Below are 55711 nucleotides of genomic sequence, written 5' to 3' on the forward strand. Positions count from 1 at the left end.
ACAGGCGATCAGGGTGAATCGCGGGCCCTGAACAGACACTGAATGCGGGTGCAAAGTGATTCAGCGGGCGTTCAGGGTGCCTCGGCAATAGTGGCAGCGTGAACGTCGAGCCGCGACGTTTTAGAAGGAGATGGTGTGATGAGTAAGCGCTTCAAGATTGCCGCAGGGTGTGCAGTGGCAGGAATCTTGCTGGGTGTGGGAGGCGGGATCGCTGTGGCTCTGCCAAGTGGCGCTCTGCCGCAGTCGCCCACCGCCGTCAATGGTCCTGACATTCCGGGCCAGCCTGACTTACCCGAACCCGGAGACCTTCCCGACGGGCCCGGCGAATAGCACTGTACCGTCGGTCTATTCACGTCGAGCGGCTGGCGGAACATCGCCGCCAGCCGCTCGGTAGTGCATCAATGCATTGCCACTGCCATCGATCGATCCACCAGTGCAGCGCCCCGATGACTCGGTTGAATTACCTCAGGCTCGTCAAAAGTCTTGTAAGCGCTTCATTTTCTTGAGAAGAATTGGGGTTGCTCGCGCGGACTGCATGTAGCACCGCATCGATCTGGCCGTCCAGGACGGTCCACACCTGACCGTTCATCGGCTCCAATGTCGCTCGACCGTTGTCCCACGCCGTCTCTAGATCGGTGATCCGGGCCGTAGCGCCGGCCTGGTCGCCTGCCTGCACCTTCGCCAGAGTGTCCTCGACGATGGTGGTGTACGCAGCGACCGCGTTGGCCGGGAAGGTGGCGCCGGCCTGGCCAGGGCTCAGCGATACGGTCGCGGCCGAAGATCCGCCCTCGGCTTCATCACTGGCCGCTGGAGCGGAGAGCGGCTGGGAAGCCGCCCATCCCAACAGAGCGCCGGTGGCGACGGCGACGGCGCCGAAGTAGCCGAGCATGATGTGCTCCCGTTTCGGTCGGGCCCCGGCGACAGGGGCCGCGGCAGCGGTTGTGCCGTCGATGAGGTCGGCGTGCGACACCGAGAGATAGCCGACGGCGCCGAGGATCGCGGCCAGGAAAATCACGCTGGTGATGCCGTAACCCAGGCCCAGCCCGCCGTCGGCCGATGCCGAGGCGAACCAGTCGCCGAGGTTGGCGCCGAGCGGGCGAGTAAGGATGTAGGCCAGCCAGAACGACAGAACGGCGTTGGCGCCCAAGCGCCAGCCGATGATGATCGAAATGATCAGTCCGGCAGGCAGGAGCACCGAGATGCCAGGGGTCCACCCGGTCAGCTGCAAGGTCCAGTCTCCGATGGCGGTGCCGAGGGCGAACGTGACGAGGACGGCCAGCCAGTAGAAGGCCTCGCGAGCCGGCGTGATGATGCTGTGGATGGACAGCGTGCCTTCTCGGGCATACCAGATGCCGAACACCGCAGCCAGGAGCACCGCGAAGACGGTGGTGCTGAGCGCCAACGGAACGGCCAGCGCGTCGGTCAAGATGTCGGTGTAGAGGGTACCGGCGACGCTGAGGACGACAACGGTCAGCCAATAGACCGCCGGCACATAGCGTTTCAGGGTCATCTGGACCCCGAGGACGATGGCGAGCACCGCGGTGAAGATGAGTGCTGTCAGGTTCAGGCCGACACCGAGGCCCATGTTGATCCAGTCCGCGAAACTCTCGCCGACCGTGGTGCAGAGAATCTTGATGATCCAGAACCACACCGTGACCTCGGGAACCTTGCTCAGCATCACGCGTTTGGTATCGGCCTTGGAGGGCACAGTGTTGGTCATGCGGCCGAACGTATCGACGGCACGCTGAACCAACGCTGAAGAAGCCAACGTCGACGAACGGTCGCGTCACCCTGATCGAGGTGCTTCTCAGCGTCCCTTCAGCGGGATCCACCTAGTGTGTGCCACGGCGTTATTGAGGGTCGCCTTACCTAACGGCGGCGCGAGTGTCGACGAGAACGACGACCGAGGGCAATGCCGTGGCTGGTGGCCACGGATCGTCCCGGGCGGCGACTGTCGGTTCTCCCAAGTGTGCGAGACGAGAGGTCCTACCAGTGCAGAAGTCCGTAATCCCGAGTGCCCTTGCGGCCGTTGTCGTGCTTGGCGCTCCGCTCGCCGGGTGTACTGCGAAACAGGCTGCAGAAGGATCGCAGCCCGGAAGCCAGGGCGGAGTGGCATCCGAGGTCGCGGTCAGTGCTGCTGACGACAAGTGCGAGCTGTCGGGCACCGAAGCCAAGACCGGTGCGACGACGTTCAACATCACCAACAGCGGCACCAAGGTCACCGAGTTCTACGTCTACGGCGAAGGCGATCAGGTGATGGGCGAGGTGGAGAACATCTCGCCGGGGCTGCAGCGCAAGCTGATCATTCGACTCACCCAGCCGGGCACTTACCAGACGGCGTGCAAGCCGGGCATGATCGGCGACGGCATCCGCGGCGACTTCAAGGTCAGCGGTGACACGGTCCTGGTCGACACCGAGGGCAAATTCAAGGAAGCCGCCGACAATTACAAGCGCTACGTGAACAGCCAGACTGATGCGCTGATATCGGCTACCCAGGCGTTCGTCGACGCAGTCAAGGCCGGCGACATCGCCAAGGCCAAGGCCCAATTCCCAGTCGCCCGTACCTATTACGAGCGCATCGAACCGGTCGCTTCCTCCTTCCCGAACGATCTGGACCCGCGCATCGACCTCCGTGAGGCCGACCTCGAGCCCGGCCAGAAGTGGACCGGCTTCCACGCCCTGGAGAAGCAACTCTGGGTCACCGGGCTGCAGCCCGACGCCGCCGCGCTGGCCGACCAGCTGCTGGCCGATGTGAAGGAACTGGACGCCGGAGTGAAGGCGCCCGACTGGACCATCGACTCCACCCAGATCGCCGGTGGCGCGCAGGGCCTGCTCGACGAGATCAGCAAGTCGAAGATCAGCGGCGAAGAAGACATCTTCAGCCACACCGACCTGTGGGACTTCAACGCCAACGTGCAGGGCTCGCAGACCGCGGTGGCCTCGGTGCGTCCGATCCTCGACGAACGCAACCCCGATCTGGGCAAGCGTGTGGACACCCAGTTCGCGAACGTCGAGAAGCTGGTGGCGCAGTACCGGCTCGGTGATGGATTCGTCGCCTACGACACGATCCGCGAGCCGCAGCGCCAAGAACTGTCCCGCGCGATCGACGCGCTGTCCAAGGAGGTAAGCCAGGTGCAAGGTGTCGTCGCGCCCCAATAATCCTGGCCCCTGGTCGGCAGCGAGATGCGCATCCGTCTTCTACTCGCCTGAGGGAGAACGTGGCCGCGCTCGGCAACGCCGAGAGGCAAATGTCAAAGCGCTGTGCAGCTCATGCCCCGTCATCGCGCGGTGCCGAGCGCACGCCCTGGCCGTTGCCGAACCGTTCGGGGTGTGGGGCGGAATGTCGGAAGCGGACAGACAAGTCGAATTGGACCGGACGGTGTCTTTTCGATCTTGTTCGGGCTAGCCGTATGGGAGCCGGCCGGCCGAAGCCATGCCTGGGTAAATCAATTGTCCCGCATATATTTCCGACGTATTTTGCCTGCGCCGGCTATTCAGAGCCGGCCGCGGCCGCCGCGCCGCATGGATGCGTCGATGTCCTCGACGCTGTCTTCGGTCACCGGGTCAGAATCAGGTTTCGGCGCGGGGATCGGGAGACGTTCCAGAGAGGCCAGGGCGGCTTCCAGCGCCACGATTTCGTCGGGGCCAAGCGAGGTGAGCATCCCTTCCAGTAGGTCTGCGACGGCTTGCTGCTGTGCCCGAACACCTTTCGGCGTAATTTCGACGAGGACGTTGCGGGCGTCGGCGGCGCCGCGCGTCCGACAGGCCATCCCGAGAGCCTCGAGTTTGCCCACCGCCTTGGACATCGTGGGCACTGCAACGCGGTCGTGGGCCGCCAAGTCCGACATCCGGATGGATTGCTGCTCGCGTAGGCGATAGAGCAGCGAGCATTGGGTGAGGGTGAGTGCGCTGGGGGCGGCCTGATCATATTCGTACCGGCGCAGGGCGGCCATGAGGCGAAAAAGTCGAAAGTGCAGCCGCTCCGCCAGTTCCATGTGGGCGGCGCTGTAATTCGCAAGCTGCGATGGCATCACGTTTCCAAAGTCGTTGGCAGACAGCGATTGGGCGTCGGCATCCTTGCGTAGTGCCAATGTCATTTCTGCTCAGACGTGGCCGGTGTCACCGTCGCGGTCGCTGACGGTGCAGGCGTCTTGATGGGCCGCAGGAACAGTGGCAGCACGATCGCGGTGTAGCAGATCCAGACGGCGGCCTGTAATACGGTCGGGTCAGGGCGGAAATTGAAGATGCCCTGGAGGACGGCACCGTACCAACTCGACAGCGAGAACCAGTCGGATATGTCGAACGCAATGTTTCGCAGCCCGGGCAGCCAACCTGCGGTCTGGAGGGCGCGCACACCGTAGCCGAAGATCCCGGCCGCCACGATGATCAGCAGGGTCCCGGTGCATTTGAAGAAGACGGTGAAGTTGATCTTCAGGGCGCCGAAGTAGAGCAGGACTGTCAGGGCGACAGCGATGGCGATGCCGATGAGGAGCCCCACGAGCGGCCAATTGTCGCCCGCCGAGTTCTCGGCGTAGCCGACCATCAACAGAGCAGTTTCGACGCCTTCGCGGCCGACCGCGAGGAAGGACAGGCTGACGATCGCGAAAGGTCCTGCGGCCATGGCTGTTTCCATGCCGGATTTGAGGTCGCCGGAGATGGTGCGGGATGCGGTGCGCATCCACAGCACCATCGAGGTGACGATGGCGACGGCCACGAGTGAGGCGATGCCGGCGCAGAGTTCGGCGGTGACCCCGGAGATGGTGGAGGTGCCGTAGTGGATGCCGAGGAAGATGGCCGCCACGAGTGCGGCAGCTGCTCCCACGCCGACCGCGACCCATTTCAACGCGTCGCGGCGTCCGCTTTTGACCAGGAAGGCCACCAGGATCATCACCACGATGCCGGTTTCGAGGCCTTCGCGCAGGCCTATCAGGCCGCTGCCGGCCAGCTGGGCGGCGATCGACGCGCCACCTGCGGCCATGTAGTGGACCACGCAACCTCAATTCGAATTTAGGCTAGGCAATGGTTAGTGCCTGCGTACTAACGGACACGGTAGGGATTACTTCCTGAAGCGACGCTGAGAGATCGCTCTGATCAGCGTTGACGCGTGGAAGGCAGAGTGACCGTCACGAAGGTGCCTACTCCTGGCCGGTCGTCGACGGTGATGGTGCCGCCGTGTTGTGTCACCGTCTCGGAAACACTGTGCGGTTCGATGCAATCATCGCCTGAACGCGGCGCACCCGCGTCGGGTTGCCGGTGGTCCTCACCATCGTCGCCGATTACGACGACGGCATTACCGCATTGCCGATACACCGACAGGTCGAGGCTGGTGGTTGCACGGCGGGCGGCGCCGTCGACCAGGTCGCGCACCATGTGATTCAAAGCGATCTCGTCGCCGACAACGTAGGTGGGCTGAAATTCGGTGTGAATCGCCAGGGGTGTCGCCCGTCGCAGCCATGTCGCGTGTCGCTCGAGGAGATCATCGAGAAGACCTCCACCGGATTTGCATTGTTGCTGTTGTTGCTCCGCACCGCACCGAGTGTGGATAGGCCGTGCTGAAGGGTCGATGAAAACGCAGGTGTGAGCGCCCTGCCGCAGGTGCGGGACTGGGGGACATCGGTGCCCGGCGGCCGCACCGTTGTCCAGCTAGTGGGCTGTGGTGCGCACGATGCGGCAGCGGGCGATCAGTTCGCTGGTCAGTGCGACGGCGCAGCTTTGCGACAGCAGCAGCGCGACGATGACCAGGACCTGGACGGCGCCGGCCTGTGTTGCCGAACCCGTGCTCAACAGCACGCCGACGAATGCACCCGGCAGCACGACCAGGCCGGATGTTCTGGCTTGGTCGACGTTGGGTACCAGTGCGTCTGCGCTGGCCCGGTGAATGATCTCCATCCTGGCGTCCCGGTCGGATAACCCCAGGCTCAGCGCGGCGTCCACCTCACCGGCGCGCACGGTCAACATGGTCAACCCCAGTCGGGCGGCTACGGAGACCGCAGTCATGGTGCCGCCCAGCACAATTCCGACGATCGGAATGATGGCCATTCCAGTCGGTGGAATGAGACCGGTGAGCAGCATCGGTGGGACGGTGATCGTCAGCCCGGCCAGGACGGGTAGAGCCAACCACCTCGAGCCGGAACTCGCCTCGCTGCGCCGGGCGGCCGTCCAGATCGCGACCACGAACATCACCGCCAGTACGACAAGCGATGTCGACAACCGTGACATGGCCGCCGCGAGTATTGCCGAGACCGCCGCCAGTTGGACAGCGGCACGCACTGCCGCGGCTGGGACCACCCAGACCGGACCGATCCGCGCCAGCACGTAGATCACGCCGGACGCTGCAGCCATAACCGCGCACACGACCGCCAGCTGCGGACCGATGGTTATCGAGATCATGCCTGCAATCCTCGTGCACCACGCCACGATCTCCGCATCCATGGTGCCGATGTGACGTACCGCGAAGACCCGTGGCGTGATACAGGTGATGGCGGTGTTTGGGGCAGGTAGAACAGGGGCGCCATGCTAAGCAGAGTTCAGGCTCTACGGTCGGCCGTGACGAACCGTAAGGCTGTTCGGTCTCTTCCCTGGTGGTGTTGGTCTCCTTGGGATTGGCGACGGCGATCATCCTCGCGCTGGTGTAAGGATCCCTGTTGGCCAGCGAAGACGACGCCTGCGTGAAGCGGGTGACCGCCATCAGCGAGGCGCTACGGTCCCAGCAACCGCAGGATCTCGACGACCAACTATTCACCATCGGCCCCGCTGGTATCGGTGGAAACAGCGATGGGGCAAGCGTTCCTTCAGTGTCCTTTCAGGGCAACGGTGTCACGGTGCTGGTATGAGGACTCATGCAATGCGTCTTGACGCCGCACGGGGGCGATGATGGAGGTTCGCAGCACAGTTGCGGTGGTGGCCTTGGCCGCACTGGTCCTGCTGGGTCTCGGCGGCGCGGTTGTGGTCGCCTACCCGTATCTGGCACCGCCGCACTTGACGTCGGCCCCGGTGGAGGTGGTCGTGGAATTTCCCGATCCCCGCGATGCCGGCGGTGACATCGCGGGATCGGGGGTGCGATAGCGTGCCACGGCGCGGCGCGGCGCGGCACGTTCGAGCTGAAAGATCGCGATGAGAATTCTGGTGGTTGAAGACGAAGAGCAGCTCAGCACCGCCCTTCGGCTCGGATTGCGCGAGGAGGGTTTTGCCGTCGTAGCGGTCGGCAGCGGCGTCGCCGGACTGGATGAAGCCGCGCATCGGTCCTTCGACGCGATCGTCCTCGACATCATGTTGCCAGGACTGAGCGGGTACGAGGTCCTCAGACAGCTTCGGGCGCAGAACATCTGGACGCCGGTGTTGATGCTCACGGCGAAGGATGGCGAGTATGACCAGATCGACGCACTGGACCTGGGCGCGGATGATTACCTGACGAAACCATTCTCCTTCAGAATTCTGGTCGCCCGACTACGTGCTCTGGTCCGGCGGGGCGCCCCGGAGCGACCGACGGTCCTCAGCGCGGGAACTTTGGCTCTGGACCCGGCACGCCATCTCGTGCACCGTGAAGGTGTCGAAATCGCTTTGACTCCCAAAGAGTTCAGCGTGCTGGCATACCTCATGCGGCACAAGGACGATGTCGTCGCCAAGTCCGAGATTCTGACCGCAGTCTGGGATGCGCACTATCGTGGCCCCGACAATCTTGTCGAGGTCTATATCGGCTATCTACGCCGCAAGATCGATGTTCCGTTCGGGACGAACACGATTGAAACGGTGCGGGGCGTGGGCTACCGGCTGCTGCCCTGAACCTTAGGCCACTCAGATGGGCCCGGTCGGCAGAACTACCGTGACTCGGGTTCCTCCGCCAGGGCGTTCATCGATGGTCACCGACCCTCCGTGGGCGTTGACGATCTCGGCGACGATCGGCAAGCCCAGACCGGTTCCGCCGCCGTCGCGCGAGCGGTCGGTGTCCAGCCTGACGAACCGGTCGAAAACCCGTGCCCGGTCCGTTTCGGGGATACCAGGCCCGTCGTCGGCGACGACGAGCGTCACCGACGTACCGTGGCGATGGACGTCGATACCGATCAACGACGATGCATGGTGTGCGGCGTTGTCCACGAGGTTACGGATCACCCGGGACACCCCGTTCATGTCGCCGGTGATCGTTGTCTCTTCAATCGAGAGCACGACGGCGAGATCGGTGTCGCGGCGGAGCCGGATCGCTTCTGCTTCTGCCAGCGCGTCCACATCGATGGTGTCGCGGTGCAGTGGGAGTGCGCCTTCGTCGGCCTTGGCCAGCAGCAAGAGGTCGTTCACCAACGCCTGCATCCGGCGCGCTTCTGGGACGAGCGTCCCGCTGCGTAGTTCGTCATCGAGGGTCTCCGGGTAGTCCTGAGCCACATCCAGGGCGGTGATGATGGTGGCCAGGGGACTGCGCAGCTCGTGCGATGCGTCGCCGACGAAGCGGCGCTGAGCCGCGTGGGCTGCTTCGATGCGCGCGAGCATCGCGTTCATCGTGCGGGCCAGTGCTGAGATCTCGTCGTTCTGTGCCGGTACTGGTACCCGTTCGGCGAGTTCGGCAGCCGTGATCTCCGATACCCGGGATCTGATCGCCTCCACGGATCGCAGCGAACGTTTGGTCAATCGGAAGCTCACCACGCCGGCCACGGCGCTGATCGCAGGAGCGGCGATGGCCAACAGCATGGCCACGGTGGCAACTGTCGCTTCCGCCGATTCGCTTCCGCCGCCGACGATTACGGTGTAGCGGCCGGTGGCTGTGACGGCGGTCTGTCCGCTGATGCGCATATCGTTGTCAGGCGAGGCATCATCGGGAACACCGTTCCGGATGGTCGTCGAGAACGCACTGACCGGCAGCAGAGGGGTATCGGGGGCGCCGTCCGAGCGGAAGGCCACCGTGCCGTCGGCCGCGATGATCTGGACTCCCGCGATCCGTTGGTCGGTAGCCAACAGTGCGCTGTCGAGGTCGGCCGTGGTGTCGAAATCCAAAGCCTCCACGATGTCGTGGACGCGTCCGGCGGCGGCGTCGTCGATACCGCGCAGCAGCGATTGATAGAGCACCACGACCAAACCGGTCCCCGCGGCAAGGACGGCCACGAGCACGACGGTCGCCGACACCATCGCCGAGCGCGTCGAGATACCCCAGTTGACGGGACGGATCAGCTGCCACGACCTGCGCTGGCCGCGGGGCTCTTCCGCGGCTGGGGCGTCAACATTGCGATCCACGCCCGTGGACCTTAGGCGTCCACGCGGCTGAAGGAAGTCGGTTCTGTGGATTGGCAGTACGGCGCGCATGGCTCAGCGTGGAGGCCAGGTGCTGAGGAGACGCTGAAAAGACGCTGCCCGTCAGCGCGGCATGCTGTCATGAGATGTAGGGATGTGCCGGCGGTGTGCCGTCGAGGAGTGGTGTTCACGACGGGGGAGGCGTTGGCGAGGATGCGAGTCCTTTTGGTCGAAGACGAGGCGCGGTTGGCAGTGGCCCTGATGAAGGGCCTGCGCGCCGCAGGTGTGGTCGTGGTCGCTGCATCCAATGGTACCGACGGGCTGTGGCACGGCACCGAGGACGATTTCGACGTCATCGTGCTGGACATCATGCTGCCCGGACTGAGCGGCTATGAGGTGCTGCGGCAGCTGCGGTCTCGCAACGTCTGGACGCCGGTTCTGATGCTGACCGCCAAAGACGGCGAATACGACGAAACCGATGCGTTCGAACTCGGCGCCGACGACTACCTCACCAAACCCTTTCACTTCAGGGTCCTGCTCGCACGCCTGCACGCGTTGGTGCGCCGCGGCGCCCCGCAACGCCCCGTCGTACTGGCAGCCGGCGCCATCACGCTCGACCCTTCCAGCAGAGTCGTGCAGCGGGGGGACGCTGTCATCGCCTTGACGCCAAGGGAGTTCAGCGTGCTCGAGTACCTGATGCGCAATAAGGACACCGTGGTCACGAAAACCGAGATCGTGCAGAACGTCTGGGATCAGCACTTCGAGGGCCCGGAGAACATCGTCGAGGTGTACATCCGCAATCTGCGTCGCAAGATCGACGTTCCCTTCGACGAGAACAGCATCGAGACCGTGCGCGGCGCCGGCTACCGGATGCTGCCGTAATCGGTGCCGATTCGGCGGGTGTGACGACGAGGAATCCCGTCGAGTGTCGCAGCTCACGGCAAGCCGGGGGGACTTCTTCAGCGGGGCTTCAGCTAACTCTCCTTACGTTGGTGCCCAGCGTCGGAACGGCCGTCCGCTGGTCGCGTGCGCACACAGTCGTGGCAGCAGCGACAGCGGTTCTGATCGCGGCGGACACGAAGCCAACAGATGCAGAGCGGAAGGACGCTTCATGGTTCCTGGCCTGAGTTACCTCGAGGCCGTCGTCGTCGGCGCCTTGCAAGGCATCACCGAACTGTTTCCGGTGTCCAGCCTCGGTCACTCGGTGTTGATACCCGCACTGATCGGCGGGCAATGGGCCCGGGATTTGACTGTTTCGACACCGGAATCACCGTATCTGGCGTTCATCGTCGGTCTGCACGTGGCGACCGCGTTGGCTCTGCTGCTGTTTTTCTGGCGGGACTGGCTGGCGATTGTCGGCGGCTTTGTCAGTTCGATCCGGCACCGCCGAATCTCGACCCCGCCTGAGCGCCTCGCCTGGCTCATCGTGGTGGCGACCATCCCGGTGGGCGTCGCTGGTCTGCTGCTTGAACATGTGTTTCGCACTGTCTTGGGGCGGCCCATCCCAGCAGCCGGCTTCCTGATTGCCAATGGGTTGATCCTGTTGGGCGGTGAAGCACTTCGCCGGCGTCTGGCTCGCACAGCGCAACCCTCGACCGTCGAGGCGGAGACCGCCGCTGCCGGCGACACGAAGGTGTTGGCGGCGCCAGATCAACGGCTGGCAAGCATGAGCATGGCTCGCGGTCTGATGATCGGCTCGGCCCAGGTGCTTGCTCTGCTGCCGGGCATAAGCCGATCCGGTGTCACCATGGTGGCCGGCCTCCTGCGGGGGTTGTCCCATGAGGACGCGGCCCGGTTTTCTTTCCTGCTTGCCACTCCGGTCATCCTGGCCGCCGGTGTGCTGAAGGTTCCGGATCTCTTCGGTCCGCTCGGTGCGGGCATTCACGGCCAGATCATCGCGGGCAGCATTGCCGCCTTCATCTGCGCATACCTCGCGCTTCGCTTTCTCACCAAGTATTTCGAGACGCGGACGTTGACCCCGTTTGCGATCTACTGCCTGATCGCCGGTATCGGCAGCCTCGCCTACCTGACCATGAGTTGATCGCCCGCGCCATCGCGGGACGGATAGGAGTCACGATGACACCGCGGCGCGGAGTCCAGATGTCGTCGAATCGACGGATCGCGGACGGTCTAGACGCCACAGATCCGGCGACTGAACATGATCTCGCAGTCGGCCCTCGGAGTCGTGCGGGCACATCTCGATCCCGGTCCAGCCCGGCCCGCCGGCGCCGCGCCGGCCGATCGCGGGACGCGAATCTTCGGAATCAGGCAGCGGCGCGCTGGCGTACGACGAGTTCGGTGGTATTCGTCGCTGCCGCCGTGCTGGTGTTTGTATTCAGTTTTGTCAGTGCCGTTCTGTTACATCAAGATTCGTTGCCAGAGCCGGTCCGGGACATCCTGTCGATGGTCATCCCGTTCGCCGGTACGTGACGGCGCCGCCCGACGCATGTTCTCGGATTTGTTGATGGCCTTCACGTTGATCTGAAGCGCGCTCGAAATGTGCCAGCGAGCCAACGTCGCCGTTGTATCCGCGATCGGGTCGGGTCGAGGACGATAAGGCTTTCCACCTCCACTGTAAGTCCGCAAGGGGGTCTTGCCGCAAGACCCCCTACCGCTGCCACAATTCCCCGTCGAAGCAACGAGTGACGACGATCAGGAGTTGATGTGCCGGAATCACCACGACCGTTCGAGGTTCACGAATCGGGCGCCTACCTGCACGGCACCAAAGCCGATCTCGCAGTGGGCGATCTGTTGGTACCGGGCCGCGAGTCCAACTATCAGCAGGGGCGCGTGATGAATCACGTGTACGTGACGCAGACGCTGGATGCGGCGGCGTGGGGAGCCGAGTTGGCGCCCGGTGCGGGCCGCGGACGCATCTACGTAGTCGATCCGCAGGGGGACCTGGAGGATGACCCGAACGTGACCGACAAGAAACTGCCCGGCAATCCGACCCGCTCCTTCCGCTCGCGCGAACCGGTGCGGATAATCGGCGAAGTAGAAGGCTGGACAGGTCATTCCGAGGAGCAGATCCAGACCATGCGGGACGGTCTTGAGGACCTCAGGCGCAGAGGACTGGACGTGATCTACGACTGATGGTCACCGCACACGGAAACCCTCACCGCCAAGGGTGACCGGCAGCTGCTCGGCGTCCTGCTCATGCGGCTGACCGAGCGGAATACGGCTCACGTCGTCCAACCGCTCGTAATGATCGCCGAGATCGACGTCGAGGGCGGCCAGGTAGTCGTCGAGCTGCTCTGTGGTGCGGGGACCGATGATCGGTACCACCCCGGTCGTCGAGCGGCGTGCACGCTCGGCCAGCCACGCCACGGCCACGCGGGCGGCCGGCACGCCGAGTTCGTCGGCGACGGCCAGGACGGCGTCGACGATTGCGGCTTTGGTGGGGCCGTCCTCGGTATGGATCACGCGATTCCAGGCTGTCAGCCGGCCGGCCGCCCCGTCGCGGTACTTGCCCGTCAGCAGGCCGCCGCCCAACGGTGACCACAGCGCGGCGCCGATACCCAGCGCCTCGGCCATCGGCAGGTTGTCCCGATCGGCGCTGCGTTCGACCAAGCTGTACTCGATCTGCACCGCGGCCACCGGCGCCCACCCACGGACTTCGGCCAACGTGACGCCGCGTGCGGTCAGCCATGCCGGGAAGTTGGACAGACCCGCGTAGAGCACCTTGCCGGATGAGATCAAGTCGTCGAAGGCGCGGACGATCTCCTCGATCGGGGTGACGAAGTCGGGCCAGTGCACCCACAGCAGGTCCACGTAGTCCGTGTCGAGGCGGCGCAGGCTGGCTTCCACGGACCGGATCATGGCCCGGCGGCCGTTGCCGGTCTGCAGCACGCCGCTGCCCTCGGCGGTCCCGCCGACGGCGAACTTCGTGGCCAGCGTGAACTCGTCCCGCCGGCCGGCGAGTACCCGGCCGAGGATCTCCTCGGACTCGCCGACCTGATAGGTGGCCGCCGTGTCGATGAACGTGCCGCCGGCGTCGGCGAAGCGGTCGACGATGGCGCGGGCGACATCCTCCTCGGCGCCGTAGCCCCAGCGGGTTCCGAAGTTACCTGCGCCGAGCGCCAGCGCCGAGGCGCGCAGTCCGTTGTTACGGCCGAAGGTGAAGTGCTCCATGACTGAAGACAAGGACGTCGTGGCCCGGATTATTTCGCCGGCCACATCCACCTGGCGGATGTGAGAAGCGGCACTCCGGCGCCCCCGAAGGTTTGGCGCGACTGGATCATAGGGTAGGTGAACGGTCAAAAGAGGACGGACGTCACGGGGTGAGGGTAGTGAAGAAACGACTGATGTGCTGGGCTGCAAGCATTTTGGCCGCTACGCTGCTGTCGGCCACGGTGGTCATGTTTGCCGGAGCCGGTACCGCGGCGGCGCACTCCCGGCCGGGCCTGCCCGTGGAGTACCTGACCGTGCCGTCGGCCGCGATGGGACGCGACATCCGGGTGCAGTTCCAGCCCGGTGGCCCGCAGGCGCTGTACCTGCTCGACGGGCTGCGCGCCCAGGACGACTTCAACGGCTGGGACATCAACACCCCGGCCTTCGAGTGGTACTACCAATCGGGGCTGTCGGTGGTGATGCCGGTGGGCGGCCAGTCCAGCTTCTACACCGACTGGTACCAACCAGCCGTCGGCAACGGCGGCACCCAGACCTACAAATGGGAAACGTTCCTCACCGACGAACTGCCCGCGTGGCTGTCCGCGAACAAGGGCGTCAACCCGACCGGCAACGCGGTGGTCGGACTCTCGATGGGCGGTGCGCCCGCGCTGACCTTCGCGATCTATCACCCGGACCGGTTCGTCTACGCCGGATCGCTGTCCGGCTTCTTGAACCTGTCCCAGGGCTGGTGGCCCACCCTGGTCGGAGTGGCCATGAACGACGCCGGCGGCTTCCGCGCCACCGACATGTGGGGTCCGCCGATCGACCCGGCCTGGCGGCGCAACGATCCGTCGCTGCACATCCCCGAACTCGTCGCCAACGGCACCCGGGTCTGGATCTACTGCGGCAACGGCACTCCCGGCGACCTGGCTCCCGCGACGGCGCAGGCCAATCCGGGCGCCGGGGTCCTGGAAGGGCTGACGCTGCAGAGCAATCAGGCTTTCCAGCAGGCCTACGTTGCCGCGGGCGGCAAGAACGCCACCTTCAATCTGCCGCCCAACGGACTGCACTCGTGGGAGTACTGGGGTCAGCAGCTTGCGCAGATGAAGCCCGATATCCAGCGCACTCTGGGCATTCAGTCCGCCTAGTCAGAGCACGCCCAGCCTCCGTAGATCTGTCAGGTACTTGCGGATCAGCTCGACCGTGATGTGTGGAATATCTTGTGCCGGGCCGATTTTGGCGGACCGAACGGCCTCGCGGAACACCGCGGTCGGTGCCACCGCGCCGAGCAGTGGCCGTTCGGGTTCCCGGTAGGCGTCCAGCAGGGCCAATGCGGAGCGTTGCCGCTGCTGTTCTGGCAGTGCCCGCAGCGCGCCCTCGAACCGGGAGATCCACTCGGCATGGTCGTCCACCCGGGTGATGGGGACGCCCGCCTCGATGAGCCAGTCCACGATGACGTCCAGCGAGACGCCGTCATCGTGCGGGTTCATCACGTCGTAGGAACCGAAGCCGTCCAGGCTGTGCCCGCCGATGGTGGTGATGGCATCGGCGACGAAATCGGCAGGCAGCCCGTCGTAATGGGCGCGCGGGCGCTCGCCAGACCCGTCGTCGGCGTAGAAGGTGCGCGGGGCCAGGCCGGTGCTCACCAGGCTGATGACCAGCCGGGTGAATGCGTCGGGCATGTTGACCTGACCGGCGAACGTGCTGTGCGCCAGGATCAGATCCGACCGAAACACGCTGACCGGCAAGCCGCACAGGTCGTGGGCCTCACGGAGCAGGACCTCGCCCGCCCACTTGCTGTTCGCGTATCCGTTGGCGTATCCCTCGTCCAGTGACCGGGTGGCGCTGACCGTCCGAATGTCCCCGTCTTCGATGAAATCGGGCACCGTCATAGCCACAGCGACCGTCGATAGATACGTCACCGGTTTGATCCGCTCGCTGATCGCAAGACGGATCACCTCGGCGGTGCCGACGACGTTGGGGCCGAACAGTTGTCCGTAGGGGAGCACATGGTTGACCAGGGCCGCGGGGTGGACGACGAGATCGACCTCGTGGGCCAGTCGGCGCCACGTCGCCTCGTCGAGCCCGAAGTGCGGCTCGCCGATATCGCCGGGGATCACCTCGAGATGATCGGCGGCCAGCAGCCGGAACTCCTGTGCCATCGCGGGATCGGACGCGAACACCTGCTCCAGGCGGCGCTGCGCCGTTTCGGCGTCATCACCGCGCAGCAGGGTTATCAGCCGGCCACCGGTGGCCGACAACCGCTGTAACCACTCCAGGGTCAGGAACCGGCCGAGGTAGCCGTTCGCGCCGGTGAGCAGGACGGTCTGCACGCGGCTGGTGACCGGCCGCGCCGATGGTGCCGCGGCCAAGGTCGCGTCATCGAGGAACTTGTCGAGTGTGAGGTCCGCCGCCGAGATCGAGGTGGCGCCCGCGCCGTGTACGAGGGTGGCGGTGGGGCGCTTGCCGCCCGAGGCGCGTTCGGATTCCACATAATCGGCCAGCGCGGCGAGGTCGGCCGACGGCCCGATGATGACACCGACGGGCACCTCTACGCCGAACACCTCGCCCAGCAGATTGGAGAAGGTCAGCGCCGACAGCGAGTCGCCGCCCAAGTCGGTGAAGTGTTCGTCGGCTGATGGTGCCGCACCCGGCAGCCCGAGCAGTACCTGCGCGGCACGGGTGACGGTCTGCAGCACGGGCTGGGTGGGGGCCGATTCGCGCAGCACCCGCAGTTCGTCGGTGCGGGCCTGCGACAGCTCGGAGTAGAGCTGTTCGAGGCGTTCGCCGTAGTGCGCTTTCAGCTTGGGCCGCAGCAGCTTTCCGACGCCGGACAGTAGTCCGTTGGTGGCCGTGAACGGATCGGTATCGATCAGGAAGTCGGCGGGCACCTCGTAGGACTGCAGTTCGGCGGCGCGAGCCGTCACCCGCAACGCGTCATGCAGGGCGCCCTTGAGGTCATCGGGGTCGGGATGGCGTGCCAACGCATCGGCAGTCGGCACGACGACGGCCAGTAGCGAGGATCGTTCGCTGTTGCCGTACACGAAGATCTGACGCACCAGCGGAGCGCCCGCATAGACGGCCTCCAGATTGGAAACCGCGACGAACTCGCCTTGGGCGAGTTTGAGGACGTTGTTGCGGCGGTCGACATACACCAGCTGGTCGGGCTCGATCTGAGCCATCACGTCGCCGGTGCGGTAGTAGCCGTCGGCGTCGAACACCTCGGCGGTGACGTCGGGGCGCTTGTAGTAACCCGGTGTCGCGGTGGCGGTCCGCACCAGCAGTTCGCCACGCGGATAGGGGCGGTCGCTGCTGAAGTAGCCGAGCTCGGGTACGTCGATCAACTTGTAGTCCAGCACCGGCGGCCTGGAGATGACGCCGTCGCGGGTCACACCACCCACCTCGGTGAGGCCGTAGACGTCGAACAGTGGTGCCTCGATGGTGGTTTCGAGGAACGCCCGCATCTCAGGAGCCAGCGGCGCGGTGCCCACGAATCCGTTGAGCACCCGGCCACCGAGGAGGTGATCGCGAAGCTCGGTCCTGGTCTGGGCATCGGCCGCAGTGGCGGTCTCACCCTCGGCGCGCAGCCTTTCGATGCGGGTCTGGTAGCGCTGATACAGCATGTCGACGACGCGGGGGACCACCGCGAGCTGGGTGGGCCGGACCAATTGCCAGTCTTCGAACAGGGTGGACAGATCACTTTCGGGGACGAAATAGCTTGTGCCACCGGCCTGGAACGAGGCCACCAGGGCGATACGCCCGCCGAGGTGGTTCAGCGGCATGAAGTTCACGTTGCGCACCGGCACGTCTGCGTCGGCGACGAACCCACTGGTCCACATCATCGAGAGCATGCGTTCGGTCCACATCGCGCCCTTGGGTAGGCCGGTGCTGCCGGAGGTGTACAGGATCATGGCCAGCCGCTGATCGTCGGCGCCGTCGTAGCCGCGGGGGATGGGCAGCGTCCGGCCCCGAGCGATGACGTCGGACAGGATCTCGATGGTGACGCCGCTGCCTGTCAGGCGAGTGCGGGCCTGCTGCAATGCTTCTCGTTGGGAGTCCACGGCGTCGTCGTAGTCGAAGACGGTCAGTCTGCGGACCGAAGGGCTGTCGGCGGCGCATTCCACCGCCAGGTCCAGGTACGCGGCGCTGACCGCCAGCACGCGAGGCTCGGTTTCGGCGAAGATCGGCAACAGTCGCGATGCCGGCGAATTGTGCTGCAGCGGAACCGCAACCAGGCCCAGATAGTTGCTGACCAGGTCGATGGTCAGGTAATCCGCACTTGCGAAGCCGATGGTGGCCACGAACTCGCCGGCACGGACCGATGTCTCGTCCGCGCTCCAGGCCGCCGCGATGGCTCGCACGTTCGACCACAGCTGGCGGTAGGTGACGGTTTCGAAGCTCTGCAGCAGCCGCTGCTCGGTGCGGCCGGTGGCCGGGTCCTGTCCCACGGAGGTGGCACGGGTGCCGAGGGCGGGGCGGTCCGCGTAGCTCTCGGCGTAGATCCGCAAGATCTCGGCAAGGCGGGTGCCGGGGCGCCGTGCAGCCTGCACGACGGCGGCCGAGGGGCGCGCGGCTTGCAGGTCGGTGTCGGTGGCGTAGAGCCAGGCCAACCGTTCGGCTCGGGCGTCGGTGCGGGTCTCGGTGGTCATATCGCGCCATTCGTCTAGGTATAGAGTTCTGTACTCAGGCCACCATAGAACGGTCTGGCCGGCTTGTAAACCGTTCGGTATACTTCGGGCATGTCCACCCCCTCGTCCACTGCTCCGCGGGTCGCCCGTGGCGGCCGCGGCGCGCGGGGGCGGATTCTGGCATCGGCGCGAAAACTGTTCTACTTCAACGGTATTCATGACACCGGCGTCGAGGCGCTGGCGGAGCATGCCGAGGTGTCCAAGCGCACTCTCTACCAGCATTTTCCCAGCAAGGACGCGCTGATCGCCGCCTACCTGCGCGACATCATCGGCACCGGCGGATCCCGGCCGGAGAAGAATCTGGCAGCCGACGGCCCGGCGCACGACCGCTTGCTCTCCATCTTCGACATCGCAGGCAACGGCCGCTTTCGTGGTTGCCCGTTTCACAATGCCGCCGTCGAAGCTGCGGACGACATGCCGGAGGTCCGGCAGATCGTCGCCGATCACAAACGCGACTTCATCGACCGGCTGTCCCGGGTCGCCGCTGAGGCCGGCGTGCGCGACCCTGCCACGGTGGGGCGTCAGTTGGCGGTACTCCTGGACGGCGCCACCGCGCTGGCCACCTCGCTCGACGACACCGCCCCGTTGCGCGACGCGCGGGCCGTCGCGGAACTGGTCATCAACACGGCCCGCTGAGCGGCACCGGCCGCGAGGCTGAAGAATCGTCGCGTAACCGAACGCAGCACAACGGAAGGCGCACGATGTCCCAACTGCCCTTGGACAAAACCGAATCCGGCCGCGTGCTCAACGATGCGCGCATCGCACAAGGTGTCACCTGGGCCGATTTGGCGGAGGCCATCAATCGGCCCCTGGTCTGGACGGTTGCCGCGCTGCTGGGCAAGCACCCCGTCACCGCCGAGGATGCGGCGACGATCTGTGCGCGGCTCGGGTTGGACGCGGACGTGCAGGCGGCCCTGCAGCGGCAGCCGTACCGCATCGCCGAACCGGGCGTGTCCAGCGATCCCACCGTCTATCGACTGCACGAAGCCGTCGACGTGTACGGCGCCGCGTTGAAAGAGTTGATCCATGAGGAGTTCGGGGACGGCATCATGAGCGCGATCAATTTCGCGGTGTCGTTCCAGCGGCGGCCGGACCCCAACGGAGACCGCGTGGTCATCACCTTCGACGGGAAATTCCTCCCCTATCAGTGGGGATAGCTTTACGGGATGAATCTGCTGTTCACCTATGGCACGCTTCGGGATCCCGGGGTGCAGACATCCTTGTTCGCCCGGCTGGTGCCCGCCGCCGACGACGCGATACCGGGTTTTCGGCTGGACTACGTCACCATCACCGACCCCGCGGTGCTGGCGGCCAGTGGGTCGGATCGGCACCCGGTGCTGCGGCCCGGCGGACCCGACGACGGGGTGACCGGCTCGTGTCTGGAACTCACCGATGACGAACTCGCGGCGGCCGACCGCTACGAGGTCGACGACTACACCCGCGTGCAGGTGACGCTGGTGTCCGGCAGGCGGGCGTGGGTATACGTGTCGGCCGATGACGCCGAGCTGGCGTGAGCCCGCTGCCGGGGTGCGTCGCCGCCGTGGTATTCATGGGCGATCAACGTCCGGGCCGGCTGATCGGTAGTCACTAACCTGTGGTGGTGGAGGAAAGCACCCGTGCGACCAGATTGCTCGAGGCCCAGGACAAAGCGGCCGCACTGTTCGACGAGATCGGTAGCAGGCGGATGGTGCGGCCCGGTATCACCGAGCGGCAACTGACCGACGAGATCCGCGATCTGGCGAAGGACCTGCTCGGGGTGACCAGGCATTGGCACAAGCGGATCGTGCGGGCCGGCGAGAACACGCTGGAGACGGCGCGCGGCAACCCGCCGGACCGCACTCTTGCCGGCGACGACATCGTGTTCCTGGATCTCGGGCCGATCTTCGAGGAATGGGAAGCCGACTTCGGCCGCACCTATGTCCTCGGCGACGATCCACGCAAGCTCGCGCTGCGCGATGACCTGCCGCGCATCTGGGATGCCAGCCGCGACCACTTCGCCGCAACTCCCAACATCACCGGCGAGCAGCTCTTCGAGCACGTGGTGGCGCTCAGCAACGACGCCGGTTGGCACTTCGGTGGCGCCATCGCGGGCCACCTCGTCGGCCAGTTCCCGCACGAGAACATCCCCGGCGACAAGATCGAGTCCTACGTCGCACCCGGCTCCATCCATCCGATGCGCCGAAAAGACCGATCCGGCAACGAGTGTCACTGGATTCTCGAAGTACACCTGGTCGAACCCGGCCGGCAATACGGCGGCTTCCACGAAGAGCTTCTCGACCTGCCCGGGCCCACCGTCTAACGGCGCGGGGGCCGCGGCACGAACCGGGACACCCGGTCGATGACCTCCTGGTAGGAGGGCCTGCGTTGCAGGCTGCGTTCCTCCATCATCGGGATGCTCGCGCCGAGGAACATCGCCAGGATTGCCGCCGCGCCCACGATCAGCCACCACCAGTCCGCCGGTGCCGCAGAAATACCGAACAGAGCCAGTGCCGCCCAGAAGCTGAACTCGCCGAAGTAATTCGGGTGTCGTGACCAGCTCCAGAGGCCCTGGTCCATCGCCTGCCCGCCCCGCCGTTGGGCCACGAACCGGTGCATCTGCACATCGGCCACCAATTCCAGCGTCACGGCCGCCAGGCCCAGCACATAGGCGATCCAGGTCAGCCAGACCAGTCCTGGATCGGGCCGCGTCACCGCGACGTACACCGGCACCATCCCCAGGAACACCTGCAACGTCGGAATCAGGTGGATGGCCACCAGGTCGGCCAGGAACTCCCAGCGGCCGGCCCGCTCCTTGAACATCGGGTAGCGCCAGTCCTCATGGTGCAACCCCGGGAAGGCGTACACCCAGTTCGCGGTCAGCCTGATCGCCCACAGCACCACCACGACGGCGAGCAACCAGCAGCGCAAGGCGTCCACCTCGGGTGCGCTGCGGTACCACCAATAGAACAGCAGCAGCGGGGGGATCACGCTCCAGTACGCGTCGTAGAAGCTGGAGTTCCGGTAGACCCGGCTGAAGGCGAAGATCACCAGCGTCGCCAGCACGTCGGCGATCAGGGTGTCCAGCCACAGCGGCCCGGCGCTGGGGCCCCAGGTCAGCCAGGCCGCCGCCACCGCGATGGCGATGACGTACGCCACGGTGACGATTGCGAGCGAACGGGACTTGCTGATGGTCGCCATCGTCGGAGCTTAGCGGGGCTATCTACCAGGGCGTGGACCTCCTGCGCGTCGCAACGAAGTCAGTCGCTGGCGGGCAGCGGTTTGGCTTCCTTGATGCTCAGCGGGGTGGCGCCGACACTCAGCGTGCCGGCCCCGGCCTTGGTGACCAGCACTTCGGCGCCGGAGTCGTCGACGTAGCGCTTGCCCATCAGGGTGCCGTCGGACAGGGCGGCATCCAGCGTCAGCGAGTCGTCCACGGCGCCACCGACGGGCACCAGCAGGGCGCCGCCGGCGCGCAGGTCATCAAGGCTGTCGCTGCTGCGCACCACGATCACCTGGGTATCGCACACCTGGCTCTGCAGACGGGTGCCGTTCTTGATCATGCGGGCTCCTTTGATGCATTCAGCTCGCTGACGAGCTCGCGGCGCAGCACTTTGCCGGTCGCGTTGGTGGGCAGTTCGTCGCGGAAGACCACGCGGTCGGGGGTGCGGGAGCCACGAAGCTGGCTGCGCACGAAGGACCGCAACTCCTCGGGATCGGGGCTGGTGTCGGCGACCGGTACGACGACGGCGACGATGATCTGCCCCCACTCGGCGTCTTCGGCGCCGACGACGGCGCAGTCCCGCACGTGCGGATGCTCGACGAGCACATCCTCGATCTCCGCGGGGGCGATGTTCTCGCCACCGCGGATGATGGTGTCGTCCGAACGCCCGCCGATGTAGAGGTAGCCGTCTTCGTCCAGCGTGGCAACGTCTTTGGTGGGGAACCAGCCCTGCTCATCGAGCACCGAGCCGATGCCGGTGTACTTGCCGGACACCTGCTCGCCGCGGACGAAGAGCTCGCCGGTCTCGTTCGGGCCGAGCACAGTGCCGTCCTCGCCGCGAATCTGCACCTCGATGCTGGGCACCGGCTGACCGACCGATCCCAGCCGTTTGGCCAGCGCGCCGTCGGGCGACCCGAGGGCGATCCGGTGATCGTCCGGCGTGAGCACCGCGATGGTGGAGCTGGTCTCGGTCAGGCCGTAGGCGTTGACGAAACCGACCTCGGGGAGCAATCCAAGTGCCTTGCGCACCAACGGCAACGCCACCTTCGAGCCGCCGTAGGCCAGCGTGCGCAGGGTGGGCAGACCGACACTCTCGGTGTCCAGGACGGTGACGATCCGGTCCAGCATGGTCGGCACCACGGTGGCCGAGGTGACACCCTCGGCCGCCACCAGGCGCACCCATTCGCGGGCGTCGAAGTGGGGGAGGTACACCATCTTTCGTCCGGCATACAGATTCGACAGCGCCGCACTGACACCGGCGATGTGGTAGGGCGGCACGCAGATCAGCGCGGCATCATCGGGCTCGGCCGAGTCGAACTCGACGGTGCCGGTGATGTAGCTCGTGAGGTTGTTATGGCTCAGTTCAACGGCTTTGGGCTGTGAGGTGGTGCCCGAGGTGAACAGCACCACCGCCACGGCGTCGGGATCGGCGAACTCGGCTGCCGGCTCGGCGGTCCGTGCCTGGGCGACGAAATCCTGCGAGCCGAGCACCCGGTAGCCGTCACCGACGGCGTCGCGGTATTCGTCGTCGACGATCACCAGTGGGTCGGGCAACCGGTCGATCAGCGCCCGCAGGCCATCGGTGGAGAGCCGGTAGTTCAGCGGGGTGAAGGCGACGTCTGCGCGTGCCGCGGAGAACAGCAGCAGCGGCAACAGCGCACCGCCGGTGCCGACGTAAGCGACATGCCCGGCGCCCGAGGCGGCGACGACGCCGGCCCCGCCGTCGGCGAGCGCGCTCAGTTCTTCCGCGGTCAGCCGCAGATCGCCCGACACGACCGCAGTCCGGTCCGGGTTGGCCGACGACGACATCTCCAGCAGCAGCGAAATACTCATGGCTTGTCCACGAAGATATCCCAGATCGGGTCATCCCCACCGCCGTAACCAGACAGGTCGGTGACCCCTGCCGCGGTCAGCACGTCGGCGTCGATGTAGGTCTGACCGTTGGCTTCCTTGGCCGTGCCGGTGAGGATCCGCGCGGCGGCGTCGGCCATGATCTCCGGGCTGCGCGACGACGACGCCATGTTCTGGCCATCAGCCAGATTGGTCACCGCCGAGGTGGCGATGTAGGTCTGCGGCCACAGGCAGCTGAAGCCGATGTTGGTATCCGCATACTCAGCTGCCCAGCCCAGCGACAGCAGCGTCATGCCGTACTTGCTCACCGTGTAGGTCGGGTGGGCGCCCAACCAGTAGGGATTCAGGTTCAGCGGGGGAGCCAGCGTGATCACGTGAGCGTTCGGTGACTTCTTCAGGTGCGGCAGTGCGGCCTTGGTGAGCAGGAACGTGCCGCGCACGTTGATGTCCATCATCAGGTCGAACTTCTTGGCCGACAGCTGCTCGGTGGCTTCCGTCGCTATGGCGCTCGCATTGTTGATGACGATGTCGACGCCGCCGAAGTTCTGCACCGCGGTGTCGATCGCGCGCTGCACGTCTTCTTCCTTGCGGACGTCACCGACCACCGCGACGGCCTTGGCGCCGACGGCCTCGACGTCGGCCACCGCGGTGTACACGGTGCCGGGCAGCTTGGGATGGGGCTCGGCGGTCTTGGCCAGCAGCACGACATTGGCGCCCTGCTTGGCCGCGCCGAGCGCAATGGCCAGGCCGATGCCGCGGCTGCCGCCGGACACCACCAGTGTGCGGTCAGCTAGTGGACGGTCTGCGCTGGACATGTGCCTCCCTGGCTCTCTACTTCTAGATGGTATTGGCATTCTCATTTTCAGCAAGTCCCATAATCGTGCATGTACAGGCACGACGGTCTGGCGGGGGGTGGTTCGGGGGTGCCCGAACGCCGTGCGCGGGGGGTCGATAAGGCTGCACCGTGCATGTTTTCCGCGTGCGGTATTGGCATTCTCATTTTTTGCAAGTACGTTATCCACTGATGAGCGAGCAAGTTGTTCCCCGGGTAGAGACCCCATCTGGCATCCCGCTGGCGCCCGTCTACGGACCGGGTGACCGCGCCGGTGAGCCACCCGCGCCTGGCGAGTATCCCTTCACGCGCGGCAACTTCGCGTCGGGATACCGCGGAAAGACGTGGACCTTCCGCCAGTATTCGGGCTTCGGTACCGCCGAGGAGTCCAATCAGCGGTACCGCTACCTGCTGGGCCAGGGCGGCACGGGTCTGTCCGTCGCGCTGGACCTGCCGACGCAGTGCGGCTATGACTCCGACGATCCGGAATACGGCGAAGAGGTCGGCCGGGTCGGCGTCGCGGTCGACACCCTGGCCGATGCCGAGATCCTGTTCGACAGCATTCCGCTGGACAAGATCAGCACCAGTTTCACCATCAACGGCACCGCCGCCATCCTGCTCGCGTTCTACGTGGCCGCTGCGGAGAAGAAGGGCGTGCCGCGGGAGAAGCTGACCGGCACCATCCAGAACGACATCCTCAAGGAATACGCGTCCCGCGGCACCTGGATCTGGCCGCCGACGCCGTCGCTGCGACTCATCGCCGACACCATCGAGTTCTGCGCGGCCGAAGTGCCGCGCTTCAACGCCATCTCGGTGGCCGGTGCACACTTCCGCGATGCCGGCGCCAACGCCGTCCAGGAGATGGCCTTCACCCTCGCCGACGGCGTCACCTACTGCGACACCGTCGTCGAGCGCGGCCGGATGAGCATCGACAAGTTCGCCCCGCAGATCTCCTTCTTCTTCTACACCCACGGCGACTTCTTCGAGGAGATCGCCAAATACCGTGCGGGGCGTCGTCGTTGGGCCACCATCGTGCGGGAGCGTTACGGCGCCACCACCGACAAGGCCGCGATGTTCCGGTTCGGTTGCGTGTCCGGCGGCGCCTCGCTCTATGCCCCGCAGGCCCAGAACAACCTGGTGCGGGTGGCGTATGAGGCGCTGGCCTCCGTGCTCGGTGGCGTGCAGTCGATGTTCACCGCCGCATGGGATGAGCCGTTCGCACTGCCCAGCGAGGAGTCCGCGACGCTGGCCCTGCGGACCCAGCAGATCCTGGCGTACGAAACCGGTGTCGCCAAAGTGGCCGACCCCCTGGGTGGTTCGTATTTCGTCGAAGCCCTCACCGATGCCACCGAAGCCAAGATCGTCGAGATCATGGCCGACCTCGAAGCGCACGGCGGCATGGTGCGCTGCATCGAGGACGGTTACCTGCAGGGTCTGATCGCCGACGAGGCCTACAAGATCCACCAGGAAGTCGAATCCGGTGAGCGGCCGGTGGTCGGGGTGAACAAGTTCGTCGTCGACGAGCCCGCACCCGACCTGGCCACCTACGAATTGGATGCCGCGGGCCGCGATCTGCAGCTCAAGCGCCTCGCCAGGGTGAAGGCCGAACGCGATCCGATCGCCGTGAAAGAAGCGCTGGCCCAACTGTCCAGGTCCGCCGAGGGGGACGACAACCTGATGCACAAGCTGATCGACTGCGCCAACGCGTACTGCACCGTCGGTGAGATGGTGGCCGCGCTCAAGGCCGTGTGGGGCGAGTTCCAGCAGCCGGTGGTGTTCTGACATGGCGACAAGAGTTCTGGTGGCCAAGCCCGGCCTGGACGGCCACGACCGGGGCGCCAAGATCGTCGCCCGCACCCTGCGTGACGCCGGGTTCGAGGTCATCTACACCGGTATCCGTCAGCGCATCGAGGACATCGTCTCCATCGCGCTGCAGGAAGACGTTGCGCTGGTGGGGCTTTCGATTCTGTCCGGGGCGCACGTCGCGCTGACGGCCCGCACGGTGGATGCCCTGCGCGCGGCCGACGCCGGCGATATCGCGGTCGTCGTCGGCGGGACCATCCCGCTGGGCGATGTGCAGAAGTTGCTCGACGCCGGTGCGGCGGCCGTGTTCCCGACCGGGACCGGGCTGGAAGCCCTCGTCACCGAGGTGCGGGCACTGACGGAAAAGGCGAGCTGAGATGCGTCTAGGCGTGATGATCGGGGCCGAGCGCGGCGACATGGCGCGCAAGGTCTCCAAACTGGTGTCCGATATCCAGTGGGCCGAGTCGGCCGGGTTGGACAGCGCGTGGATGCCGCAGGTGCCCAACGACTTCGACCTGCTCACCATGGTCGCGCTGATGGCGTCGAACACCTCGCGCATCGAACTCGGCACTGCAGTGGTGCCCCTGCAGGCGCAACACCCGATCGCGCTGGCCCGCCAGGCGCTGTCGGTGCACGCCATCTCGGCGGGCCGGTTGGTGCTGGGTGTCGGGCCGTCGCACCACTGGATCGTCCGCGACATGCTGGGCCTGCCCTATGAGAAGCCGGCCGCCTACACCCGCGACTATCTGCAGGTGCTGCGTGCCGCCATCGCCGGGCCCGGAGACGTTGACGTCGAGAATGATTCGTTCACGGTGCACAACCCGACCGTGCTCGGAGCCGACACTCCGATGCCGGTGCTGGTATCCGCGCTGGGCCCGGTGATGTTGCAGATCGCCGGCGAGCACGCCGACGGCACCTCGCTGTGGATGGCCGACGAGAAGGCGATCGGCGAGCACATTGCGCCGAAGATCAACAAGGCCGCCGCAGAGGCAGGCAAACCCGCGCCGCGCATCGTGGCCGGCATCCCGGTCACCCTGTGCGCCAACTCCGAGATCGAGGAGGCCAAGGACCGGGCCAACCGTGTCCTGGCCGAGGCCGAGACCTCGCCCAACTATCAGAAGTTGCTCGACCGGGGAGATGCCCGCGATGTGGGCGATCTGCTCGCCGCGGGTGATGAAGAGTCGATCCTCAAGCGGTTCAAGCAGTTCGCCGATGCCGGTGTCACCGACCTGTCGGTGCGGCTGCTGCCGATCGGCGACAATCGTGACGAGCTGATCGCGTCGAAGTACCGCACGCGTGAGGTGATCGCCGAGCTTGCCAAGCAGGTGCGGTGATTCATCGACACCGCCATTCCGTAGCCTCGGCGTCATGACAGGTCCGCTCTCCGGAATCCGCATCATCGAGGTCGGGGTGATGCTGGCCGGCCCGTATGCCACCATGCTGCTGGCCGATCTCGGCGCCGAGGTCATCAAGGTCGAGCCGCCCGGCGGGGAGATCTCCCGGCAGGTCAGCGACAGCTACTTCGCCAGCCTCAACCGCAACAAGCGCAGCGTCTGCCTGGATCTCCGTTCGGACGACGGGCAGGCGAAACTTGCGGCGCTGGTGGCTGATTCGCATGCGTTGCTGGTGAACATGAAGCCGTCGGCCATCAAGAAGCTCGGGCTGACGTACGACTCCCTGCGCAGGCACAACGAGAAGGTCGTGTGCGTCGCACTCACCGGCTACGGGCTGCACGGCGGCGACGACCCGGCCTTCGACTACGTCATCCAGGCTGCCACCGGAGTGGCGGCGATGACGGGCGACCCGCAGGCGCCGCCGACGCTGCCCGGCTATTCGGCGGCCGACAACTCCACCGGTCTGACGGCGGCCCTGGGCCTGCTGGCCCAGATCGTTTCCGGCCGTGGCGGGCAGGTGGACGTGTCGCTGCGTGACGTCATGCTCTCGCAACTGAACTACCGCGCGTCGGCCTACCTCAACGACGGCGCCGAGCCGCGCCGATACCCGTTCGGTGCGCACTCGTATTACGTTCCCGCGCAGCTTTTTCCCACTGCCGACGGCTATCTCGCGCTGTTCATCACCCACGACGGCTTCTGGAAATCGTTCGCGGGGGAAGCAGGGATCGACGGCTTCGTCACCATGGCCGAACGTGCCGCGGCACGCGATCAGGTCTTGGCCGTGGTGTCCGCGGCGCTGGCCACCGACAGTGCGGCGAACTGGGAGGCCAGGCTGAAACCGCTCGGCATTCCCGCTGCCGCGGTGCGTACTCTGCCGCAGGCACTGGCCGAGACCCCGGAGATAGTGGTGCAGGCCGGCGACTTCCGGTTGGTGGGCAGCCCGATCAAGGTCGAGGGCTTCGAGCCGGAGTACCGGCCGGCGCCGGTATTCGAGGGTCAGTCGTCGTCGTAGTTGACGACGATGTTGCCGGGATTCGGAACCGCCTGGCAGGTCAGCACGTAGCCCTCTTCGACCTCGTCGTCATCGAGGGCGTCGTTGACGCGCATGACGGCGCTGCCCTCGGTGAGCTTGGCGATGCAGGTGCCGCAGTTGCCGGCTTCGCACGCAAACGGCGGTGTCAGTCCGGCGCGGCGGGCGGTGTCCAGCAAGGTTTCGCCCGGGGTGACCGTCACCGTCGTGCTGGAACGGTCCAAAAGGATCGTCACCTCATCGGCGGGCACGGGTTCTGCCGTCATGACACTCTCCTGGGGCTATGATTCTGACAAATGGAGAATATCATTCTCCTTTGCGGATAAGGTAGTCGGCGTGAGGCCCGTGCTTGCATTCGACGACCGCGAGTACACCATGGCGGAGCTCGACGCCCTGGCCGACGCCATGGCCGGCGTCCTGACGGAGCGCGGTGTCCGGTCCGGGGACCGGGTCGCGATGATGTCGTCCAATCGGCCCGAGTTCGTCATCGCTTTGCGGGCCATCTGGCGGATCGGCGCCGCGGTCGTCTTGATCAGCTCGTCCTGGAAGCGTGCCGAAGTGACGCACGCGCTGTCACTGACCGCACCGGTGCTCGGGGTGGGGGACCAGCCGCTGCTGGCGGAGTTGCTGCCGACGGTGCACCTCGACGATCCGATCCCCCCGGCAGGCGGCCAGGCGTGGGATCCGGTGGCGCCCGGTGCCGACGCGCTGTTCGTTTTCAGCTCCGGTACCACCGGAATGCCCAAGGCGGTCCGGCACACTCACGCCGGGTTCGCCACCGCGATCAGGCACTGGCGCGACGCCCTCGGGCTCACCGCCGCCGACCGCATGCAGATCATGACGCCGCCGTCGCACATCCTCGGCCTGCTCAACATCGCCACGGTCCTCGAGGCAGGAGCGTGGATGCGACTGCATCGCCGATTCGACATCGACACCATGCTCAGCCATATCCACAGTGACCGGATCACCATCGAAATGGCGGTCGCGCCCATCGCGCTGGCGATCGCCGCACACCCCGAGCTGGGGTCCTACGACCTGTCCTCGCTGCGCTACATCATGTGGTGTGCCACCCCGGTGACCAAGAGCATCGCCGATGCGGTCACTGAACGGGTTGGCGTGCAATGGGTTTCGGCCTACGGTGCCAGCGAGCTGCCGGTCATCGCGTGCTGCCCGCTCGGCGAGGCCCGGCTGGACACCGTCGGCAAACCGGTGGCCGGGGTGGCGGTGCGCATCGCGGACACCGGGGAGATCGAGGTCCGGTCGGATTCGGCGATGGCGGGCTACCTGCCCGCCGCCGAGACAGCCTCGGCGTTCACCGACGGCTGGTACCGCACCGGCGATATCGGCCATCTCGACGAGGACGGTTGGCTGCACATCACCGACCGGCTCAAGGAGATGATCAAGGTGCGCGGCTTCCAGGTTGCGCCCGCGGAGGTCGAGGCGGCGCTGCACGCCCATCCCGCGATCGCCGACTGCGCGGTGTTCGGGATCCCCGACGCGGCCGACGGTGAGGCGATCGTCGCGGCGGTGACGGCACACGGGGTTTCGGAGACCGAGCTCGTCGACTGGGTCGGGGAAAGGCTTGCGTCGTACAAGAAGCCGCGGCGGGTGGTGTTCGTCGAAGACATTCCGCGGCTACCGTCGGGCAAGGTGTTGCGCCGGGTGTTGCGCGAGCAGTACGCCGTCAGCCCGTGATCAATTCCTCGGAGCGCTGCACCGTGCCGGTGATCCCGCCGGCGTTCTGACCGGCCAGCAGGACCGCCGCCGCCCCCATCGCCTCGGGCGGCTCCACCATCTCCTGTGGGATCTCGATGCCCATGCCACCGGCCTGCCAGCCCTCGGTAAGGACCACCCGCGACGGGCTCAGGCAGTTGACCGCGATGTTGTCGTCGCGCAGGTCATCGGCGAGTCCGAGATAGAGGCGTTCGGCTGCGGCCTTGGACACCCAGTACGCATTGGCGCCCGGCATGCCCACCCCGGTGGTGGTGATCGCCAGCAGCGATCCGCCACCGCGGGCGCGGACGTGCGGAATGACCGCCTTGGTCACCAGGAACACCCCGGTGAGGTTGACGTCCAGGCACAGCTGCCAGCGCTTCAACGGCGTCGACTCGATGGGGCCCAGCCACAGCACGCCGGCGTTCGCCACCAGGATGTCGATGCCGCCGAACTCCGAAACCGTCGTGGCGACAGCGTCATTGACCGAATCTTCGGAGGTGACGTCACAGGGTACGGCCAGTGCGCGGCCGCCGGCGTCGGTGATCGAGGCCGCCACCGACCCGATGGTGCCGGGCAGCCTGCCCTGTTCCTCGGAGCGGGCGGCCACCGCCACCGAGGCACCCGCCGCGGCCAGCGCGTGAGCGATGGTGGCGCCGATGCCGCGGCTGGCGCCGGCGACGAACGCGGTCTTCCCGTGCAGGCTCAGGCTCACCGGGGTGGGAACCGCAGCGCCCCGTCGAGGCGGATGATCTCGCCGTTGAGGTAGTCGTTCTCGATGATGCTCTGCGCCAGCTGGGCGTACTCGGTCGAGCGGCCCATCCGCTTGGGGAACGGAATCTGCGGGGCCCAGTACTGCTCCAGCTTGTCGGCGTTCTGGCCGTACGCCGGGGTGTTGATGGTGCCGGGGGCGATGGTGACGACGCGAATGCCCAGCGGGGACAGGTCACGGGCGGCGACCAGAGTCATGCCCAGCACTCCGCCCTTGGCGGCGGCGTAGGGCAACTGGCCGATCTGACCCTCGTAGCCGGCGATCGACGCGGTGTTGACGATGACGCCGCGGGCGCCCTCTTCCAGCGGCTCCGTGCGCGCGATGGCGGCGGCCGTCAGGCGCAGCACGTTGAACACCGCCGTCAGGTAGAACTTGACCGTCTTTTCGAAGCCCTCGAGGCTCAGCGGCGAGCCGTCCTTGCCGATCAGCCGGCCACCGGCGGCCGGGCCGCCGTGGGTGTCCACCGAGATGCGCAGCGGGGCAAGCGCTTCGGCTTCGGCGATCGCCGCGTTGACGGACTCCTCGGAGGTGGCGTCGGTCTGGATGTAGCGGATACCGAGCTCTTTCTCCAGCGCCAGGCCCTTGTCATCGGCCATGTCGGCGACGACGACCTTGGCGCCTGCGGCGTGCAGACGGCGGACGGTCGCTTCCCCCAGGCCTCCCGCGCCACCGACGACGAGCGCGGAACTTCCGGCGATCTGCATGTGGTTTCCCTTCTTGCAACTGACACTCTCAACTTGAGAGAATAACATTCTCATACCGGATTGAAACGAGATTCCCATGCCTGAAGCCGTCATCGTCTCCGCCGTCCGCGCGCCCATCGGCACCGCCAAAAAAGGCACCCTGCGCGACACCGACGCGTACACGCTGGCCGACCACATCGTCGGTGCGGTGGCCGCCGACCTCGACGGCAGGCAGGTAGACGACATCCTGCTCGGGGAAGGCCTCTACGGCGGTGGCGTCATCGCCCGGCACGCCGCCATCACCGCCGGTCTCACCACGGTGCCCGGTCTGGCCCTGAACCGGCACTGCGCCGCCAGTCAGGCCTCCGTGCAGGCGGGCGCCGCCGGCATCATGGCCGGCATGGACGAGCTGGTCATCGCCGGCGGGGTGAACTCGGCGTCCACCTCGCCGCGGTTCATCCGGCAGGTCGGCGAGGAATTTCAGCCCTGGTTCCCGCCCACCCATCCGGACCGGCCGGACGCGCCCAACATGGACATGTCGATCACCGTCGGCTGGAACGCCGCGGTGAAGGCGGGCGTCACCCGCGAGGAGATGGACGAGTGGGCGCTGGGTTCGCACCGCAAGGCCATCGCCGCGATCGACGCAGGCCGGTTCAAGGAAGAGATCGTGCCGATCGACACCCCGCACGGGCTGTTCGACACCGATGAACACCCCCGCCGGGACAGCACGCTGGAGAAGCTCGCCTCGCTCAAGGTGCTGCACCCCGAGATCGAGGGCTTCTCGATCACCGCGGGCAACGCCGGCGGTGCCAACGACGGGGCCGCCGCGCTGGCCATCGCCAGCGACCGGCTCGGCCTGCCTGCCCTGGGCACCATCCGGGCCTGGGCCTCGGTGGGTGTCGACCCGGCGTTCACCGGCCTGGCGCCGGTCGAGGCGATCACCAAAGCGCTTGGCCGTGCCGGTCTTTCGATCTCGGATGTGGACCTGTTCGAGATCAACGAGGCGTTCGCGGCGATGTGTGTGGCCACCGTCAAACTGCTCGACCTGGACCCGGAGAAGGTCAACGTGAGCGGCAGTGGCTGCTCGCTGGGTCACCCCGTCGCGGCCACCGGCGCCCGGATGATCGTGACGCTGGTGCACGAATTGCGCAGGCGCGGTGGCGGTATCGGGGTGGCGGCCATGTGTGCCGGTGGTGGCATGGGTTCGGCCACGGTCATCGAGGTCTCGCCCTAAGGTCTGTCTCGATGGATATTCACGAGCTCCTGACCGCCGCCCGGAGCGGATCGCAACGGGCCGTCGGCAAGCTGTTGACCCTGGTCGAAAGTGACCGCCGGGGCGAGGTGCTCGCCGCGCTGGACCCACAGCCGGTGCGCACCGTCGGGATCACCGGTCCGCCCGGTGCGGGCAAGTCCACCACCGTCGCCGTGCTGGTCGCCGCCTACCGGGCCCGCGGGATGCGGGTGGCCGTGCTGGCGGTGGACCCGTCCTCGCCGTACAGCGGGGGAGCGCTGCTGGGTGACCGGATCCGGATGGCCGCCCACATCAACGACCCCGACGTGCTCATCCGCTCGGTCGCCACCCGCGGACATCTCGGTGGCCTGTCGGCCGCGGTGCCCGCGGCGATCCGGCTGCTGGCCGCCCTGGCCTACGACATCGTCGTGCTCGAGACGGTCGGTGTCGGGCAGTCCGAGGTGGAGATCGCCGCCGTGGCCGACCCGACGGTGGCCATCCTCAACCCCGGTGCCGGCGACGCGGTTCAGGCAGCCAAGGCCGGGCTGCTGGAGGTCGCCGACATCATCGTCGTCAACAAGGCCGACCGCGAGGGCGCCGACCAGACGGCGCGGGACCTGCACATCGAAACCGGGATGCCGGTGCTGAAGATCATCGCCGCCGAGAACACCGGGATCGATGAACTGGTCGGCGCCATCGATGCCCACCACCGGACCGACGATGCGGGTCGGCGCGCGGCCCGGGCCCGGCTGCAGATCCTGTCCCTGGCGCAGAGCGCGCTGCGCGCCCACCCGGGGCTGGCGGAGCTGGCGGCCGAGGTCGCCGAGGGTGGCGCCGACGTCTACACGGCGACGGCCCAGTTGCTCGAGGGTGTCCAGGTCACGCCCGAATGAGAATGTGGTTTCCATCTTTCGGAAGTGCTACTGTACGAAATCGTTAACGTATTCTGTTGCTTCGAGGAGTCCGATGCAGAAGGCGCTTGCCCCCGAGATCTCGACCTGGCCGGACACGGATCCGCAGCTGATCGGTAGCCAGTGCGGCGCCTGCTCGGCCACGACGTTCCCGCGCCAGCAGCACTGCCCCAAGTGCAGCAAGTCCGAGATGTCCGATCTGCTGCTGCCCCGGCGCGGCACCGTGATCGCCTGGACCACACAGGGATTCCCGCCCGGAGCGCCCTACGCGGGCCCCACCGGTAAGGACTTCGTGCCGTTCGGCGTCGGCCTGGTGCAGTTGGGGGACGTGATCCGGGTCGAGGGCCGGTTGACCGAAAACGACCCGGCCAAGCTGAAATTCGGCATGGAGGTCGAGCTCACCATGGAGCCGTTCGCCACCGATGCCGAAGGCGATGAGCTCGTCACGTTCTGGTTCAAGCCGGTCTAGAGGAGTCCTGACATGACCAACGATGTAGCCATTATCGGCGTCGGGATCCACCCGTTCGGCCGGTTCGACAAGACCGCGATGGAGATGGGCGCCGAGGCCATCCAGGGCGCGCTGGCGGATGCCAAGCTGGAGTGGAAAGACATCCAGTTCGGCTTCGGCGGCAGCTATGAGGTGTCCAACCCCGACGCTGTCACCCGCCTCGTCGGCCTGACCGGCATCACGTTCACCAACGTGTTCAATGCCTGTGCCACCTCGGCCAGCGCCATCCAGCAGACCGCCGACACCATCCGGTTGGGCAAGTACGACATCGGTATCGCCATCGGCCTGGACAAGCACCCGCGCGGTGCGTTCACCGACGACCCGGCCAAGCTGGCGCTGCCGCAGTGGTACGCCAACAACGGTCAGTTCGTCACCACCAAGTTCTTCGGTATCAAGGCCAACCACTACATCCACAAGCACAACATCTCCGAGGAGACGCTGGCGCGGGTGGCCAACAAGAACTTCCGCAACGGCGAACTGAACCCGAATGCGTTCCGGCGCAAGGAGATCTCCGTCGAGGAGATCATGGCCTCGCCGGTGCTGAACTACCCGCTGCGCCAGTACATGTTCTGCGCCCCCGACGAGGGTGCCGCCGCGGTCATCATGTGCCGCGCCGATATCGCGCATCGCTACACCGACAAGCCGGTGTACGTGCGCGCCAGCGAGATCCGTACCCGCACCTACGGGGCCTACGAGGTGCACGGCACCTCGGCGCCGCTGGACGAAGATCCGTCGCCGACGGTGTTCGCCGCCAAGGCAGCTTACGAAGCCGCCGGCATCGGGCCCGAGGACGTCGACATCGCGCAGTTGCAGGACACCGACGCCGGCGCCGAGGTCATCCACATGGCCGAGACCGGCCTGTGCGCCGACGGCGATCAGGAGAAGATGCTGATCGAGGGCGCCACCGAGATCAACGGGACCATCCCGGTCAACACCGACGGCGGCCTGATCGCCAACGGTGAGCCGATCGGGGCGTCCGGTCTGCGGCAGATGCACGAACTGGTTCGTCAGCTCCGCGGCGAGGCCGGCGAGCGGCAGGTGCCGGGCAGTCCGCGCGTCGGGTTGGCGCAGGTGTACGGCGCGCCGGGCACCGCCTCGGCGACCATCCTGTCGCTGTAGATCGCACCGCGCCACCCGGTGCGGTAACGCCGTTCTCGCAGGAATAGAGTCTCGATCATGGCTGTGGAAGACACCGCAAACGCTGAATACCGCTTCGTCACATACGAAACGCTCGACGAGGGCACGATCGCCCGGATCATGCTGAACCGTCCGGAGGCACGCAACGCGCAGAACCGCGGCTTGCTCGTCGAACTGCACGACGCGTTCCTGCGCGCCGAGGCCGACGACGAGGTACGGGTGGTGATCCTCGGCGGAAACGGGCCGATGTTCTCCTCCGGACACGACCTGGGTTCGGCAGTGCAGCGCAGCGAGTACACACCGGGGCCGGATCAGCATCCGAGCTTCAAGGTCAACGGCGCCACCCGCAAGGGCGCGGAAAGCCTCATGCTGCAGGAGTGGCACCACTACTTCGAGAACACCCGGCGCTGGCGCAACCTGCGCAAGATCACGGTGGCCTCGGTGCACGGCGACGTCTACGCCGCGGCACTGATGCTGATGTGGTCCTGCGACCTGATCGTGGCGGCCGACAACACCCGCTTCGCCGACGTGGTGGGCACCCGGCTGGGCATGTGCGGAGTCGAATACTTCGCGCACCCATGGGAATTCGGCGCCCGCAAGACCAAGGAGCTGATGCTCACCGGTGACACGCTGTCGGTCGAGGAAGCGCACGCGCTGGGCATGGTCTCCAAGATCTTCCCGGTCGACGAACTCGCCGACAAGACACTGGAATTCGCCCGCCGGATCGCCAAGGTCCCGACGATGGCCGCCCTGCTGATCAAGGAATCGGTCAACCAGACTCAGGACAACCAGGGCTTCTACAACTCGCTCAATGCCTGCTTCACCATGCACGAGCTGAACCACAGCCACTGGGCGCAGGTGCACGAGAACAGTTTCCCGGTCGGCCTGGCCGAGGACGGTCTCGAGGACTGGAAGACCGCGGGTCCGCCCAAGTCGGCCGTCAAAGACCAGCCCTAACGTGTGATTTGTGGAGTCTCAGCCGTAACCATTACGGCTGCAGGTGGGGGCGGATTCCCCTGTGGCGGCGGCATATCCGCTGCGGTAGCCGAACACCATGGCCGGTCCGAGCGTGCCGCCCGCGCCGCCGTAGGCCTTGCCGGTCACTCCGGCCATCGCGTTGCCGGCCGCGAACAGCCCCTCGATCACCTCACCGTTGACGTGGCGCACCCGGCCGTCGCGGTCGGTGCGCGGTCCACCCTTGGTGCCCATGGCGCCGACGGCCACCGGGACCGCGTAGAACGGTGCGGTGTCCAGCGGGCCGAGCGTCTGCAATGCGGGGGTGGCCGCGGAGTTGTCACCCCAGTAGCCGTCGTATGCGCTTGCGCCGCGGTTGAAGTCGGGATCCTGCTCGTTCTCGACATTGCTGTTCCACTCGGCCAGGGTTCGGGCCAACCCGTCAGCGGCGATCCCGGTCTTCTCGGCCAGGTCTTCCAGGGTGGCCGATTTGTTGAACCAGTCGGGTGCCTCACCGCCCGGTTCGGTGCCCAGGAAGCCGTAGCGCTTGAGGTGCTGGTCGTCGAAGACGATCCAGGCGGGGTCGTTGAGGTATCCCGCGCGCGGGTCGAGGTGGTGGAACGGCCCGGCCATCGAGTTGTATTCGCCCGCCTCGTTGAGGAAGCGCTTGCCCGCGCGGTTGACGATGATGCTGCGCGGGCGGGTGCGTTCCAGCCGGACACTGCGGCTGCGCGGCTTACCGCCGAGGGTGTCGCCGGGGATCTGCACGATCGGCACCCACCACGCCTCACCCATGTTGGCCAGGTCTGCGCCGTGCGCCATCGCCATCCGCAGCCCGTCGCCGGTGTTGTTGGGCGGGGACACCGCACCGCGCATCGGCCCGCGAAGGTAGGCCTCCACCAGCTGTGGATCCCATTCGAATCCGCCGGTGCCGAGGATGACACCGCGGCGTGCCCGCACCCGGATATCGGTGCTGTCGAACGTGATTCGCACCCCGGCGATGCGTCCATCCTCCGAGATGAGCTCCGACGCCCGGGCCTCGGTCACCGGAGCGACACCACGATCCAGCAGTCCCTTGAGCAGTCCGGCGATCAGCGCGGCGCCGGCCACGCAGTAGTCGCCGACCAGATCGTCGGCGGCGGCGTGGATGCGGGCCCGGGTCTCGGCGTCGATCCCGACATTGCTGAAGTCCACCGGGAACGCGGTGATGCGGTCATGCCAGTCGCCGAGTCGCGCCAGGTCGAACGGCTTGGCATTCAGCGACCGGCCGCCGCCCGGTCGGCCGCCGGGCAGTTCGGGCTTGTAGTCGGGGAAGCCCTCGGCGACCTCGAACTGCAGCTCGCTGTGCGCCTCCAGGAAATCCAGCATGGCCGGACCGGTGCGCACGAACGTCTCGACCAAGCCGTGGTCCATCGCTCCCAGAGACTGGGCCTCAAGGTATTTCAGCGCGTCTTCGACGCTGAGGCCGGCGGCGCGATCATGCGACGGAATCCAGACGATGCCGCCGGACACCGCGGTGGTGCCGCCGACCGTCGGGGCCTTCTCGTAGATCGCCACCGACGCGCCGTTCACCGCGGCGGTGAGTGCGGCCGACAGCCCGGCACCACCGGTGCCGAGGACGACGACGTCGACTTCCTGATCCCAATCCGACACGTTGACAGGTCCTTTCAGCCGAGGATCTCGGAGAGTTGTTTGGCTGCACGGATCACGGCATCGCGGCCGCGCAGCACCACGTCCTCCCGGTGGGAGATGAGGTTGATGCAGGTGGGCGGCGAGGGCGGCCGCCGGCGCACGGGGACCGCCAGGCCGTAGGTGTCGGGCTCGATCTCGCCGTGGGTGATGACGTAGCCCTGTTCGCGGGCCTGGCTGACCAGGTCCCGCTCGCCGGGACGCGGCGCCATGCTGGACAGCAGTGCGATCCCCGCCGAGCCGCGGTCCAGCGGATAGCGGCTGCCTTCATGGAAGGACAGTTGGTAGAAGACCAATGTCGGGACGATGACCGCGATGGCCACCTGTTGATCGCCCTCGGCCACCAGCAGCGACACGGTGGTGCCCAGGTCGTCGGCCAGCAACCGCAGCGTCGGCACGCTCAGTTGGCGCACGTTGTTGTCGAACGAGGCGCCGAGCACGGCGAGCGTGGCGGCCGGCCGGTACTTACCGTCCTCGCCCTTGGCGATGAAGCGCGACTGCGCGAGTGTGCTCAACAGCCGATAGGCGATGGTGCGGTGCACGCCGACGAAATCGGCGACCTCGGCGGCGGTGACGCCGGCGGGCGCGCTGGCGACCGCTTGAAGCGCGGACAGACCCCTGGCCAGGGTCTGTGACCCGGCTGCCGCCCGCGCGGGGTTATCCGCGCCGGAGCTGCCGTTCAGTCCCTTGACAGACGTCATTGCGAGAGTGATGCTCTATACATAGTGCACATTGGTGTTCGATATTAGCACAGATGCTTCGCACTAAAAGAGAATGTGATTTCCGCAGGAAGGGACGGCATGACAGCGACTCCGGTGCATGAAAGCGTCTGGAGCGACCTTCAGGGCGTTGCCTTCACGCAGGGGTACCTCGACGCCGGCGGGGTGCGCACGCGCTACCTGCACGCGGGGGACACGAGCAAGCCCGCACTGGTCCTGCTGCACGGCTCCGGCGGTCACGCCGAGGCGTATGTGCGCAACCTGGAATCGCACGCCGAGCATTTCTCCACCTGGTCCATCGACATGCTGGGACACGGGTACACCGACAAACCGGGCCATCCGCTGGAGGTCGCGCACTACGTCGAGCACCTGCTCGCGGTGTTCGACACCATCGGCGCACAGAAGGTCTACCTGTCGGGTGAATCCCTCGGTGGCTGGGTCGCGGCCCGTGCCGCCTCCGACCATCCGGACCGCATCGAGCGCCTGGTGCTCAACACCGCCGGTGGTTCGCAGGCCGACCCAGAAGTCATGAAGCGCATCATCACGCTGTCGATGGCCGCCGCCGAGAACCCGGACTGGGGCACCGTGCAGGCGCGCATCAAATGGTTGATGGCCGACAAGTCCAAGGGCTACGACGATATCGTCGCCAGCCGGCAAAAGGTGTACCAGCAGCCAGGTTTCGTGTCCGCGATGAGCGACATCATGGCGCTGCAGGATCCGCAGATCCGGGCCCGTAACCTGCTCGGCCCCACCGAGTACGGCGCCATCACGGCCCCCACCCTGGTGCTGTGGACCAGTGACGACCCGACCGCCGATGTCAGCGAGGGCCGGCGCATCTCGGAGATGATCCCGGGCGCCCGTTTCGAGGTGATGCCGGACTGCGGACACTGGCCGCAGTACGAGGATCCCAAGACGTTCAACGAGTTGCACCTCGACTTCCTGTTGGGGCGGTCATGACCGAACAGGTCGACGTCCTCATCGTCGGCGCCGGACCTGTCGGTCTGACGCTGGCGAACATTCTTGGCCTGCAGGGTGTCCGGACCCTGATCGTCGAGGATCGGGACACCTTGATCGACTATCCGCGCGGCGTCGGGCTCGATGACGAGTCGCTGCGCACCTTCCAGTCGATCGGCTTGGTCGAACAGATCCTGCCGCACACCGTGCCCAACCAGATCCTGCGTTTCTACGACGGAAAGCGGGGCCTGCTGGCCGAGATGGCGCCCCCGGACGCCCGGTTCGGCTGGCCCAAGCGCAACGGGTTCGTCCAGCCGCTGGTGGACGCCGAGCTGCTCAAGGGTTTGGCACGGTTCTCTGATGTGCAGGTGTCCTGGGGCTCCCGGATGGAGAACGCCGTCCAGGACCCGGACGGGGTGACCGCCGAGATCCTGCGCGCCGGGACAACATCGACGGTGCGGGCCCGCTACCTGGTCGGCTGCGACGGGGGACGAAGCGCCACCCGGCGCATGATGGATGTGACCTTCGAGGGAACCACCTCCGAAACCCGTTGGCTGGTGATCGATCTGGCCAACGATCCGCTGGGGCATCCCAACAGTGAGGTCGGGGCCGACCCGTCCCGGCCGTACGCCTCCATCTCCATTGCGCACGGTATCCGGCGCTTCGAGTTCATGATCCACGCCGACGAGACCGACGAGCAGGTGGAACAGCCGGAATTCATCGCCCGGATGCTGGCGCCGTTCGTCCCGCACCCCGACCGCGTCGACATCATCCGGCACCGCGTCTACACCCACCATTCCCGGATCGCGGGCTCGTTCCGCAAGGGGCGGATGCTGCTGGGCGGTGACGCCGCACACCTGATGCCGGTGTGGCAGGGACAGGGCTACAACAGCGGTATCCGGGACGCGGCCAATCTGGGCTGGAAGCTGGCCGCCGTGGTCAACGGGCACGCCGGGGACGGCCTACTGGAAAGCTATGACGCCGAGCGGCGCAAGCACGCGCGCGCCATGATCGACCTCTCCACGCTGGTGGGCCGGGTCATCTCGCCGACCAACCGGCACGTGGCGACGTTGCGGGACAAGCTCATCCGCGCGGCGTCGGTGGTACCCACACTCAAGCGGTATGTGCTGGAGATGCGGTTCAAGCCGATGCCGAGGTATGACACGGGTGCGGTCGTGCACACCGAGTCGGCATCGGCCGTGCCCCCGGCGGGCACACTCTTCATCCAGCCCCACGTCGACACCCGCACCGCACAGAACCTGCTTCTCGACGAGGTGCTGGGCACCGGCTTCGCGGTGCTGGCGTGGAACAACAACCTGCGCGAACTTCTCGACGAGGCAACCTTCGAGCGCTGGAAAGCGATGGGCGCCAAGCTGATCGAAGCCCGGCCCGGCACCCAGCTGCACTGGACCGGACATGACGATCCGGACATCACCATCGTCGGCGATCGCACGGGCGCACTGAAGAAGTTCTTCGACGCCCACGCCGAATCCGTGCTGTTCCTGCGCCCGGACCGATGCATCGCCGCCGCCGGCATCGCCCAGATGTCCAACGACCTGAGCGCCACGTTGTTCGACGTTCTCTGTCTCACCGAGGGAGGTGAAACCCATGTCGCAAGTCGCCCTGTGCTGCATGTCGCACAGCCCGCTGCTGAATCTGCCGGGACCGTCGGCGGAACTGCTTGAGGACATCGACGCTCAGCTCACCGAGACCCGCGCCTTCGTCGCCGATTTCGACCCCGAGCTCGTCGTCATCTTCTCCCCGGATCACTACAACGGTTTCTTCTACCGGCTGATGCCGCCGTTCTGCATCGGCAGCGCCGCCACCGGCGTCGGCGACTACGGCACCTACGCCGGGCCGCTCGACGTGCCCGCCGCGCAGGCCAACGACATGGCGGCCGCGGTGTGGGAGGGCGGCGTCGACGTCGCGCTGTCGGCGGCCATGGACGTCGACCACGGGACGGTACAGCCCCTCGAGGTGCTCTTCGGTGACGCGACCGCCCGGCCCGTCATCCCGGTGTTCATCAATTCGGTGGCAACCCCGCTGGGGCCGCTGAGACGCACCCGTGCGCTCGGGGCCGCGATTGGTACGTATCTCGGTACTTTGGACAAGCGCGTGCTGGTCGTCGGATCCGGTGGGCTGTCTCATGATCCGCCGGTCCCCACCCTGGCCACCGCTCCGCCGGCCGCACTGGCGCGCATCGTCGGCGGTGCACCGATGACCCCCGAGGGCCGGGCCGCACGCCAAGATGCCGTGATCGCCGCGGCGCACGACTTCGCGCACGGCGAGAGCCCGCTGCAACCGCTGAACCCGGACTGGGATCACGCGCTGCTCGACCTGATCGACACGAACCGGTTGGCCGAGGTGGATGGCTGGACCAACGAGTGGATCGCCCGCGAGGCCGGCAACTCGGCCCACGAGATCAGAACCTGGGTGGCGGCATTCGCCGCGATGGCCGCCCAGGGCAATTACCAGACGCAGCAGCGCTACTACCGCGCTGCTCCCGAGTTGATCGCGGGCTTCGCGATCCGGACGGCGGTACCCGCGTGATGGCCCAGTTCGATCATTCCGTCGATGTCCTCGTCATCGGTTCCGGTGCCGGCGGCATGACCGCGGCCCTGCGCGCCGACGCATCCGGGCTGGACACCCTGGTCGTGGAGAAATCACCGAAATTCGGTGGCTCGTCCGCACTTTCGGGGGGTGGAATCTGGGTGCCCGGCGCGCCGTCGCAGCGCAAGTCCGGCTACGCGCCGGATCCCGACGGGGTGTTCGACTACCTCAAGACGATCACCGGTGGACTGGTCAGCGACGAGCGGCTGCGCACCTACGTCGAGACCGGCCCGGAGATGATGGAGTTCCTGGAGAAGTCCAGCACGTGGTTCGAGTTCGTGTGGAAACCGGGCTACGCCGACTACTACCCGGAACTGGCCGGTGGCTCCGAGCGCGGTAGCACCATCAACGTGCCCGAGATCGATCTGCGCCGACTCGGCGACGAGGAGCAGAATCTGCTCGCCCCGCTGGCGTTGGCCCCGAAGGGAATCTGGTTCGCCCCGAAGGATCTTCGGCTGTTCTACCAGGTGAGGCAGAACTGGCGCGGAAAGGCCGTGCTGCTGAAACTTATCTGGCGGATGTTCCGGGCCAGGGTGTTCGGCGATCGGATGGCCGCCATCGGGCAGTCGCTGATGGCGCGGATGCGGCTGGCCCTCAAGGAGAAGAACATCCCGCTGTGGCTGTCGGCGCCGATGACCGAGCTGATCACCGATGTTGATGGCCGCGTCGTCGGCGCGGTGGTCGAGCGCGACGGCAAGCCGGTGCGCGTCGAGGCCCGCCACGGTGTGGTGGTGGCTTCCGGTGGGTTCGACCACGACATGGCCTGGCGCCGGCAATATCTGCCACTCTTGGAGAAGGACTGGAGCTTCGGCAATCCCGCGGCCACCGGTGACGGGATCCGCGCGGGCGAAAAGGTCGGTGCCGCCACCGATCTGCTGGACGAGGCCTGGTGGTTCCCGGCCATGTGCTGGCCCGACGGGCGGCTGCAGTTCATGCTGAACGAGCGGATGATGCCGGCGCAGTTCGTGGTCAACGGCGCCGGGAAGCGCTTCATCAACGAGGCGGCGCCGTACATGGACTTCGCACACGCGATGATCGAGGGCCAGCAGTCCGGTACCGAACACGTTCCGTGCTGGCTGGTCACCGACATCTCGTCGTTCCACCGGTACGTCGTCGGCGGGCACCTGCCCATCCCCAAGATCCCGTTCGCACCGGTGCCCACCGGCCGCAAGATCCCGCAGGCCTGGCTGGACTCCGGCATCGTGGTGGCCGCCGACACCATCGGCGAGCTGGCGGGCAAGATCGGGGTGCCGGCAGAGGAGTTGCAGCGCACCACAACCCGGTTCAACGAACTGGCCGCCAAGGGCCACGACGACGACTTCAACCGCGGCGACAGTGCGTACGACAACTACTACGGCGACCAGACCCTGCCCAACCCGAACCTGGCGCCGCTGGGCAAGGCACCGTATCTGGCCTTCCAGATCATCCTCGGCGATCTCGGTACCTCGGGCGGGTTGCTGACCGACGAGCACGCCCGGGTGCTGCGCGAGGACGGCACCGTCATCGCGGGGCTCTACGCCACCGGCAACGCCTCGGCAGCGGTGATGGGCCGAAGCTACGCCGGCGCCGGCGCCACCATCGGACCCGCCATGACGTTCGGCTACGTCGCGGCACAACACATTTCCCATAACTCTAATCGAGAGGTAACCGCATGAAGATCTCGCTGTTCTACGAATTCGCGCTGCCCCGACCGTGGTCCGACGACGACGAACACCAGATGTTCCAGGACGGGCTGGACGAGGTCGAGGCAGCGGACAAGGCCGGCTTCTCCACCGTGTGGCTCACCGAGCACCATTTTCTCGAGGAGTACTGCCACGCCACCGCGCCGGAGATGTTCCTGGCCGCGGCCAGCCAGCGCACCAAGGACATCCGGCTCGGTTTCGGCGTCATGCACCTGCCGCCGCCGATCAACCATCCCGCGCGCATCGCGGAGCGGGTCGCCACCCTGGACCACTTGTCCAATGGCCGTGTCGAGTTCGGCACCGGCGAAGGATCCTCGGTCGCCGAGCTCGGTGGTTTCAACATCGACCCCGCCGACAAGCGCACCATGTGGGAAGAGGCGCTGGAGGTGTCCATCCGCTGTATGACCGAGGCGCCGTTCACCGGCTTCAAGGGCGAACACGTCGAGATGCCGGCCCGCAACGTCATCCCCAAGCCGCGGCAGAACCCGCATCCGCCGGTGTGGGTGGCCTGCACCCGCCCGTCCTCGGTGCAGATGGCCGCGCAGAAGGCCATCGGCGCACTGAGTTTCGCCTACACCGGGCCCGAGGCACTCAAAGACCGGGTCGACGGCTACTACAAGGAATTCGCCGAGCAGGGCGCGCCCATCACGCCTGCCATCAACCCGAACATCCTGGCCATCGGCGGCGACCTGTCGATGATGGTGGCCAAGAACGACGACGAGGCCATCAAGCGGCTGGGTATCGGCGGCGGGTTCTTCTCGTTCGGCATCATGCACTACTACCTGACAGGCATGCACACCCCCGGTCGGACCGGGGTCTGGGACCTCTACGAGCAGGCCGTCAAGGATGACCCGACGCTGGCCTACGGCCCCGGTCGCGGTGCGATCGGCGGGCCGGAGACCGTACGGGAGTTCCTGCGCGGCTACGAGGCCAGCGGTGTCGACGAGATCATCCTGTTGCTCAACCCGCGCAGCCACGAGGGCACCATGGAATCCATCGAGATCATGGGCAAGGAAATCCTGCCCGAGTTCATCGATCGGGATGAGAAGGCCGTGGCGGCCAAGGCCAAGCGGCTCGAACCGGTCATCGAGAAGGTCGAGGCCCGCCGGATCGCCTACAACGCACCGGACTTCGACGAGAACTACTCCTTCGGTGGCCTGCCCACCGGCAAGGGCGGCAAGTTCACCGCCGGTGAGATCCCCGAGGCGATGGCCGAGATCAACGAGGGTCGCGTCAAGGCGGCGCAGTTGGAGAAGGACAAGCGCGGAGCTGCACAGTAGTCATGTCGGATCGCTGGCGGTATGACGGCCGCCGGGTGGTGGTCACGGGGTGCGCGTCGGGTATCGGCGCGCACCTGGCCGGCCAGTTGGCCGACCTCGGCGCCCACGTCACCGGACTGGATCTGCGTCGCCCCGATACCGCCCCGGCGGAGTTCATCGAGGTGGACTTCGCCGACGGTGCAGCGATCGACGCCGCGGTCGCGCGCATCGACGGGCCCGTCGACGCGCTGTTCAACGTGGCCGGGGTCTCGTCGGGCATCGGTAAACCGTTGCTGGTCCTCACCATCAACTTCCTCGGGATGCGGCACTTCACCGAGGCGTTGCTGCCGCAGATGCCTACCGGGTCGGCCATCGCGAACGTCTCGTCGCTGGCCGCCGCCAACTACCTGGACAACATCGCGGTGACGGGCGGTCTGTTGGCCACCACCTCGATGGCCGACGGTATCGACTGGTGCGAGCGCAACCCGGAGGCGCTGGCCGACGGCGGGTACCGGTTGTCCAAGGAAGCGATCATCCTGTACGGCATGACGCGCGCATTGGCGTTGGGGGAGCGCGGAATCCGGATCAACTGCACCGGACCGGGTGTCACCGAGACGCCCATCCTGGATCAGCTGCGCGGTGCTTACGGTCAGGATTACCTGGACTCGTTCCCGAAGCTGCTCGGGCATGTGTGTGGTCCGGACGAGCAGGCGTCGGTGCTGGCCTTCCTCAACAGCCCAGCGGCAAGCTACATTTCGGGACAGGTGATCTGGGTGGACGGGGGAACCGTCGCGGGCCGGATCGCAGCGAATCTGGAAGGGAAGCACTAGATGTCCACCATGAAGGATTTCCGCCGGGTCGCCGACGATGTGCGCAACTGGGGCCGCTGGGGTGGCGATGACGAACTCGGCACGCTGAACCTGATCACCGCCGACAAGGTCGCCGAGGCGGCGTCGCTGGTGAAGGCGGGCAAGGTGATCTCGCTCGGCGGTGACTTCGGCTCCAACGGGCCGCAGGGTGCGTTCAAGTTCCGCTTCAACCCGATCCACGTCATGACCGTCGACGGCGGTGACGCCGAGACACTGGTCAAGTATGCGCCGGAGTGGGCCCGCAATTCCGTTGCACAGGAACTCAGTTCGTTCTTCGTCGACAACATCTTCCGGTTCAACGACGACATGATCACCATGTCGCTGCAGGCCGCCACGCAGTGGGATGCGTTGTCGCACGTCTACTACGAGGACAAGCTGTACAACGACTTCCCGGCGGATTCGGTGACCAGTTTCGGGGCCTCGCGCTGCGGTATCGAGAAGGTGGACGGCAAAGGCATCGTGTCGCGCGGGGTGCTCCTCGACGTCGTCGCACACCGCGGTGGAGAGCTGTTCTGCGAGCCCGGCCGGCCGATCACCCCCGCCGAACTCGACGACATCGCCGCCAAGCAGGGCGTGCAGATCGGCCGCGGCGACATCGTGGTGGTGCACACCGGATGGTGGACGCGCTTCCTGTCCACCGGCGACGGCCAGGAGCCGGGTTCGGGCCTGCACTGGACCTGCGCCTCGTGGCTGCACGACCACGAGATCGCCGCCGTCGCGTCGGACAACCTGATGGTCGAGGATCCGGATCCGGCCAACGGGGTGGAGGGCACCTTCCTGCCGATGCACATGCTCTGCCTGCGCGACATGGGGCTGATGCTCGGCGAGTACTGGGACCTGACCGGGCTGGCCGCGGACTGCCGCGCCGACGGCGTCTACGACTTCCAGCTGATCGCGCCGCCGCTCAAGGTGGTCGGTGCGGTGGGCGCGCCCGTCAGCCCCATCGCGATCAAATGAACACGCGCCCCAATGCCACTGTCGAATAAGCACTCTGGTCATTCCACCGATTCGGAGAATGCGGTTCTCCATTCCGGAAAACATCAGTATCGTGTGCCCGTGGACTTCACGCGCAAGACCATCGCCGTCGACGGATTGACGACCGGCTACCTGGAAGCGGGAGCCGGCGACCCCGTCGTGCTGCTGCACGGCGGTGAGTTCGGTGCCAGCGCGGCGATCGGCTGGGAGCACACCATCGGCGCACTGGCGCAGCACTACCGGGTGCTGGCACCGGACATGCTGGGCTTCGGCGAGTCGGCCAAGGTCATCGACTTCACCGACGGCCGCGGGATGCGCATCCGGCACATCGCGCGGTTCTGCGAGACCCTCGGGATCGGCCCGGCGCACTTCGTCGGGAACTCGATGGGCGCGATCAACCTGCTCGTCGACACCACGTCGGAGACGCCGATCCTGCCGGTGCGCAGCCTGGTGGCCATCTGTGGTGGCGGCGACATCCAGCGCAACGAGCACACGAATGCGCTGTACGACTACGACGCCACCTTCGAAGCCATGCGCCGCATCGTGACCGCGCTGTTCTTCGATCCGTCCTACCCGGCCGACGAGGCGTACGTGCAGCGACGGTATGACTCGAGCATCGCGCCGGGAGCGTGGGAGTCGTTGGCGGCGGCCCGGTTTCGGCGCCCCGGCCTGGATGCGCCGGCGACGCCCTCGTCGAAGCGCGCCTACGAGCGCATCGCGGTACCCGTCCTCGTCGTCGAGGGCGGCGGAGACAAACTGCTGCCGCCCGGGTGGGCCGCCGGGATCGCCGCCCAGATTTCCGACGGCCGATGGGCCGTGGTGGAGGGTGCCGGGCACTGCCCGCAGCTCGAGCAGCCCGGCGCACTCAACGAGGTGCTGCTGAACTTCCTGAAACAGGTTTCATGACTATCAGCGAGAAGCGGAGCGGGATCGCGCATGAGTAACGAACTCGACGGCAAGGTCGCCGTCGTCACCGGCGGCGCGGGCGGACTCGGAGCGGGCCTGGTGCGCCGCTTCGCCGCCGAGGGCGCCAAGGTGGTGTTCGGTGACGTCGACGAGACCAACGGCGCGGCCCTGGCGGCCGAACTCGGCCCGAACACGCACTTCCTGCGCAACGACGTCACCGACCTCGAGCAGGTCGCCGCGCTGGTGAACACCGCCGTCGACAGGTTCGGTGGGCTGCACGTCATGGTCAACAACGCCGGGGTCTCGGGCACCATGCACCGGCGCTTCCTGGAGGACGACCTGGCCGACTTCGACTCGGTGATGCGGGTCAACGTGCGTGCGGTGATGGCGGGCACCCGCGACGCCGCCCGGCACATGGCCGAACACGGTGGTGGCTCCATCATCAACCTGACCTCCATCGGCGGGATCCAGGCCGGCGGGGGAGTGCAGACCTACCGGGCGTCCAAGGCCGCGGTCATCCAGTTCACCAAGTCGGTGGCAATCGAATTGGCGCACTACGAGATTCGGGTCAACGCGATCGCCCCCGGCAACATCCGGACGGCCATCGTGGCCAAATCGGCCTCGTCGGAGGACCGTGAGCGCCTCGACGAGTTCGAGGAGAGAATCCGCGCCCAGATGCGCCACGACCGGCCGCTCAAGCGCGAGGGCACCGTCGACGACGTCGCCGAGGCGGCGCTGTACTTCGCCACCGACAAGTCGCGCTACGTCACCGGCACGGTGCTGCCGATCGACGGCGGCACGGTGGCCGGCAAGGTCATCGTGCGCAAGGAGAAGTAGGCCAGGGCCGGGGTGGCCGGCACCCTGGACGAACGGCGCTCAAGATTTAAATCAATTGCTTGACTTAATTACAGGAGGGGCGTTGACTGTAACGGTGACGGCAGCCAGATCCCTGCGCACAGAGCGCGCCAGTGGCACCCGGGAGGCGATCCTGGTCGCCGCAGAACGGCTCTACGCCGAACATGGCGTATTCGCGGTGTCCAATCGACAGGTCAGTGAGGCTGCGGGACAAGGCAACAACGCCGCGGTCGGCTACCACTTCGGCACCAAGGCCGACCTGGTGCGCGCCATCGAGCAGAAGCACCGCCAACCCATCGAGACGCTGCGGCAAGCCATGATCGCCGCGGTGGCCGGTTCGCATGACCTGCGTGACTGGGTGGCCTGCCTGGTCTGCCCGCTCACCGACCACCTCGCCGAACTCGGCACCCCGACCTGGTACGCACGGTTCGCCGCCCAGGCCATGACCGACCCCGAGTACCACACGATCGTGGTCAAGGACGCGCTCAGCTCGTCCTCCCTGGTCGAGGTCATCGATCGGATCAACCGGTGCCTGCCCGATCTGCCCACCGAGGTCCGATTCGAGCGCAACATCATGGCCCGCAACCTGTTGATGCACAGCTGCGCCGACCGGGAGCGCGCGCTGGCCGCCGGCGGCGCCGTGGTGGCGGGGCGGTCGTGGCGGGCCGCGGGCGCCGGCCTGATCGACGCGATCGTCGGCCTGTGGCTGGCGCCGGTCACCGAGATCGGGGAAGTCGCGTGAAGATCGCCGTCGACCAAGACAAGTGCGTGTCGTCGGGACAGTGCGTGCTCAACGCCATGGAGCTGTTCGACCAGCGCGACGAGGACGGTGTCGTGGAATTGCTCGAATCAGAACCCGGCGCCGATCAATACGACAACGCCCGCCGCGCCGCGGCGGCCTGCCCAGCCCTGGCCATCGACATTCAAGACTGACTTGAGGAATGAGATCACCACATGTCTGAAACGCTGACCGAAGTGGACATCCCCGACTACCCGATGGAACGCGATGTGCGGTGCCCGTTCTCGCCGCCGCCGCAGATGCTCGGTAACCCCAAAGGCCTGAAGCGGGTGAAGATCTGGAACGGCAGCACGCCGTGGCTGATCACCGGGCACGAGGAAGCGCGGGCGCTGTTCGCCGATGCGCGGGTCAGCGTCGACGACCGCATCGAAGGCTTCCCGCACTGGAACGAGCACATGCTGTCCACGGTGAACAAGCGGCCGCGCTCCGTGTTCACGGCCGACGCCGAAGAGCACACCCGGTTCCGCCGGATGCTGTCAAAGCCGTTCACCTTCCGCCGCGTCGAAGGCTTGCGGGCGACCATCCAGGAGGTCACCGACGAGTGCATCGACGCGATCCTGGCCGGCCCGCAGCCCGCGGACATCGTCTCCGCTCTGGCGTTGCCGGTGCCCACCAAGGTGATCAGCGACATGCTCGGCGTCCCCTACGAAGACCACGAGTTCTTCCAGGAGCACGCGAACGCCGGCCTGGCCCGCTTCGCCGCCGCGGACGCCATGCAAAAGGGTGCGATGAGCCTGCACCAGTACCTGATCGACCTGGTCGAGAAGAAGCAGGCCAATCCGGCCGAGGACGCGGTGTCCGATCTGGCCGAGCGGGTCACCGCGGGTGAGATCAGCGTGAAGGAGGCCGCCCAGTTGGGCACCGGCCTGCTGATCGCCGGGCACGAGACCACCGCCAACATGATCGGTATCGGTGTGCTGGCGTTGCTGGAGAACCCGGAACAGGCTGCGCTGTTGCGTGATTCCGATGATCCCAAGTTCATCGCCAACGCATGCGAGGAACTGATGCGCTACAACTCGATCATCCAGAACGGCCAGCGCCGGGTGGCCCTCGACGATATCGAGATCGGTGGCGAGACCATCCGTAAGGGTGAGGGCATCATCATCGACCTCGCGCCCGCGAACTGGGACGCCGCAGCTTTCCCGAATCCGGACAAGGTCGACTTCACCCGGGACGCCAGCCAGGAACTCGGCTTCGGTTACGGCCGCCACCAGTGCGTCGGCCAGCAGCTGGCGCGCGCCGAACTGCAGATCGTGTTCCAGACCTTGCTGCGCCGCATCCCGACGCTGAAACTGGCGATCCCGTTCGACGAGATCCCGTTCAAGCACGACCGCCTCGCCTACGGCGTCTACGAGCTTCCCGTCACCTGGTGACCCACAGCCCCCTGAATGGAGTCCTGACATGTCCACTCTGAGCACCACGCTCTACCCGCCCGAAGGCTTTGGCGCACCGAAGAACCGGAAGGGTCACGCCACCGGCGACCTCGGCTTGCCGGCCGGCACCGAGATCTTCTCGGCCGACAACCACATCTCGGTCGCCGACGATATCTTCTACGAGCGGTTCCCCGAGGATCTCAAGGGCGCCGCCCCGCGCATCTGGTATGAAGACGGCGCCTACATGGTGGGCATGAAGGGCAAGGCCTGGACGGGCGGCGATTTCGGCCGCGTCCTCATGCAATACGACGACCTGGCCGGCGCGGCCACCAACAACATCGCCGCGCGTATCCGCGAACTCGCCGAGGACGGCATCGACCGGGAACTCGCCTTCCCCAACGCGGTGCTGGCCCTGTTCCACTACCCGGACAAGGGCATCCGGGAGCGGGTGTTCCGCATCTACAACGAGGTGATGGCCGAACTGCAGGAGAGCAGCAACGGCCACTTCTACGGCGTCGGGCTGATCAACTGGTGGGATCCCGCCGGGACCCGCAGCACCCTCGAACAGCTGAAATCATTGGGGCTCAAGACGTTCCTGCTGCCGCTGAACCCGGGCAAGGACGACGAGGGCAACATCTACGACTACGGCAGCACCGAGATGGACGCCGTCTGGGACGAGATCGAGGCCGCCGGCCTGCCCGTCAGCCACCACATCGGTGAGACCCCGCCCAAGACGCCGTGCCAGAACAACAGCGTCGTCGTCGGCATGATGGTCAATGTCGACTCGTTCCGCGAGCAGTTCGCCAAGTACGTGTTCTCCGGCATCCTCGATCGCCATCCGTCGCTGAAGGTCGGCTGGTTCGAGGGCGGCATCGCCTGGGTGCCCACCGCGCTACAGGACGCCGAGCACATGCTGGCCTCCTACCGGCACATGTTCAACCACGAGCTGCAGCATCCGGTGCGGTACTACTGGGACCACCACATGAGCGCGTCGTTCATGGTGGATCCGTTGGGGCTGCGGCTGATCGACCAGATCGGCGTCGACAACGTGATGTGGTCCAGCGACTACCCGCACAACGAGTCCACGTTCGGTTACTCGGAGAAGTCACTCGCGACCGTCGTGGAAGCGGTCGGACCGGAGGATGCCGTCAAGATCGTGTCCACCAACATCCAGAAGTTCCTGGGCATAGGGTGACCACCTCCACACAGTCCGGCGTCACCCAGATCGCCCGGACCGGTTACACGTGGCTGGACATCCCCGCCGAGCCCGATCTGGGCCGGATGCGCCGCGAGGTCAGTGTTCGGTTGCAGGCGGCGATGGCCGACCAGGGCGTGGATGCGTTGGTACTGCTGGGCAATGGCAGCGTCATGTACGCCACCGGCATCGCCTGGCCGCTGGCCGACGCGGGCCTGTCCCATGTCGAGCGACCGGTCGCGGTCGTGCTGGCCGGCGACGAGCACCCGCATCTGTTCCTGCCGTTCCGTGAAGGCGCGGCCATGGAATCGGATCTGCCCGACGACCATCTGCACGGGCCGGTCTATCTCGAATTCGACGAGGGCGTCGCGCAATTCGCCAAGGTGTTGGCGGGACTGGTGCCGGCGGGCGCGACCATCGGCACCGACGAGTTGACCGGAGCGATGCGTCGCGCAGGCAGTGCGCTGTTCCCCAGCGCACCGGTGGACGCCGCCCCCGTGATCGGCGCCGCGAAACTGGTCAAGACCATCGACCAGATCGCCGCCATCCGGCGGGCCTGCCAGATCACCGAGCAGGCCGTCTCCGAGATCCAGAAGTCCCTGGTGCCCGGTGTGCGCCAAATCGATCTGTCCGCCGAATTCGTCCGGCGCACTTTCGAACTCGGTGCCACGACCAACATGTTCGACTCGATCTGGCAGGTCATGCCCGCGTCGAAGGCCGAGGGCACCTGGACCACCACCGGCGATCTGGCGCTGCCGCTGCTGACCACCGAACGGGAGCTGGCCCAGGGCGACGTGCTGTGGACCGATGTGTCGATCGCCTACCACGGCTACTGCTCCGACCACGGCCGCACCTGGATCGTCGGGCAGGACCCGACGGCCGCCCAGCAGAAGCAGTTCGACAAGTGGCGCGGGATCGTCGACGCCGTGCTCTCGGTGACCAAGGCCGGTGCCACCTGCGGTGACCTCGGCCGCGCGGCGATCGCGGCCAACGGCGGCGCCCCGCCCTGGCTGCCGCACTTCTACCTCGGTCACGGCATCGGCGCGAACGCCGCCGAGATGCCGATGATCGGAACGGATCTCGGCCAGGCGTGGGACGACAACTTCGTCTTCCCCGACGGCATGCTGCTGGTGTTCGAACCCGTCGTGTGGGAAGACGGCACCGGCGGCTACCGCGGCGAGGAGATCGTGGTGGTCACCGACGGTGGCTGGATGCCGCTGACCGCATATCCGTACGACCCCTATGAGGTGTCCAGTGGGAATTGAGATCGAGGCCGACGACCGAGCGCTGCGCTTCAGCCGTCGCGAGCGGGCACTGGCGCAGATGGAGGCGCACGATCTCGACGTGCTGGTCCTCGGCAGACAGGCCAACGTCCGGTACATCTCCGGTGCTCCACAGCTGTGGGTGGTGGGCACCCGGCCGTTCGGGCCGATCTGCACCTTCGTACGGGCCACCGGCGAGATCCACCTGAACAGCACCTGGGATGAAGGCATTCCCGAAGAGATCCCGCACGAGAATCTGTACGGGCTGGCGTGGAACCCGATGACGCTGATGGGTGTCCTGCAGAACATCAAGGGCGCCGACACCGCGCTGCGGGTCGGTACCGATGCACTGACACCGACTTTCGCCAAGCTCCTGCCGATGGCATTCCCCAACGCCGAGCTCGTCGACGGCGAGCAGGCGATGCGGGCCGCGCGGCGGATCAAGACACCCGAGGAGATCGCGGCGTTGCGGCGCGCGCTGATCGTCGCCGAGGAGGGGCTGGCCCGAGGCGTCGCCGAACTGGCCGCGGGCACCACCGAACAGGTCCTCGCCGGTGCGATCCTCAAGGCCGAGGCCGCGGGCGGGGTGAGCACGCCCGCCACACAGGACGCAGCGTGGGTCACCTCGAAGGAACACCCGTGGCGGCGGACCGCCGGTGACGGCCGGGTACGCAACGGTGACCTGGTGGCGCTGTCGGCGGGTGTGCTCGCCGACGGCTATGTCGGCGAGGTCGCGCGCACGGCGTACGTCGGTGAGCCGACAGATGCGGTCCGGACGTTGTACCGGCGCCGGGATGACCTGTGGGACAGACTGATCGACGCCTGCCGGCTGGGCAAGCCGACCAGCGCGCTGCTGGATGCCTACGCCGACGCCGGTGAGCCGTTGCCGGCGATGCCGGTGGCCCACGGTCTCGGGCTGGGATTCGATCCGCCGGTGGTGTCGCCGCACCTGCGGGCCACCGCCGAGGCAGACATCCTGGAAGAGGGCATGGTCCTCGCCATCACCGGTTACGTCTGGGAGCAAGGAGTCGGCGCGGTGTTCACCCGCGACGCCGTGCTCGTCGGCTCCGGTGGCCCTGAAGTACTGACCCAATCCCCGTCGAACAGTGAGGCGGCACATGTCTGAGCGGCCAACGCCCGAGGAGATCATTCTCTACGAGAAGAACCCGAAGACGAAGATCGCCACCATCACCTTCAACCGGCCTGAGTTCCTCAACGCGCCGACGTCGATGGCGCGGCTGCGTTACGCCGACATCCTGCGTGCGGCCAACGCCGACAACGACGTCAAGGTGGTGATCATCCGCGGTGTCGGCGACAACCTGGGCAGCGGCGCGGATCTGCCGGAGTTCATGGAGGGCAACGACAATCCCGCGGTGCGCCTGGCGGAGCTGCGCCTGGAGGATGACGGTGTCGGCGAGGTGACCTACCCCCCGAAGGGCACCTTCCGTAACGGCGCCACCATCAGTTCGTGGTACGCCAACTCGCAGGCCGGCAACCGGGCGCTGCAGGATTTCAAGAAGATCAGCATCGTCGAAGCCAAGGGCTACTGCTACGGCTGGCACTTCTACCAGTGCGCCGACGCCGACATGGTGATCTCCAGTGACGACGCACTGTTCGGTCATCCGTCCTTTCGGTATCACGGCTGGGGCCCACGGATGTGGACCTGGGTTCAGATGATGGGACTGCGCAAGTTCCAGGAGATGGTCTTCACCGGCCGGCCGTTCACCGCGGCGGAGATGTATGACTGCAACTTCCTGAACAAGGTGGTGACCAGGGATCAACTGGAAGCCGAGACCGAGAAGTACGCCCTGGCCTGTTCCCGGAACCGACCGGTGGACACCGTGTTTCAGCAGAAGATGTTCTTCGAGATCTTCAAGCAGCAGCAGGGTGAGTACATGGGCAGCCTGCTCAGTGCCTTCTTCGAGTCGATGGGCAACGGGGTGGCCAACGACAGCGAGGACGATCTCGACATGTTCGAGTCCATCGACTCCGGATTGTCGGCCGCCGTCAACGACAACGACAGCAAGTTCCCACCCGATTTCCGGCTGTCCAAGAAGAACCGGGCGAAACCCGAATAGGCCATGACAGCACCACTGACCGGCTACACCGTCGTCGATCTGTCCAGCGGTATCGCGGGGGCGTACGCCACCAAGATCCTGTCCGACGGCGGGGCCGACGTGATCAAAGTGGAAGCGCCGGACGGTGATCCGCTGCGCACCTGGTCGGCCTCCGGCGCCGGGGGCGGCGCCCTGTTCGAATTCCTGGCCGGCGGCAAGCGCAGTGTGCTCGCCGACCCGGACCTGCTCGAACGGCTCATCGCGTCCGCGGATGCGGTGGTGTGGTCACCGGAATCATCGGTGGCGCAGTCGGTCGCGCCGGGTGAGCTGTACCGGCGGTATCCGCACCTGATCGTCACGGCCATCACCCCGTTCGGCCTGGACGGCCCGTGGAGTGACCGGCCGGCCACCGAATTCACCCTGCAGGCCTGGTCCGGCGGGGCGATCGGGATCGGCCGCGGCACCCAGGACCGCG

At 66.5% G+C, this 55711-nt stretch carries 57 protein-coding genes and 1 pseudogene (1 of these 58 cut by a window edge); 41 read left to right on the forward strand and 17 right to left on the reverse strand.

Annotated features, from left to right (window positions below; translation table 11 throughout):
* Nucleotides 1-460: 460 nt before the first annotated feature.
* The gene (locus AC1DY7_RS22670) at nt 461-1720 is read right to left on the reverse strand and encodes a COG4705 family protein (protein ID WP_477495975.1); all 1260 of its coding nucleotides are present in this window, start codon (nt 1718-1720) and stop codon (nt 461-463) included.
* Between the two features lie 389 nt (nt 1721-2109).
* Between AC1DY7_RS22670 and efeO the strand changes: the two genes are divergently transcribed.
* Nucleotides 2110-3159, forward strand: coding sequence for an iron uptake system protein EfeO (efeO, locus tag AC1DY7_RS22675; RefSeq protein WP_477495976.1), 1050 nt, complete (start codon nt 2110-2112; stop codon nt 3157-3159).
* The gene (locus AC1DY7_RS22680) at nt 3140-3406 is read left to right on the forward strand and encodes a WhiB family transcriptional regulator (RefSeq protein ID WP_477495977.1); all 267 of its coding nucleotides are present in this window, start codon (nt 3140-3142) and stop codon (nt 3404-3406) included. The genes efeO and AC1DY7_RS22680 overlap by 20 nt, the downstream gene beginning before the upstream one ends.
* Before the next feature lie 88 nt (nt 3407-3494).
* Here the strand turns inward: AC1DY7_RS22680 and AC1DY7_RS22685 are convergent, their stop codons facing one another.
* From AC1DY7_RS22685 to AC1DY7_RS22695, 3 genes are all read right to left on the reverse strand, one after another.
* Nucleotides 3495-4097, reverse strand: coding sequence for a MarR family winged helix-turn-helix transcriptional regulator (locus AC1DY7_RS22685; protein WP_477495978.1), 603 nt, complete (start codon nt 4095-4097; stop codon nt 3495-3497).
* Nucleotides 4094-4978, reverse strand: coding sequence for an iron uptake transporter permease EfeU (gene efeU, locus AC1DY7_RS22690; RefSeq protein ID WP_477496090.1), 885 nt, complete (start codon nt 4976-4978; stop codon nt 4094-4096). Before efeU ends, AC1DY7_RS22685 begins: the two co-directional genes overlap by 4 nt.
* A 113-nt stretch (nt 4979-5091) precedes the next feature.
* Complete coding sequence (locus tag AC1DY7_RS22695) at nt 5092-5370, reverse strand: hypothetical protein (protein ID WP_477495979.1); 279 nt, start codon at nt 5368-5370, stop codon at nt 5092-5094.
* Here AC1DY7_RS22695 and AC1DY7_RS22700 point away from each other — a divergent pair.
* On the forward strand, nt 5254-5556 hold the full coding sequence (locus tag AC1DY7_RS22700; RefSeq protein WP_477496105.1) for a hypothetical protein: 303 nt from the start codon (nt 5254-5256) through the stop codon (nt 5554-5556). The two genes, AC1DY7_RS22695 and AC1DY7_RS22700, sit on opposite strands and share 117 nt — an antisense overlap.
* Before the next feature lie 87 nt (nt 5557-5643).
* On the opposite strand, the gene AC1DY7_RS22705 is transcribed toward AC1DY7_RS22700, so the two are convergent.
* Nucleotides 5644-6390 (reverse strand): ABC transporter permease, encoded by a 747-nt coding sequence (locus AC1DY7_RS22705; RefSeq protein WP_477495980.1) that lies wholly within the window; start codon nt 6388-6390, stop codon nt 5644-5646.
* 254 nt (nt 6391-6644) lie between these two features.
* Here AC1DY7_RS22705 and AC1DY7_RS22710 point away from each other — a divergent pair, with 254 nt between their 5' ends.
* From AC1DY7_RS22710 to AC1DY7_RS22720, 3 genes are read left to right on the forward strand one after another with little or no spacing between them, the layout of a single operon-like run.
* Nucleotides 6645-6833: a hypothetical protein gene (locus AC1DY7_RS22710; protein ID WP_477495981.1), complete on the forward strand. Its 189-nt coding sequence runs from the start codon at nt 6645-6647 to the stop codon at nt 6831-6833.
* 40 nt (nt 6834-6873) lie between these two features.
* Nucleotides 6874-7065 carry a hypothetical protein gene (locus AC1DY7_RS22715; RefSeq protein WP_477495982.1) on the forward strand — a complete coding sequence of 64 codons (192 nt, stop codon included), beginning with the start codon at nt 6874-6876 and terminating at the stop codon, nt 7063-7065.
* Nucleotides 7066-7113: 48 nt separating this feature from the next.
* Nucleotides 7114-7782 (forward strand): response regulator transcription factor, encoded by a 669-nt coding sequence (locus tag AC1DY7_RS22720; protein ID WP_477495983.1) that lies wholly within the window; start codon nt 7114-7116, stop codon nt 7780-7782.
* 12 nt (nt 7783-7794) lie between these two features.
* On the opposite strand, the gene AC1DY7_RS22725 is transcribed toward AC1DY7_RS22720, so the two are convergent.
* Nucleotides 7795-9114, reverse strand: coding sequence for a sensor histidine kinase (locus AC1DY7_RS22725; RefSeq protein WP_477496091.1), 1320 nt, complete (start codon nt 9112-9114; stop codon nt 7795-7797).
* Nucleotides 9115-9429: 315 nt separating this feature from the next.
* Between AC1DY7_RS22725 and AC1DY7_RS22730 the strand changes: the two genes are divergently transcribed.
* The 3 genes and pseudogenes from AC1DY7_RS22730 to arr all read left to right on the forward strand — a co-directional run bounded on the left by AC1DY7_RS22730 (nt 9430) and on the right by arr (nt 12309).
* Nucleotides 9430-10098: a response regulator transcription factor gene (locus AC1DY7_RS22730; protein WP_477495984.1), complete on the forward strand. Its 669-nt coding sequence runs from the start codon at nt 9430-9432 to the stop codon at nt 10096-10098.
* A gap of 232 nt (nt 10099-10330) precedes the next feature.
* Nucleotides 10331-11257, forward strand: a pseudogene (locus AC1DY7_RS22735) (undecaprenyl-diphosphate phosphatase); the annotation flags it as partial.
* Between the two features lie 623 nt (nt 11258-11880).
* A complete protein-coding gene (arr, locus tag AC1DY7_RS22740; RefSeq protein ID WP_477495985.1) occupies nt 11881-12309 on the forward strand; it encodes an NAD(+)--rifampin ADP-ribosyltransferase in 429 nt (142 codons plus the stop codon).
* Between the two features lie 3 nt (nt 12310-12312).
* Here the strand turns inward: arr and AC1DY7_RS22745 are convergent, their stop codons facing one another.
* Nucleotides 12313-13347 (reverse strand): aldo/keto reductase, encoded by a 1035-nt coding sequence (locus AC1DY7_RS22745; protein ID WP_477495986.1) that lies wholly within the window; start codon nt 13345-13347, stop codon nt 12313-12315.
* 173 nt (nt 13348-13520) lie between these two features.
* On the opposite strand from AC1DY7_RS22745, the gene AC1DY7_RS22750 reads away from it, so the two are divergent.
* Nucleotides 13521-14474: an esterase family protein gene (locus AC1DY7_RS22750; RefSeq protein WP_477496092.1), complete on the forward strand. Its 954-nt coding sequence runs from the start codon at nt 13521-13523 to the stop codon at nt 14472-14474.
* Here AC1DY7_RS22750 and car read toward each other — a convergent pair whose 3' ends face one another.
* Nucleotides 14475-17975 carry a carboxylic acid reductase gene (gene car / locus AC1DY7_RS22755; protein ID WP_477495987.1) on the reverse strand — a complete coding sequence of 1167 codons (3501 nt, stop codon included), beginning with the start codon at nt 17973-17975 and terminating at the stop codon, nt 14475-14477.
* Between the two features lie 90 nt (nt 17976-18065).
* On the opposite strand from car, the gene AC1DY7_RS22760 reads away from it, so the two are divergent.
* The 4 genes from AC1DY7_RS22760 to AC1DY7_RS22775 all read left to right on the forward strand — a co-directional run bounded on the left by AC1DY7_RS22760 (nt 18066) and on the right by AC1DY7_RS22775 (nt 20313).
* On the forward strand, nt 18066-18650 hold the full coding sequence (locus AC1DY7_RS22760) for a TetR/AcrR family transcriptional regulator (RefSeq protein WP_477495988.1): 585 nt from the start codon (nt 18066-18068) through the stop codon (nt 18648-18650).
* A gap of 65 nt (nt 18651-18715) precedes the next feature.
* Nucleotides 18716-19171 (forward strand): cyanase, encoded by a 456-nt coding sequence (cynS, locus tag AC1DY7_RS22765; RefSeq protein WP_477495989.1) that lies wholly within the window; start codon nt 18716-18718, stop codon nt 19169-19171.
* 9 nt (nt 19172-19180) lie between these two features.
* Entirely contained in the window at nt 19181-19528 is a 348-nt protein-coding gene (locus tag AC1DY7_RS22770; RefSeq protein WP_477495990.1) for a gamma-glutamylcyclotransferase family protein, read from the forward strand.
* An 86-nt stretch (nt 19529-19614) separates the two neighbouring features.
* On the forward strand, nt 19615-20313 hold the full coding sequence (locus AC1DY7_RS22775) for a M24 family metallopeptidase (protein ID WP_477495991.1): 699 nt from the start codon (nt 19615-19617) through the stop codon (nt 20311-20313).
* Here the strand turns inward: AC1DY7_RS22775 and AC1DY7_RS22780 are convergent.
* From AC1DY7_RS22780 to AC1DY7_RS22795, 4 genes are read right to left on the reverse strand one after another with little or no spacing between them, the layout of a single operon-like run.
* A complete protein-coding gene (locus AC1DY7_RS22780) occupies nt 20310-21191 on the reverse strand; it encodes a DUF1295 domain-containing protein (RefSeq protein ID WP_477495992.1) in 882 nt (293 codons plus the stop codon). The genes AC1DY7_RS22775 and AC1DY7_RS22780 overlap by 4 nt on opposite strands.
* Before the next feature lie 59 nt (nt 21192-21250).
* Entirely contained in the window at nt 21251-21553 is a 303-nt protein-coding gene (locus AC1DY7_RS22785) for a hypothetical protein (protein ID WP_477495993.1), read from the reverse strand.
* Nucleotides 21550-23046: a class I adenylate-forming enzyme family protein gene (locus AC1DY7_RS22790; RefSeq protein WP_477495994.1), complete on the reverse strand. Its 1497-nt coding sequence runs from the start codon at nt 23044-23046 to the stop codon at nt 21550-21552. The genes AC1DY7_RS22785 and AC1DY7_RS22790 overlap by 4 nt, the downstream gene beginning before the upstream one ends.
* Nucleotides 23043-23879: an SDR family oxidoreductase gene (locus AC1DY7_RS22795; RefSeq protein ID WP_477495995.1), complete on the reverse strand. Its 837-nt coding sequence runs from the start codon at nt 23877-23879 to the stop codon at nt 23043-23045. Before AC1DY7_RS22795 ends, AC1DY7_RS22790 begins: the two co-directional genes overlap by 4 nt.
* Nucleotides 23880-24088: 209 nt before the next feature.
* Here AC1DY7_RS22795 and AC1DY7_RS22800 point away from each other — a divergent pair, with 209 nt between their 5' ends.
* Genes AC1DY7_RS22800 through AC1DY7_RS22815 form a run of 4 tightly spaced genes read left to right on the forward strand, consistent with a single transcriptional unit; the run spans nt 24089 to nt 28105 of the window.
* The gene (locus tag AC1DY7_RS22800) at nt 24089-25678 is read left to right on the forward strand and encodes a methylmalonyl-CoA mutase family protein (RefSeq protein ID WP_477495996.1); all 1590 of its coding nucleotides are present in this window, start codon (nt 24089-24091) and stop codon (nt 25676-25678) included.
* 1 nt (nt 25679) lies between these two features.
* The gene (locus AC1DY7_RS22805) at nt 25680-26075 is read left to right on the forward strand and encodes a cobalamin B12-binding domain-containing protein (protein ID WP_477495997.1); all 396 of its coding nucleotides are present in this window, start codon (nt 25680-25682) and stop codon (nt 26073-26075) included.
* A gap of 1 nt (nt 26076) precedes the next feature.
* Nucleotides 26077-27033 (forward strand): LLM class F420-dependent oxidoreductase, encoded by a 957-nt coding sequence (locus AC1DY7_RS22810; protein WP_477495998.1) that lies wholly within the window; start codon nt 26077-26079, stop codon nt 27031-27033.
* 34 nt (nt 27034-27067) lie between these two features.
* Nucleotides 27068-28105, forward strand: a complete 1038-nt coding sequence (locus tag AC1DY7_RS22815; protein ID WP_477495999.1) for a CaiB/BaiF CoA transferase family protein — start codon at nt 27068-27070, stop codon at nt 28103-28105.
* On the opposite strand, the gene AC1DY7_RS22820 is transcribed toward AC1DY7_RS22815, so the two are convergent.
* The gene (locus AC1DY7_RS22820; protein ID WP_477496000.1) at nt 28090-28389 is read right to left on the reverse strand and encodes a 2Fe-2S iron-sulfur cluster-binding protein; all 300 of its coding nucleotides are present in this window, start codon (nt 28387-28389) and stop codon (nt 28090-28092) included. The two genes, AC1DY7_RS22815 and AC1DY7_RS22820, sit on opposite strands and share 16 nt — an antisense overlap.
* A 109-nt stretch (nt 28390-28498) precedes the next feature.
* On the opposite strand from AC1DY7_RS22820, the gene AC1DY7_RS22825 reads away from it, so the two are divergent.
* Nucleotides 28499-29818 carry a class I adenylate-forming enzyme family protein gene (locus AC1DY7_RS22825; RefSeq protein WP_477496093.1) on the forward strand — a complete coding sequence of 440 codons (1320 nt, stop codon included), beginning with the start codon at nt 28499-28501 and terminating at the stop codon, nt 29816-29818.
* Here AC1DY7_RS22825 and AC1DY7_RS22830 read toward each other — a convergent pair.
* Both AC1DY7_RS22830 and AC1DY7_RS22835 read right to left on the reverse strand, forming a co-directional pair.
* Nucleotides 29808-30545 carry an SDR family NAD(P)-dependent oxidoreductase gene (locus tag AC1DY7_RS22830; protein WP_477496094.1) on the reverse strand — a complete coding sequence of 246 codons (738 nt, stop codon included), beginning with the start codon at nt 30543-30545 and terminating at the stop codon, nt 29808-29810. The two genes, AC1DY7_RS22825 and AC1DY7_RS22830, sit on opposite strands and share 11 nt — an antisense overlap.
* Before the next feature lie 2 nt (nt 30546-30547).
* Nucleotides 30548-31312: an SDR family NAD(P)-dependent oxidoreductase gene (locus AC1DY7_RS22835; RefSeq protein ID WP_477496001.1), complete on the reverse strand. Its 765-nt coding sequence runs from the start codon at nt 31310-31312 to the stop codon at nt 30548-30550.
* 76 nt (nt 31313-31388) lie between these two features.
* Between AC1DY7_RS22835 and AC1DY7_RS22840 the strand changes: the two genes are divergently transcribed.
* From AC1DY7_RS22840 to AC1DY7_RS22860, 5 genes are all read left to right on the forward strand, one after another.
* Entirely contained in the window at nt 31389-32525 is a 1137-nt protein-coding gene (locus AC1DY7_RS22840; protein WP_477496002.1) for a thiolase family protein, read from the forward strand.
* An 11-nt stretch (nt 32526-32536) separates the two neighbouring features.
* Complete coding sequence (gene meaB, locus AC1DY7_RS22845; RefSeq protein ID WP_477496003.1) at nt 32537-33415, forward strand: methylmalonyl Co-A mutase-associated GTPase MeaB; 879 nt, start codon at nt 32537-32539, stop codon at nt 33413-33415.
* A gap of 73 nt (nt 33416-33488) precedes the next feature.
* Entirely contained in the window at nt 33489-33902 is a 414-nt protein-coding gene (locus AC1DY7_RS22850) for a Zn-ribbon domain-containing OB-fold protein (protein ID WP_477496004.1), read from the forward strand.
* Nucleotides 33903-33914: 12 nt separating this feature from the next.
* Entirely contained in the window at nt 33915-35060 is a 1146-nt protein-coding gene (locus tag AC1DY7_RS22855; RefSeq protein ID WP_477496005.1) for a thiolase family protein, read from the forward strand.
* Between the two features lie 57 nt (nt 35061-35117).
* Complete coding sequence (locus AC1DY7_RS22860; RefSeq protein WP_477496006.1) at nt 35118-36035, forward strand: enoyl-CoA hydratase; 918 nt, start codon at nt 35118-35120, stop codon at nt 36033-36035.
* A gap of 18 nt (nt 36036-36053) precedes the next feature.
* On the opposite strand, the gene AC1DY7_RS22865 is transcribed toward AC1DY7_RS22860, so the two are convergent.
* Together AC1DY7_RS22865 and AC1DY7_RS22870 are read right to left on the reverse strand one after the other, a co-directional pair.
* Nucleotides 36054-37685: an FAD-dependent oxidoreductase gene (locus AC1DY7_RS22865; protein ID WP_477496007.1), complete on the reverse strand. Its 1632-nt coding sequence runs from the start codon at nt 37683-37685 to the stop codon at nt 36054-36056.
* A gap of 14 nt (nt 37686-37699) precedes the next feature.
* Nucleotides 37700-38422 carry an IclR family transcriptional regulator gene (locus AC1DY7_RS22870; protein ID WP_477496008.1) on the reverse strand — a complete coding sequence of 241 codons (723 nt, stop codon included), beginning with the start codon at nt 38420-38422 and terminating at the stop codon, nt 37700-37702.
* A 99-nt stretch (nt 38423-38521) separates the two neighbouring features.
* On the opposite strand from AC1DY7_RS22870, the gene AC1DY7_RS22875 reads away from it, so the two are divergent.
* The 17 genes from AC1DY7_RS22875 to AC1DY7_RS22955 all read left to right on the forward strand — a co-directional run.
* Nucleotides 38522-39397, forward strand: coding sequence for an alpha/beta fold hydrolase (locus tag AC1DY7_RS22875; protein WP_477496009.1), 876 nt, complete (start codon nt 38522-38524; stop codon nt 39395-39397).
* Nucleotides 39394-41079, forward strand: a complete 1686-nt coding sequence (locus AC1DY7_RS22880; protein ID WP_477496010.1) for a bifunctional 3-(3-hydroxy-phenyl)propionate/3-hydroxycinnamic acid hydroxylase — start codon at nt 39394-39396, stop codon at nt 41077-41079. The genes AC1DY7_RS22875 and AC1DY7_RS22880 overlap by 4 nt, the downstream gene beginning before the upstream one ends.
* Nucleotides 41003-41944, forward strand: a complete 942-nt coding sequence (locus AC1DY7_RS22885) for a 3-carboxyethylcatechol 2,3-dioxygenase (RefSeq protein ID WP_477496011.1) — start codon at nt 41003-41005, stop codon at nt 41942-41944. Before AC1DY7_RS22880 ends, AC1DY7_RS22885 begins: the two co-directional genes overlap by 77 nt.
* Nucleotides 41944-43659: an FAD-binding protein gene (locus AC1DY7_RS22890; RefSeq protein ID WP_477496012.1), complete on the forward strand. Its 1716-nt coding sequence runs from the start codon at nt 41944-41946 to the stop codon at nt 43657-43659. Before AC1DY7_RS22885 ends, AC1DY7_RS22890 begins: the two co-directional genes overlap by 1 nt.
* Complete coding sequence (locus tag AC1DY7_RS22895) at nt 43656-44966, forward strand: LLM class flavin-dependent oxidoreductase (protein ID WP_477496013.1); 1311 nt, start codon at nt 43656-43658, stop codon at nt 44964-44966. The genes AC1DY7_RS22890 and AC1DY7_RS22895 overlap by 4 nt, the downstream gene beginning before the upstream one ends.
* Before the next feature lie 2 nt (nt 44967-44968).
* Nucleotides 44969-45775 carry a coniferyl-alcohol dehydrogenase gene (locus AC1DY7_RS22900; protein ID WP_477496014.1) on the forward strand — a complete coding sequence of 269 codons (807 nt, stop codon included), beginning with the start codon at nt 44969-44971 and terminating at the stop codon, nt 45773-45775.
* A 9-nt stretch (nt 45776-45784) separates the two neighbouring features.
* Nucleotides 45785-46771, forward strand: a complete 987-nt coding sequence (locus AC1DY7_RS22905) for a cyclase family protein (protein WP_477496095.1) — start codon at nt 45785-45787, stop codon at nt 46769-46771.
* Nucleotides 46772-46870: 99 nt separating this feature from the next.
* Nucleotides 46871-47695 carry an alpha/beta fold hydrolase gene (locus AC1DY7_RS22910; RefSeq protein WP_477496015.1) on the forward strand — a complete coding sequence of 275 codons (825 nt, stop codon included), beginning with the start codon at nt 46871-46873 and terminating at the stop codon, nt 47693-47695.
* A 30-nt stretch (nt 47696-47725) separates the two neighbouring features.
* Nucleotides 47726-48532: an SDR family NAD(P)-dependent oxidoreductase gene (locus AC1DY7_RS22915; RefSeq protein ID WP_477496016.1), complete on the forward strand. Its 807-nt coding sequence runs from the start codon at nt 47726-47728 to the stop codon at nt 48530-48532.
* A 94-nt stretch (nt 48533-48626) separates the two neighbouring features.
* Complete coding sequence (locus AC1DY7_RS22920; protein WP_477496017.1) at nt 48627-49292, forward strand: TetR/AcrR family transcriptional regulator; 666 nt, start codon at nt 48627-48629, stop codon at nt 49290-49292.
* Nucleotides 49289-49483: a ferredoxin gene (locus AC1DY7_RS22925; RefSeq protein ID WP_477496018.1), complete on the forward strand. Its 195-nt coding sequence runs from the start codon at nt 49289-49291 to the stop codon at nt 49481-49483. Before AC1DY7_RS22920 ends, AC1DY7_RS22925 begins: the two co-directional genes overlap by 4 nt.
* A gap of 21 nt (nt 49484-49504) precedes the next feature.
* A complete protein-coding gene (locus AC1DY7_RS22930) occupies nt 49505-50722 on the forward strand; it encodes a cytochrome P450 (RefSeq protein ID WP_477496019.1) in 1218 nt (405 codons plus the stop codon).
* 28 nt (nt 50723-50750) lie between these two features.
* On the forward strand, nt 50751-51917 hold the full coding sequence (locus AC1DY7_RS22935) for an amidohydrolase family protein (protein ID WP_477496020.1): 1167 nt from the start codon (nt 50751-50753) through the stop codon (nt 51915-51917).
* Complete coding sequence (locus tag AC1DY7_RS22940; RefSeq protein WP_477496021.1) at nt 51914-53182, forward strand: M24 family metallopeptidase; 1269 nt, start codon at nt 51914-51916, stop codon at nt 53180-53182. Before AC1DY7_RS22935 ends, AC1DY7_RS22940 begins: the two co-directional genes overlap by 4 nt.
* A complete protein-coding gene (locus tag AC1DY7_RS22945) occupies nt 53172-54305 on the forward strand; it encodes a M24 family metallopeptidase (RefSeq protein ID WP_477496022.1) in 1134 nt (377 codons plus the stop codon). Before AC1DY7_RS22940 ends, AC1DY7_RS22945 begins: the two co-directional genes overlap by 11 nt.
* Nucleotides 54298-55257 (forward strand): enoyl-CoA hydratase/isomerase family protein, encoded by a 960-nt coding sequence (locus AC1DY7_RS22950; protein ID WP_477496023.1) that lies wholly within the window; start codon nt 54298-54300, stop codon nt 55255-55257. The genes AC1DY7_RS22945 and AC1DY7_RS22950 overlap by 8 nt, the downstream gene beginning before the upstream one ends.
* A gap of 3 nt (nt 55258-55260) precedes the next feature.
* On the forward strand, nt 55261-55711 hold the 5' portion of the coding sequence (locus tag AC1DY7_RS22955; protein WP_477496024.1) for a CaiB/BaiF CoA transferase family protein. 1940 nt of this gene lie beyond the right edge of the window; only the first 451 of its 2391 coding nucleotides appear in the window; it begins with the start codon at nt 55261-55263; its stop codon lies off the right edge, out of view.

The organism is Mycobacterium sp. P2_H7 (assembly GCF_056403275.1).

Bases quoted from the DNA above. Each gene is read 5' to 3' on its own strand.
- AC1DY7_RS22670 (WP_477495975.1), bottom strand. From the start codon at position 1,720: ATGACCAACACTGTGCCCTCCAAGGCCGATACCAAACGCGTGATGCTG.
- AC1DY7_RS22685 (WP_477495978.1), bottom strand. From the start codon at position 4,097: ATGACATTGGCACTACGCAAGGATGCCGACGCCCAATCGCTGTCTGCC.
- efeU (WP_477496090.1), bottom strand. From the start codon at position 4,978: ATGGCCGCAGGTGGCGCGTCGATCGCCGCCCAGCTGGCCGGCAGCGGC.
- AC1DY7_RS22695 (WP_477495979.1), bottom strand. From the start codon at position 5,370: ATGGTGCGCGACCTGGTCGACGGCGCCGCCCGCCGTGCAACCACCAGC.
- AC1DY7_RS22705 (WP_477495980.1), bottom strand. From the start codon at position 6,390: ATGATCTCGATAACCATCGGTCCGCAGCTGGCGGTCGTGTGCGCGGTT.
- AC1DY7_RS22715 (WP_477495982.1), top strand. From the start codon at position 6,874: ATGGAGGTTCGCAGCACAGTTGCGGTGGTGGCCTTGGCCGCACTGGTC.
- AC1DY7_RS22720 (WP_477495983.1), top strand. From the start codon at position 7,114: ATGAGAATTCTGGTGGTTGAAGACGAAGAGCAGCTCAGCACCGCCCTT.
- AC1DY7_RS22725 (WP_477496091.1), bottom strand. From the start codon at position 9,114: ATGGTGTCGGCGACCGTCGTGCTCGTGGCCGTCCTTGCCGCGGGGACC.
- AC1DY7_RS22730 (WP_477495984.1), top strand. From the start codon at position 9,430: ATGCGAGTCCTTTTGGTCGAAGACGAGGCGCGGTTGGCAGTGGCCCTG.
- AC1DY7_RS22745 (WP_477495986.1), bottom strand. From the start codon at position 13,347: ATGGAGCACTTCACCTTCGGCCGTAACAACGGACTGCGCGCCTCGGCG.
- AC1DY7_RS22750 (WP_477496092.1), top strand. From the start codon at position 13,521: ATGTGCTGGGCTGCAAGCATTTTGGCCGCTACGCTGCTGTCGGCCACG.
- car (WP_477495987.1), bottom strand. From the start codon at position 17,975: ATGACCACCGAGACCCGCACCGACGCCCGAGCCGAACGGTTGGCCTGG.
- AC1DY7_RS22760 (WP_477495988.1), top strand. From the start codon at position 18,066: ATGTCCACCCCCTCGTCCACTGCTCCGCGGGTCGCCCGTGGCGGCCGC.
- cynS (WP_477495989.1), top strand. From the start codon at position 18,716: ATGTCCCAACTGCCCTTGGACAAAACCGAATCCGGCCGCGTGCTCAAC.
- AC1DY7_RS22770 (WP_477495990.1), top strand. From the start codon at position 19,181: ATGAATCTGCTGTTCACCTATGGCACGCTTCGGGATCCCGGGGTGCAG.
- AC1DY7_RS22780 (WP_477495992.1), bottom strand. From the start codon at position 21,191: ATGGCGACCATCAGCAAGTCCCGTTCGCTCGCAATCGTCACCGTGGCG.
- AC1DY7_RS22785 (WP_477495993.1), bottom strand. From the start codon at position 21,553: ATGATCAAGAACGGCACCCGTCTGCAGAGCCAGGTGTGCGATACCCAG.
- AC1DY7_RS22790 (WP_477495994.1), bottom strand. From the start codon at position 23,046: ATGAGTATTTCGCTGCTGCTGGAGATGTCGTCGTCGGCCAACCCGGAC.
- AC1DY7_RS22795 (WP_477495995.1), bottom strand. From the start codon at position 23,879: ATGTCCAGCGCAGACCGTCCACTAGCTGACCGCACACTGGTGGTGTCC.
- AC1DY7_RS22800 (WP_477495996.1), top strand. From the start codon at position 24,089: ATGAGCGAGCAAGTTGTTCCCCGGGTAGAGACCCCATCTGGCATCCCG.
- AC1DY7_RS22805 (WP_477495997.1), top strand. From the start codon at position 25,680: ATGGCGACAAGAGTTCTGGTGGCCAAGCCCGGCCTGGACGGCCACGAC.
- AC1DY7_RS22810 (WP_477495998.1), top strand. From the start codon at position 26,077: ATGCGTCTAGGCGTGATGATCGGGGCCGAGCGCGGCGACATGGCGCGC.
- AC1DY7_RS22815 (WP_477495999.1), top strand. From the start codon at position 27,068: ATGACAGGTCCGCTCTCCGGAATCCGCATCATCGAGGTCGGGGTGATG.
- AC1DY7_RS22820 (WP_477496000.1), bottom strand. From the start codon at position 28,389: ATGACGGCAGAACCCGTGCCCGCCGATGAGGTGACGATCCTTTTGGAC.
- AC1DY7_RS22825 (WP_477496093.1), top strand. From the start codon at position 28,499: ATGGCGGAGCTCGACGCCCTGGCCGACGCCATGGCCGGCGTCCTGACG.
- AC1DY7_RS22835 (WP_477496001.1), bottom strand. From the start codon at position 31,312: ATGCAGATCGCCGGAAGTTCCGCGCTCGTCGTCGGTGGCGCGGGAGGC.
- AC1DY7_RS22840 (WP_477496002.1), top strand. From the start codon at position 31,389: ATGCCTGAAGCCGTCATCGTCTCCGCCGTCCGCGCGCCCATCGGCACC.
- meaB (WP_477496003.1), top strand. From the start codon at position 32,537: ATGGATATTCACGAGCTCCTGACCGCCGCCCGGAGCGGATCGCAACGG.
- AC1DY7_RS22850 (WP_477496004.1), top strand. From the start codon at position 33,489: ATGCAGAAGGCGCTTGCCCCCGAGATCTCGACCTGGCCGGACACGGAT.
- AC1DY7_RS22855 (WP_477496005.1), top strand. From the start codon at position 33,915: ATGACCAACGATGTAGCCATTATCGGCGTCGGGATCCACCCGTTCGGC.
- AC1DY7_RS22860 (WP_477496006.1), top strand. From the start codon at position 35,118: ATGGCTGTGGAAGACACCGCAAACGCTGAATACCGCTTCGTCACATAC.
- AC1DY7_RS22870 (WP_477496008.1), bottom strand. From the start codon at position 38,422: ATGACGTCTGTCAAGGGACTGAACGGCAGCTCCGGCGCGGATAACCCC.
- AC1DY7_RS22875 (WP_477496009.1), top strand. From the start codon at position 38,522: ATGACAGCGACTCCGGTGCATGAAAGCGTCTGGAGCGACCTTCAGGGC.
- AC1DY7_RS22880 (WP_477496010.1), top strand. From the start codon at position 39,394: ATGACCGAACAGGTCGACGTCCTCATCGTCGGCGCCGGACCTGTCGGT.
- AC1DY7_RS22885 (WP_477496011.1), top strand. From the start codon at position 41,003: ATGTCGCAAGTCGCCCTGTGCTGCATGTCGCACAGCCCGCTGCTGAAT.
- AC1DY7_RS22890 (WP_477496012.1), top strand. From the start codon at position 41,944: ATGGCCCAGTTCGATCATTCCGTCGATGTCCTCGTCATCGGTTCCGGT.
- AC1DY7_RS22895 (WP_477496013.1), top strand. From the start codon at position 43,656: ATGAAGATCTCGCTGTTCTACGAATTCGCGCTGCCCCGACCGTGGTCC.
- AC1DY7_RS22900 (WP_477496014.1), top strand. From the start codon at position 44,969: ATGTCGGATCGCTGGCGGTATGACGGCCGCCGGGTGGTGGTCACGGGG.
- AC1DY7_RS22905 (WP_477496095.1), top strand. From the start codon at position 45,785: ATGAAGGATTTCCGCCGGGTCGCCGACGATGTGCGCAACTGGGGCCGC.
- AC1DY7_RS22915 (WP_477496016.1), top strand. From the start codon at position 47,726: ATGAGTAACGAACTCGACGGCAAGGTCGCCGTCGTCACCGGCGGCGCG.
- AC1DY7_RS22930 (WP_477496019.1), top strand. From the start codon at position 49,505: ATGTCTGAAACGCTGACCGAAGTGGACATCCCCGACTACCCGATGGAA.
- AC1DY7_RS22935 (WP_477496020.1), top strand. From the start codon at position 50,751: ATGTCCACTCTGAGCACCACGCTCTACCCGCCCGAAGGCTTTGGCGCA.
- AC1DY7_RS22950 (WP_477496023.1), top strand. From the start codon at position 54,298: ATGTCTGAGCGGCCAACGCCCGAGGAGATCATTCTCTACGAGAAGAAC.